Raw genomic sequence first — 57,225 nt, 5'->3', positions numbered from 1 at the left:
CGGGCTACCTCTATAGCCAGGCGGATCGTACTGTCATTAAAGGCGCAATGTCTTTGCCGCAGATTACTCCCGGCTATTACATTACCCCTAAGGTGAGCTTCCAGTCCAATACTTATGCTGCCACCGCAGCGGTGACCAGTAATAATCCCTTGGGTGCTGCCCCTCCAGTACAGGGTTTCACTATCCCAACTTTTAGTCTGGACTCGGGTCTTGCCTTTGAAAGAGACGCAGCGGAATTAAAAGGCTTCTTTGGGCGAGATATGCTCCTCACCATGGAGCCGAGGGCCTATTACGTCTATACCCCGTATCAAAATCAGGCTTTGACACCTTTGTTCGATACGGCTGATGCAGGCTTTGGCGTGACTCAGATCTTTAGTGAAAATACGTTTATTGGCAATGACCGTATTGCCGATAACAACAAATTAACCGGGGGCCTAACTAGCCGCATGATCGAGGCTGGTACTGGCGCTGAGCGTGCAAACGTAACCATTGCCCAACGTCAATCTTTCACAGGACAAAAGGTGGGTCTTAATGGCAATATCGCCAATCCCACAACCTATTCAGATACTTTGGGTTCAGCATCGGTTCGCTTGCTTGGCAACTTTAGTGCAGACATGTTCGGCCAGTACAACACGCAGTTAAGTAAATTTGTACAGACTACAGTTGGTGGTAGTTGGCGCCCCACACCGGGCAGAAGCTTGAATTTTGGATATCGAAATTTTTGGTCTCCGCCAACACAGGCTTTTGGTCCTACTCCAGCAACCTTGGCACAGACGACAACTGACCAATACAACGTCTCAGGCCAGTGGCCACTCACTCGTGAGGTTTCGGTCTTGGGCCGTTGGGGTTATGACGCATTAACTACTAAAACACTCAATACCCTGGTGGCTTTGGAGTGGATGCGGGACTGCTGGACTTTTAGAGGGGCCTACACACAAATGCTCAATACCTCACAAATAACCACCACCCAGGTTTTATTCCAAATAGAATTTAGGGGCTTTGGTAGTGCCGGTAGTAATCCAGTTGATATCATGAAGCTTAATGTTCCCGGATATATGCCCACTTCCAAGCCTATACCACCTTCAATATATGAGAACTATCAATGATGCGTAGGAATCGATTTAACCAAGCCCTTACAGCCATGATTTTGGCTGGCGCTGCTTTTATGTCTCAATTTGCATTTGCGCAAGATAGCTCAAAGACTTCGGGTGATAGCAAAATTCGTAATATTGACGGTGTTGCTGCAGTCGTCAATACTGGCTATGTGACACGCAAAGAAATTGACGATCGTATAGCCGCGCTACAAAAGCAGGGAACTAAATTGCCCGATGCTGTTACTTTACGTAAAACTATTCTCGAGCGCCTCATCATTGAAAAGATTCAACTGCAAAATGCCGAGCAAGAAGGTGTAGTTGTTACCAACAAAGAGCTCGAGAAAATTATTGCTGATATTGCCGCCAAAAATAAATTATCTCTGGCTGAGTTGAAGGTAAAAATTGCCGCAACTGGAAGTAGCTATGAGCGCTATCGTGAGATGTTGCGCGATGATGTCATCATCAGTCGTTATCGTGAGCGTGAAGTAGAGGGAAAAATCAAGATTTCTGATGCAGAAATAGACAACTTCATTACCGATCGCAATCGTGCAGTTGCTAGCGGGGGAAAGCAAACACGTTCAACTCCAGCCGCAAAAGGTGAGCCAGAAGAAATCGATGTTGCACAGATTTTTATTCCTGCCGATGTAAATGCAGGAGCTGGCGCCCAAGCCGAGGCAAAGAAAAAAGCAGAAACATTGTTGCGTGAAGCCCGTGGCGATGTTGATTTCTTGCAATTGGGTGCGATGGCTGCAAAAGAGAATCCGAAGATTAAGTTTCAAGAGCTGGGCTACCGCACGCCAGATCGTTTGCCACAATTATTTTACGAGGCCGTCAGAAATACTGGTGGCGGACAGGTTGCTGGTGCAGTTGTTAAAAGTCCTGCCGGCTATCACGTACTTAAGGTTCTCGACAGACGTGCGCTAGTTGCTGGGGCGCCTGAGCCACAGCAGGCTTCGACACAAGAGACTTTAGCTACCCCGCAAAATATTATGGTGACGCAGACTTTGTCTCGGCACATTTTGTTGCGAAGCCGTGCAGGCCTTACAGACCAGGATGCTGAAAGACGTCTAGCAGGTTACCGTGATCAGGTTCGCGCCAAGACTGCTGATTTTGGTGAGTTGGCTAAAAATTATTCTGAAGATGGATCTGCTGCGAATGGCGGCAATCTGGGTTGGATGGGCCCTGGTGATCTAGTTCCTGAATTTGATCAAGCTATGAATCGCTTGCAAATTGGCGAGGTGAGTAATCCAGTGAAGTCGGAGTTTGGTTGGCATTTAATTCAGGTGCTGGAGCGTCGTGAGGCGCAGTTAACTGTAGAGAAGCAGCGTCAATTTGCTCGCGCAGCAATTCGTGAGCGTAAGTTTGAGCAGGCTTATCAAGATTGGTTACGTGAGCTACGCGACACTGCTACGGTGAAGATCATTAACACAGATGATCCAGCAGCCAGTCCTCGTTAACTTAGTTATCAGCTCTGGAGAGCCTGCAGGGGTTGGTCCAGAGGTCTCTATTGCAGCTGCCCTCGCTTTTTTGCAAGAGCAGTCTGCAAGTGCGATTACTGTGCTTGGGGATCCAAGTTCATTTTCCGTAGTTAATATACCCAAAGCATTATCAACTCGCCTAATAGTGGAGCCCATTCCACTTGCTGTCCCAGTAGTTGCTGGTCAATTAAATCCCGCTAATGCGCAGTATGTCCTTAATATTTTGGACGCCGCTGTTAAGGGATGCCTAGATGGACGCTTTGACGCGATGGTGACGGCACCAATACAAAAGAGTGTTATCAACGGGGGATCCGCCTCAAGCGATGTTTTATTTACTGGTCATACTGAATACCTAGCTAAGCTTTGCCATCAAGAACATGTTGTCATGATGTTATGTGCGACATTGCCAGCGGGATTTTTGGGTTTACAGAAAAGCCGCGACCTTCGGGTGGCTTTGGTAACAACACATCTGCCCTTAAGCGCAGTTCCAGAGGCGCTTAATTATCAGCATATTCTGCAAACGATTCAAATCGTCGAGCATGATTTGCGAACAAAATTTGGTATTGCTAAGCCCGTGATTCGGGTGGCAGGACTCAATCCCCATGCGGGTGAATCAGGTTATCTTGGGTGCGAAGAAATCGATGTGATTGCACCAGCCATCGAGGCTGCGAAAGAGTTAGGTATTCAGGTGAGTGGACCCTATCCAGGTGACACGATGTTTGATGCCAAGGCTTTGGAAAATGTAGATGCGTTCATTGCGATGTACCACGATCAAGGTCTGGCGCCATTCAAGTTTGTGAGCTTTGGTGGGGGCGTAAACGTCACCTTAGGTTTGCCAATTATTCGTACCTCAGTAGATCATGGCACGGCGCTAGACATTGCTGGTAAAGGTCTTGCAGACCCAGGCAGCATGTTAGAGGCTTTGCGACTTGCTTATCAATTGGCAGTAAATATAAAGAACACAAAGAATTTAAAGATATGATGCATCGCGCCCGAAAACGATTTGGTCAAAACTTTTTGCAAGACTCTGGAGTAGTTTATTCCATCGTTGCAGCCATCAATCCCAGTGAAAATATGCATGTGATTGAAATCGGTCCGGGCCTTGGCGCTTTAACAAAGCCCTTGTTAAGTAATCTGGACCACTTGGATCTTTTAGAGATTGATCGAGATTTAGTAGCCTATTGGAATCAAGAGAATCTCAAGGGTCTTAATGTCATAGAGGGGGATGCCCTCAAGTTTGATTTTCTAGAGTGGGCAAATGCACGTCCAGCCAATAGTGGTTTATGCAAGGTAGTGGGCAACCTGCCTTACAACATCTCCTCTCCATTGCTCTTTCATCTCGTTTCCGCTGCCCATGCGATTGATGAGCAGGTATTTATGCTTCAAGCTGAAGTCGTCGAGCGTATGGTCTCCAAGGCTGGCGGCTCTGAATTCAGTAGGCTTTCAGTCATGCTGCAAGCTCGCTATGACATGGAGCAAGTTTTAGAAGTTCCGCCCGAAGCCTTTGATCCGCAGCCTAAAGTTAATTCTGCGGTTGTGCGAATGATTCCGCGACGAGATTTTAGTCTAAGTGATGCGCAGTGGCATGCTTTAGAAAAAGTAGTGGCGGCAGCGTTTTCTCAGAGAAGAAAAATGCTGCGCACTAACTTATCAGCCTTTGCTGATCGATTGTCTTTATCTGAATCGGAACTAAAAGCGCGCGCTCAAGATATTCTGGTAGAGCGCTACATTGAGTGGGCCAAAACTTTAGCCCGCTAAGACCCCTGTTCTACTGGTAAGCAGTGGGATCAATTACTCGCATTTCAGCTTCAATCCACTTTTCCACTTCTTGATGCAGTTGCCCGCCAGTTTTTCCGGCAGAGGTAATAGCAGGGCCGATTGAGAAGATGATCGTTCCAGGTTGCTTTAGAAAGCTATTCTTAGGCCAGCAACGACCTGCGTTGTGGGCAATTGGGATAACCAGCGCTTCAGTTGCGCTCGCAAGCCTTGCGCCACCCTTGCTATAGGGCTTGTGTGATCCGGTAGGTGTTCTGGTGCCCTCTGGAAACAACAAAATCCACTTGCCTTCACTTAAACATTTTTTCCCTTGGCCAACTACTGAGAGAGCAGCAGTTTCTTTGCTATTGCGATTGATGTGAATCATCTTGAGCAAAGCCAAAGCCCAGCCAAAGAAAGGAATCCAAAGTAATTCTCTTTTGAAAACGAAGCAGACTTGCTTAGGAAGCTTGGCAATATAAAAAATGGTTTCGTAGGCAGATTGATGTTTACTCAGCACAACAACGGGTTTATCCAATACCGCCATCATGTTTTCCATTCCGCGAATCTCGTAACGAATACCGCAGAGGGGCTGCAAGATCCAGATTACGACCTTATTCCAAAGTCCGATAAAGCGATAGCGATTCTCAGGATTGAGAAATGGGAAAACTAATATGCAAAGCACCGACCAGATCGGGGTGAATATCAGCAAGAAGAGGGTAAACAGAGCTGAGCGAATAAAAGTCATATTTGCATTAAACCTTATCTTGTAAGAGTGCATTCGCAAACGCCATCAAATCAGCATGAATCTGGGTGCCTTCTGGGAGGCCGCCTTTATCCAAGGTTTTACTACCTTTGCCGGTCAATACCAAATGTGGGCTAGCACCAAGAGCAACGCCTGCTTGAAGGTCGCGTAAGGAGTCGCCCACAATTGGCACCCCCAATAACGGGGTGGCGCCCTGATTCTTTTTATAGCGCAGGACAATCTCTTTCATCATCCCTGGTAATGGCTTGCGACAATCGCATGCATTAGCATCGGTATGTGGGCAGAAGAAAATACTGTCGATATGACCACCCAAAGGCTTGAGCAGTTTATCCATCTTGCCATGCATGGCATGAAGATCGTTTATGTTGAAATAACCCCGGGCTAAACCAGACTGGTTAGTTGCTACGGCGATTTGATAACCCGCTTGATTGAGTAGTGCGATTGCTTCAAGGCTGCCCGGTAGCGGAATCCACTCATCACTCGACTTCACATAATCATCTCGATCTTCATTGATCACGCCATCGCGATCAAGAATGATTAGCTTAGAAGAGCTGATGCTCATGCTAATTTGCCGAGGTCGGCAATGAGATTCATTTTCTGGTGAAGTTGTTGCAGGAGAGCCAGGCGGTTATCGCGCAACTCTGGATTTGGATCCATCACCATCACATCGGCAAAAAACTGATCAATTGGAGCACTGAGAGCAACGAGTGCTTTTAGTAGATCCACAAACTGACGTTTTTCGTAAGCCGCTGTCAGTGTTGGAGTCAGTTTCTCGAGCGCCTGATGTAATGCGATTTCAGCAGGAAGCTGCAAGAGCGTACTTGAGCAATGCGCCGGAATATCGGTTGCATTCTTTTTCAAGATATTGCTGATACGTTTATTGGCAGCAGCTAACTGAGCCGCTTCGGCTAAGGCATTAAATTCACGCAATGCAGTTAAGCGATCAATTAAATCATTTAGTTGGGCTGGTGACTGACTTAATACCGCGTCAATTTCTTCGGTAGTAAACGGCTTACCTGCAACTGCTTGGTCGCGCAAGTAAGCGCGCAGACGATCAATGATGAAGGCGTAAATATCTTCCGCCTTAGCTTTTTCTTGAACATCTTTTTGCGGAAATTGCTTACGAGCCAGCTCAATTAAGTCGGGCAGGCTTAAGCTAAGATTCTTTTCAAGCAGCAGACGGCAGATTCCGAGAGCATGACGACGTAGGGCATAGGGGTCTTTATCACCGGTTGGCGCAAGACCAACACCCCAAATACCAACGAGAGTTTCTAGCTTGTCCGCAATTGCTAGGATGGTGCCAGTTTGACTCTGTGGAAGAGCGTCACCAGCAAAGCGAGGCATGTAATGTTCGCTGCAAGCTGATGCTACTTCTGCATTTTCGCCATCATGCGTTGCATAGTAGCGACCCATGATCCCCTGAAGCTCTGGGAACTCGCCAACCATATCGGTTAACAAATCAGTTTTAGCAATTTCAGCAGCACGACTGGCTAGCGCCCCATCAGCTGATAGGGCTTTAGCAATGCCCACCGCAATTCCTTGAACACGCTTCGTACGGTCCAGTTGATTGCCAAGCTGATTGTGATAAACCACTTTTCCAAGATCAACTACGCGGGATGCCAGCGGACGTTTTTGATCTTGTTGAAAGAAGAAACGTGCATCGGATAGACGTGGGCGTACTACGCGCTCGTTACCGGAAATAATTGCTTCTGGCTTATCAGTCTCAATATTGGAAACAATGAGGAAACGATTGCGTAACTTACCTTGCTTGTCAGTCAAAGCAAAGTATTTTTGATTAGTCTGCATTGTCAGAATCAAGCATTCTTGTGGAACTTCCAAGAACTCTTGATCAAAATGACACTCATAGATTGCTGGCCACTCAACTAATGCGGTCACTTCATCTAACAAGCTATCTGGCATCAACACTAAATCAGCACCAGCAGCTTTTAATAACGCGGATTCAATAAAATCACGACGATTGTTAAAGCTTGGCAATACTTTTGCTTTAGTGCTGAGGTCAGATTCATATTGATCTGCAGAGGCGATCGTAATGACGCCAGGAGCCAGAAAGCGATGACCTTCTGTTTGGTTTGCTGCGTCAATGCCCAGTGCGCTGATATGCAATGTTTGCTTGCCATGCAGAGCGATGATGCGGTGTGCGGGACGTGCAAACTCAACATCCGCCAACTCACCATTTTTCTGTAGCACTTGGTAGTGCATCATTTTGGCGATGGGTAATTTGCTCAGTGCCTGCTCTAGAGCTTGTTGAGCGGTTTTTTCTAATGCCGCACCTTTGGCGATGACATTGAGATAGAGCGCTTCATTTTTTCCTTCACCGGATTTTTCTAAGGTGGAGAGTTCGATATCAGCGTAACCCAAGGAGGTTAATTTCTTTTGTAGTGGCGCAGTCGGCTTTCCATCAGCATCAAAAGCAATGCTAGTCGGCAGTAATTTTTCACGTACCGGATAGTCTGGGGCTTGGCTCAAGACATTAGTTACTTGAACAGCAAGGCGGCGCGGTGTAGCAAAGCTAGTAGCAACGGAGTTTTCGCTCAATAGGCCGGCGGCCTTCAGCGTGGAAAAAATACCTTCACTAAAAGCATCACCTAAGCGACGCAAAGATTTTGGTGGAAGCTCTTCGGTAAATACTTCAATCAGAAGATTGTCTGATTGAGAGAGGGAATTCGGTGTACTCATAATTAGATCTAGCTGCTTAGGCTTTGGATTGACGTTGGCACATCGGGAATCCCAACTTCTCGCGAGACTCAAAGTAAGCCTGCGCTACTGCGCGAGATAGATTGCGAATGCGACCGATATAGGCGGCACGCTCGGTCACTGAGATGGCGCCACGGGCATCCAGTAAATTAAAAGTATGCCCAGCTTTGAGTACCATTTCATAGGCAGGTAAGGCTAGCGGCACTTCCATCAAACGCTTGGCTTCACTTTCGTAATTGGTGAAGTTTGCAAACAATAAGTCAGTATTGGAGTGCTCGAAGTTGTAGCAAGACTGCTCGACTTCATTCTGGTGATACACGTCACCGTAAGAGATGCCATCCGCCCAAACGAGGTCGTATACGTTGGAGCAATTTTGGATGTACATCGCTAGGCGCTCGATACCGTAAGTGATTTCGCCTAAAACAGGTTTGCAGTCAATGCCACCGACTTGCTGGAAATACGTGAACTGCGTTACTTCCATGCCGTTAAGCCAAACTTCCCAGCCTAAGCCCCATGCGCCCAGGGTCGGGTTTTCCCAGTCATCCTCAACAAAACGCACATCGTTCTTTTGGAGATCAAGACCTAAAGCGGCAAGTGAGCCCAAATAGAGCTCAAGGATGTTTTCTGGTGCAGGCTTCAGCACTACCTGGTACTGGTAGTAGTGCTGTAGGCGGTTCGGATTTTCTCCGTAGCGACCATCTTTTGGTCTACGTGAAGGCTGGACGTAAGCGGCTTTCCATGGTTCCGGGCCAATGGCCCTCAAGAAAGTGGCTGTATGAGATGTACCTGCACCGACCTCAAGGTCAATAGGTTGCAATAGGGCGCAACCTTGTTGGTCCCAGTAATCTTGGAGTTTGAGAATGATTTGCTGAAAAGTAAGCATTATTTACCTGGCTAAGCCTTTGATTTTACATGGCTAAGCTAACGAACCATGAAATAGCGATTAGATTAGTTTTTGGCGAATAAGACCCAAGATAAGCAAGAGGCAAGAAAGGCTCAAAATAGGCGCATTTCCCCAAATCACATAAGGGGTTGTGCCTGAGTAGGCTTGAATCTTGATGCTGAGGACGTCTTGGGTAAATTCACCCAGCTGAGACAGTACCTTGCCGTCTGGCCCAAGCGCTGCGGTAATACCCGTATTTGTGGCGCGTAGTGCTGGGAGACCCGTTTCCAAGGAGCGTAGCTGCGATAGACGTAATTGCTGCGCTGGTGCTTGAGAATCCCCAAACCAGGCCAGATTAGTCATATTGATCAACAGGTTGACGGATTTACTGCTGCGATGAATTCGGGAGGCCAATTCCCCGCCAAAGACATCTTCATAGCAAATAGTGATCGCCGCCTGAATCGTATCTTTACCGGGACGAACAATATTGAAAGGGGCTTGATCTAATCCGCCGCGTGCAAAGTCACTCATGGGGACATGGAAGGCATTCACAAACCAATGAAATCCAGGTGGAATAAATTCCCCAAAAGGCACCAAGTGAGACTTGTCATATTGATAGCTCGGCGCATTGGGAGAAAGTCCAAGCGCACGATTGGTGTATTTCACTTCAGTAGAGTCACGTGACTCCCCAATGACACCTAACAGGACATTGCTGGAGGTGTTCGTGGAAAACTGTTGGAGCGATCCTATTAAGCCATTGGGGAGATTGCTCTGGGGCCAAGGGTAGGCAGTCTCTGGAGTAATGATGAGATCAGCTGATTGACTCTCAATAGCATTAGTATAAAAACTAAATTGCTCTTCGATTGCCTTGGGATTGAATTTAAGGCTTTGCTCAAAATTTCCCTGAATTAAACGAACGCTGAGTGGCTCGCCAATGGGTTTTGTGAAAGTCCAAAAGCTTGAAAGTTGCGCAAGTGCTACAGCAGAAATAATGCAGGTAGCACTAAAGAAAATATTTTTTCTTAGCTGCGTAATCTCCCAAGAAATCCACACCACTAAAAATGTGCAGGCTAGGCCACCAAAAAATGGTGCTGCTGGTGCGAAGGGTCCATTAAATTGCGCTTCAGCAAATCCCATCCACGGAAAGCCCGTTAGCACCACACTACGTAGGTATTCAATGAGCACCCAGGAGGCTGCTAGCAAGAGACCTGTTAGATATCTTCGTCTAGGCAGGCAAAGGGATAGCGAGGCGCTGGAGAAAAATAAAGCCATACCAGCAGCTAGTAAAAATACCGCTAAGCAAGAAACCGCAGCATGCATTCCACCTATGTCGTGCAAGCTAATGTAGATCCACCATAAGCCCAGAACAAAGTAACCTAGACCAAATACCATTCCGGAAATAAATTGATTTTTGATAGAGAGAGTAGATTGCTGACTCATTCGCCACCAAATTAAACTCAAAACAGGGATTTGTATCCAGCCACCATAGGGTAGTTCTGCAGCAACAGCTAGCAACGCCCCCAGAAAAAATAGCGCCAATAAATTGACGCCATTACTTAGCCTTGCTGATTGCTGATCAATCAAGGCAGCTCTCAGGAAGATTTTTTCGGGAGTTGGCGTGCGAGCAGGATATGAATTTGTCTTGGGTCAGCGCGCTGAACCTCAAATTCAATTCCGTCGATCTCAATCAACTCACCCATCTTAGGCACTCGGCCAAGATGCTGAATGACTAAGCCCGCAACCGTTTCAATATCGTCATCATGAAATTGGGTGCCTAGTGTCTCGTTAAATTGCTCGAGCTCAGTTATGCCTTTCACCCGAATATCGCCATTATCTAGAGAGATGAGGTTGTCTGCTTCTTCATCAATATCATGCTCATCTTCAATATCGCCAACAATTTGTTCCAGCACGTCTTCAATCGTAATCACGCCCGCAACGCCGCTGTATTCATCTACAACAATGGCTAAGTGATTGCGGTTATCTTTGAAGTCACGCAGCAAAACGCTTAATCGTTTAGATTCTGGAATAAATACTGCGGGACGGAGCCAATCGCGCACCTGAAAATCTTTTTCAGTCGAGTGGCGTAATAAATCTTTTGCTAGCAAGGTGCCAATGACGTTGTCGCGGCTACCCTCAAATACGGGAAAGCGTGAGTGAGCGGCAGTAATCACACTCTTGATAATTTCTGACAGGGGTTGATTGATATCAATCCAGTCAATCTGGGCTCTAGGAATCAAAATATCACGTGCACACAATTGACCCACTTGGAATACGCCCTCAATCATGGAGAGGGCATCTGCATCAATTAAGCCTTCTGTCTGGGCTTCTCTGAGGGTATCAATCAGTTCTTGGCGACGCTCTGCTGGGCTGGTTGGCTGTGGCGTTAAAAATTCGGCCAAGCGTTCTAAAAGGGATTTATTGGGGTCAGGCATATAGCAAGAATATCGTAGAAATCAGTAAATTTAATGAAGGAAGCCGTAAGGATGCTTTAAATAGGTGCGTAGGGATTGGCAAAACCTAAAGATTTCAGAAGGACGATTTCCTTACCCTCCATTTTCTTGGCTTCTTTATCGTTCTCATGGTCAAGCCCTTGGGCATGCAGGCAACCATGAATGATCAGGTGAGCCAAATGCGCCTTAACAACCTTATCTTGCTCTGACGCCTCTTTCTGAATTACGGGAAGACAAAAAATAATATCGGCAGCTATGGTCTTTTTGCTGAGCTCATATGGAAAGGTGAGCACATTAGTCGCATAGTCTTTATTGCGAAACGCAAAGTTCAGTTTTTTACCTTCAGCTGCATTAACAAAACGCAGGGTGATGAGTCCGTTCAATTGAACTGCTGATTTCACCCATTTTTTAATTGCTACTAAAGATGCAATCGCAAGCACTTTCTCTTCGATAGCGGTACTAGCAAATTGAATATCAATCTCTAATTTAGAGGGAGAGGTTTGTTTGCTTGTCATATTAATGGGCATGAGTGAGGGTAGATTCACTAATCAGATCACCTCGGAGTGTGTAGTTCAGTACTTCGGTAATGCGGATATCTACCATTTGGCCGATGAGTGATTCAATATCTTGCTCTGGCGCAGTAAAGTGAATCACGCGATTATTGGCAGCGCGACCCTGCAAGTTCACGCCATCCTTTGCGAGTCCCTCAACAAGCACACGCTCAATATTGCCCAACATATTTTTGCTAATCTGATTTGCTTGTGACTCCACCAGGGCAAGCAGTGTTTGTAGGCGCTTGAGTTTGACCTCATAAGGCGTGTTATCACTCAGATTAGCTGCGGGCGTGCCAGGACGTGCGCTAAAGATAAAGCAAAAACTATTATCAAAATTAAGTTCTTCAACCATCTTGAGTAACTTTGCAAAGTCTTCATCGGTCTCACCCGGAAAGCCCACAATGAAGTCGCTAGAGAGTGTCAGGTCGGGCCTTACAGCACGCATCTTGCGAATAATGCTTTTGTATTCCAGTGTGGTGTAGCCACGCTTCATCGCAGACAAAACGGAGTCGGATGCGTGCTGCACTGGTAAGTGCAAATGACTTACCAATTTAGGAACTTTTGCATAGACATCAATTAAGCGCTGTGTAAATTCTTTTGGGTGGCTAGTGGTAAAACGAATTCTTTCAACGCCTGGAATTTCGGCAATGTATTCAATTAGCAAAGCAAAGTCTGCGATCTCTTCGCTATCGCCCATCTTCCCAAGGTAAGCATTCACATTCTGACCAAGCAAAACAATTTCTTTGACGCCTTGAGTTGCAAGACCGGCTACTTCAGTCAATACATCATCAAAGGGGCGCGATACTTCTTCGCCTCGAGTGTAAGGAACCACACAGTAGCTGCAATACTTTGAGCAGCCTTCCATGATGGAGACGTAAGCTGAGCCACGGGTTTGACGAGAGGCAGGAAGGTGATCAAACTTTTCTATTTCTGGAAAAGAGATATCTACTTGAGGTCTGCCGGTCTCGCGACGTTGTGCAATGAGATCAGATAAGCGATGCAAAGTTTGTGGTCCAAAGACAACATCGACGTACGGGGCTCTGCTGATAATTTGTTGACCTTCTTGGCTAGCAACGCAGCCGCCAACACCAATCAATAAATTGGGTTTGGTTTTCTTGAGCTCACGCAGACGTCCCAAATCCGAAAATACTTTGTCTTCTGCTTTTTCGCGAATTGAGCAGGTGTTCAATAGAACTACATCTGCATCTTCCGGAGTGTCAGTCATGACCATGCCTTCATCGACATGTAAGAGGTCGGCCATCTTGCCCGAGTCGTACTCGTTCATTTGACAGCCAAAGGTTTTGATATAGAGCTTTTTCATATGCCGTTCTCAGGTTTATAGCTGGGGGCGAAGCTCAGATTTTACGGGATAAGTCGTTTAGAGCAGACGTAGTGCCAGAATCGCAACAATGGTTGGTGGAATGGCGGCTACAAACAGTAATCCGGCAGAAACCACTGCATTAGGGAAATAACTGCGCAAAATAGCCAGTCCAGCCGGGTTGGGGGCATTGGCAATCACGGTTAATCCTCCGCCCGCTACTGCGCCGCCAACTAAGGCCAGCTTAAATTCTGGTGAGGTACCTTGTACTAGTGAGCCTAAATACGTGAGTGCCGCATTATCGGTAATGGCCGTTAATGCCAGGCTGCCATAGAACACCGCTGTGGGGCTCATGGTTTCTAGAATCGGTTGCAGCCACCAGCCTTGCAGTGCACCCAATACAACTAGTCCAGCCAAGAAGAATCCCACCAGTAAAGCTTCACGCAAAATAAGTGGGCTTTGATGTTTTGGATACGCGGTAGTGTAGCCAATGAAAAAGAGTAGTAGCCACATGAAGATCACTGGATCATGTGCAAAGACCACAATGCCCAATAAAAAGAGTAGATGAATTGCCGTAATGGTGAGTGGAATGCGAACGTGATCAGATTTGGTCGAAGGCTCAATGAGTTGCTTATGAAAGAGCAGCGTTGCAATTGTTGCATTAATAAAAATAGCAATCGTTGCATCGAGGCCAAAGTTCGCAAACATAAATGGGGTATCCCAGCCCCATGTTGAAGCCACCATGAGGACGGGAGGTGCAGCAAAATTTGTCAGCGTGCCACCAATTGAGATGTTGACGAATAACACTCCCAAGGTGCCAAATAAAAGGGGGGTGGAGCATTTATGGCGATAGACTAGGTCACGTAGTAAGAAGGCTGCTAGCGTCATGGCTGCTGGCTCAGTCATCAGCGAGCCCAGCAAGGGAGTGATGCTGAGAGTTAAGAAATACAAGGTTGGGGCTTGCTTAGTGCGCAAAATCAATTGCACCACTTTGCCCAGCTGGTGAAGAAGCTGGGTTGCAAAATGCAGAATAGGCTTACTACCTGCAACAACCATAATGGCAAAAACAAATAGCGGCTCTGTGAAGTTCCGCTTGTTAGCGTACTCTTTTGCTGTAGCTAAATCGTTTGCAAGCCACATAAAAATAATGAGAATTGCCGCCCAAAATCCAAAGACGATTTCTACTTCACCTAGTAGGTGCCACAAGCCGGCATGCCTTGGGGATTTTTTGGCGAGCGCCTCAAAGTGCGAGGTACAAAAAGTATGCAACACTGCGACGGTAAAAATAATGCTTGCGCCAAGCTCTGTAGGGGTAAAGTTCATACAGATATATTAGCAGGGCGCCTGTCAGGATTCTAGTTTTAAATCCTTCGGTTATTGGGGGGGGTCAGCGGAGAAGCATTCAAAGCCATAACCGGGATAAATTTCAGGCTTCATAGCCCTTGAAATATATTAAATAGCCCCCAATTACTGAGGGTTATGTTCATTGATTAAGAGGGTATTTGCATGACTGTAGCCACCAAAGAAACCTTAGGCTTTCAAGCCGAGGTAAAGCAGCTTTTACAGCTGATGATTCATTCCTTGTATTCCAACAAGGAAATCTTTCTCCGTGAGTTGATCTCTAATGCGTCTGATGCTTCAGACAAGCTCCGCTTTGAGGGAATCGAGCATCCTGATTGGTATGGCGACGATCCTGATCTGAAGATCAAAGTCAGTTTTGATAAAGCCGCTAGAACCGTCACCATTTCGGATAACGGTATTGGTATGAGCCGCGATGAAGTGATTTCTAATTTGGGAACCATCGCTCGCTCTGGCACAAAAGAATTTTTCTCTACGCTCTCAGGCGACCAGCAAAAAGATGCCGCTCTGATTGGTCAGTTTGGCGTGGGCTTCTATTCAGCCTTTATTGTTGCTGACCGCATTACCGTTGAGACTCGTCGAGCAGGCTTGCCAGTTGCTAATGGTGTTCGTTGGGAGTCTGATGGTTCGGGTGAATTTACGGTAGAAAGTATTGATCGCCTACAGCGCGGGACATCTATCATGATGCACCTTCGTGAAGGTGAGGATGATTTCCTCTCCACTCATAAACTCAAGTCAATTATTCGTAAATATTCTGATCACATCTCTTTGCCTATTCAAATGAATAAAGAGGAGTGGGATGCGGATAAAAAAGAGCAAGTCATCAAGGATGAGCTCGAGAGCATTAATCAATCCAGCGCCTTATGGGCCCGCTCAAAGTCTGAAATCACTGAAGAGCAGTACGACGAGTTTTATAAACACTTATCGCATGATTACGAAAATCCCTTGTGCTACTCGCTAAATCGAGTTGAAGGGCGTAGTGAGTTTACGCAACTGTTATATGTACCGGCGCGTGCACCATTTGATTTATGGGATCGCAACAAACGCGGTGGCATTAAGTTATACGTGAAGCGGGTATTCATCATGGATGATGCCGAGCAAGTAATGCCGATGTATCTACGTTTTGTTACTGGTGTGATTGATTCGACAGACCTGCCTTTAAATGTCTCTCGTGAAATTTTGCAGGAATCACGTGATGTCAAAATCATTCGCGAAAGTTCTACCAAGCGTGTGCTGAGCATGTTGGAAGATTTGGCCAATAGTGATGATGAGACTAAGAAAGAAAAATACCGTACCTTCTGGACTCAGTTTGGACAAGTCCTCAAGGAGGGTATGGGTGAAGATCAGCCAAATCAAGAGCGCATCTTAAAGCTCCTACGTTTTGCAAGTACGCACGCCGACTCTGCGGATCAAACCGTTTCCTTAGCTGAATATATTTCTCGCATGAAAGAAGGTCAGGACAAGATTTACTACGTCACTGGCGATACTTTTAACGCTGCTAAAAACAGTCCGCATTTAGAAATTTTCCACAAGAAGGCCGTCGAAGTCTTGTTGCTGTCCGATCGAGTAGACGAGTGGATGCTTTCTTTCTTCACTGAGTTTGATGGCAAGCAAATGACCTCAGTAGCTAAAGGCGGTCTTGATCTTGGCAATCTCAGCGATGAGAAAGAAAAAAAAGAGCATGAAGAAACCGAGAAGAATTTCAAGGACTTGCTTGATCGTATGAAAGCGGCTCTAGAAGACAAGATTAAGGATGTACGTGTGACTTTTCGCTTAACGGATTCTCCAGCATGTTTGGTTTCTGACGAGAATGAGCTCTCCGGTAATTTGTTGCGTATGCTAAAGGCTGCGGGTCAACAAGCGCCTGATACCAAGCCTATTCTAGAGATCAATCCTGAGCATCCTTTGCTGCAGAAGTTGAAATCTGACGATCAGCATTTTGATGAGTGGACCCAGGTCTTATTTGATCAAGCGCTCTTGGCCGAGGGTGGTCAGTTGAATGATCCAGCTGCTTATGTGAAACGCATTAATCAGCTTTTGCTTTCTTAATTCTCAAGAGCTCAATAAAAAAACCCGACTTGCATTACACAAGTCGGGTTTTTTATTGCTGAGCTACTAGAGAAGCATCCATGCGCCCGAGGCGCTAGAGATGATTAGTTAGGAGCTTGATTGGTTTGGTTATTTTTTTCCAGCGTTGTAACCAGAGTTGTACTCAGAAGCCTGCTCTTTTTTGTAGGCATCATAGGCATAACCAGATGCTGCGCCAACTGCTGCGCCACCAACTGCGCCCCAGATTGGGTTGCCGTGGAAAATGGCTGTGCCAACTGCACCAGCAGCTGCACCAATACCGGCGCCAGATAAAGTACGTTGCTCTGTATTGTTCATGTTTGAGCAACCCGCGATTGCTAGGGTTGTTGCAGTAATAGCGATAATTTTTTTCATATCAACTGTTCCTTGTGTCTTTAAAGATTGATTTAGCTAAATGTCTTGAATTATTTTCTGGCGCAAGGAAAGCGTGCTGCCAAGAAGCCCAAGAAAACACCTGATGCTGGTTTATCAGCAGTTTGTTGGTTGGTTTGAGCGAATTTTACAAAGTCAGCAATAACTTCGTCACGTGACGGCGCTGGTTGCCTTACGCAAATGAAAGGCTTAGCGCGCTGTGGATGACGTGTAGACAAATACGTGTCGTAAATAGCTGTTGTGTAGCCTACGCAAAAGCTACGGGATTCCGGGTTAGCTGGCAATTTACAAACGTTCACAAGCTCTTGTGTGCTCAGTACTTGAACTTTTTCTTGAGCTTGTACTAAGCCAGAAAATGCGCCTAAAGCTGCCAATAGAACTAAAACTTTTTTCATGGGTTCTCCCTTGGGGGTATGTAAATTTGATAATAAACCATATTGAGGGCATTAAATTGCACTAAATGGGTGCATTCATGCCCAAATTCGGTCTTTCTATTCCCCATAATGATGCAAAAAACATAGGGGGTATTTCAGTGGAAACTTTGAAATCAGGAAGCGATGTCTTATTTATTTTGCTTGGCGCCATCATGGTGCTGGCCATGCATGCGGGGTTTGCATTCTTAGAACTTGGGACCGTTCGTAAAAAGAACCAAGTCAATGCTTTGGTCAAAATCCTAGTCGACTTTGCGGTGTCAACCATTGCTTATTTCTTTATTGGTTTCAGCATTGCCTACGGCGTAGATTTTTTCTCTGGCGCAGAATTGTTGGCTGAGAAAAATGGCTATGAATTGGTTAAATTCTTTTTCTTGCTGACCTTTGCTGCTGCTATTCCAGCAATTATCTCTGGCGGTATTGCTGAGCGTGCGAAGTTCAATCCTCAATTAATTGCCACTTTTATTCTGGTTGGCTTCATCTACCCCTTCTTTGAAGGTATTGTCTGGAATTAGCATTACGGCATCCAAGCCTGGATCAAATCACTTACTGGTGAAGAGTTTCATGACTTCGCAGGATCGGTTGTAGTACACGCGGTTGGTGGTTGGATCGCATTGCCAGCAATCATTCTTTTGGGGGCACGTCGTGGTCGCTATACCAAAGATGGCAACGTTGCAGCTCATCCACCTTCAAGCATTCCGTTCTTGGCGTTGGGTGCTTGGATTTTGGCGGTAGGTTGGTTCGGATTTAACGTCATGAGTGCACAGACTATTGATAAGGTCAGTGGCTTGGTGGCAATGAATTCCTTGATGGCGATGGTTGGTGGCACTTTGGCTGCATGGGTCATCGGTCGTAACGATCCGGGCTTTACGTATAACGGCCCTTTAGCTGGCTTGGTGGCAGTTTGCGCAGGATCAGATTTAATGCACCCCATGGGCGCCTTAGTGGTTGGCTTAATTGCTGGCGCTCTCTTTGTATATATGTTCACCTTGGTGCAAAACCGCTGGAAGATTGACGATGTATTGGGTGTGTGGCCTCTTCATGGTCTATGCGGTTTGTGGGGTGGACTGGCGGCAGGCATCTTTGGCGCAAAAGCGCTCGGCGGTATTGGTGGCGTGACTTTCTTGGGTCAGTTAATTGGAAGTGGCTTAGGAGTTGCTATTGCGCTTGTTAGTGGATTTGTGGTCTATGGATTGCTCAAGGCTGTTTTAGGCATCCGGATGTCACAAGAGGAAGAGTTTGAAGGTGCTGATTTGAGTATTCACCGGATTTCCTCAACGCCAGATCGTGAGCCTAACTGGTAGGCTTTATTAAATATAGCCATTACCTATAATGGATCATGGCTATATTTGAACTAGATGGAAATGCTCCCCGCTTAGACGAGGGAGCTTGGGTTGCCGAGAGCGCGGAAGTTATCGGCAGTGTTGAGCTGCATAAAAATGTGAGCGTGTGGCCCAAGGTAGTGATCCGTGGCGATAACGATCTGATTCAAATTGGCGAGGGCAGCAATGTGCAAGATGCTTCAATTTTGCACACTGACCCTGGCTATCCTCTCCTCATTGGCAAGAATGTCACCGTTGGTCACCAAGTCATGTTGCATGGTTGCCGTATTGGCGATGGCAGCTTAATTGGTATTGGTGCTGTGATTTTGAATGGCGCCAAAATCGGTAAAAACTGTTTAGTGGGCGCTGGCGCATTAGTTACCGAGGGTAAAGAATTTCCGGATGGCTCAATGATTTTGGGTTCACCTGCCAAGGCGGTAAAGACGTTAACTCCAGAGCAGATTGCTGGCATTGAAGATATTGCTGGTCGTTATGTCAAAAATGCACAGCGCTACCAGCAGACTCTGAAGAAAATTGCTTGATTTAAAAAAGCGCGCTTAAATTGCTCTACGTCTTCAATGTTGTCTTTCCGGTATTTGCCCTCATTCTGATTGGCTATATTTGTGGGCGAACAGGCAAATTAGGTGAAAGCGCATCCATTGAATTAAATCGCTTTGTAGTGTGGCTCGCCTTGCCTGCGCAGTTATTTCATTTTGCTTCTAGTAGTACTTGGCAAACGCTCTGGCAGCCAGGATTCATCACTGCTTTTTTTCTGAGTTGCTTGGCGGTATTCATTCTTGTCTTAGTAATTAGCTGGTTGCGCAATCGAGATTTAGTGGCTGCAAGTTTTTCAGGTTTGAGTGCGTCTTACTCCAACACGGGATATATGGGTATTCCGCTCTGTGTTCTAGCGCTTGGTCAGGATGGTTTAGCGCCAGCAATCATTTCTACTTTTATTGTGTTTGTGATGTTTGCTATAGCAACCGCCCTTATTGAGGTTGGCATACAGTCTCACAAAAAATCCCATGAAATTGTTTGGAGTGTTTTGAAGTCGCTGTGCACTAATCCATTATTGCTTGCACCTGTAGCGGGTTTAGTATGGTCATCTAGGGATTTGGTTTTATATGATCCATTAGAGCAAGTAATTTCTTTCTTGGCTGCAGCTGCAACACCTTGCGCATTAGTTTCTATTGGACTTTTTTTGATGCAAAAGGAAAAGTCAGCTCCGCAAGAGGCATGGGGTGTTAGTTTTGCAAAATTGATTATTCAGCCATTCATTGCCTGGTTTATAGCTGGACCAATCTTGGATTTGCCTGAATTGTGGATAAGTGCAGTGGTAATACTAGCAGCGCTTCCCACCGGTACGGGACCATTTATGTTGGCGCAGTACTACAGCGCAGATGGCCGAATGATTTCTCGAGTGGTGCTTTTAACCACAATTGGTTCTTTGTTAACACTGTCTTTATTCTTGTGGTGGAGCAAGGGGGTTTGATCCTTCCGCAGCAATTTGCTTTTCCCAAGAAGCGTCAATAAATGCTGGTAGCGTCATGCACTCATTAAAAATTTTCATCACAGTCGGATAAGCTTCCATAGTCATCTTTGCGCTGAGCGCATTAAAGATTTGCGGTACCAAGCAGATATCAATTAAGCCGGGTTGATTGCCATAAGCAAAGCGACCCGCTCTGGGGTCCGAGCCCAATTGTTTTTCTAAGCTGGTTAAGCCTAGGGTCATCCAGTGTTGATTCCAGTTATCTTTCGCCTCCATACCGAGACCTAATTGTCTGATTAAGTAGCGCAACACTCGTACATTGCCAAGTGGGTGAACATCAATCGCGATATCCATCGCTACTGCGCGCACCCATGCTCGATCGATTGGAGACTGGGGAAGTAGCGGCGGGCTTGCTTGAATCTCTTCAAGGTATTCAATGATGGCCAGAGATTGGTGAATGGTGTGAGTGCCATCGCTATACAGAGGCACTAAGCGATTGGGGTTTTTCTTGACATAGTCCGGAGAAGATTGTTCGCCACCACTCTTAAGGAGGTGCACAGGAATCACTTCGTAATCAAGCCCCTTTAAGTTCAGAGCAATGCGCACCCGAAAGGCCGCTGAGCTACGTCAAAAGCTATAGAGCTGAGTTTTCATGAGGGATTCCTTAATGACATTTGCCCTCAGTATATTAAGGACTTCATTGATTGGCTGGTGTCGGTGATTTAGACTAGACACTATGGATCAAATTAATTTCTGGATTGGCATTATTGCCACCATCGCATTTGCGGTAACGGGTGTTCTGGCTATTGCTGATAGAGGCGTGGATCTTTTTGGTGTCCTGGTTCTAGGGGTGATTACCGCCATTGGCGGTGGAACTCTACGTGACATCATTCTAGATGTGCCTGCTTTTTGGTCCATTGCGCAAATTTATATTTGGGTTGCATTGGGTGCATGCATTATTACTTTCGTGGCGGAATCTTTTTTTACGCAGCCACAGATTTATCGCTGGATACTTTACATCGATGGCCTGGGCGCTGCTTTGTTTGGAATTCAGGGAGTCGATAAGGCTTGGAACTTAGGATTTGGGCTGCCAGTAGCGCCAGTAATCTTGGGAGTGGTTACTGCGATTGGTGGTGGCTTGTTGCGCGATATCTTGGCGGGTAGAAAAACCTTACTCATGTCACATGAGCTATATGCAATACCCGTTACTTTGGGTTGCTGTATCTATATCTTGATTTTAAATTTCTCCCCTGAGTACACGCTCGAGGGGTCGGTGATTTGTATGCTCGCCATTTTTGGATTACGCGCAGCTGCCATTTACTGGGATCTGCGCGTACCCAAATTATTTATTACTAAAACGCGCTAACAGCACCATCACTCCGTGGATCCCAGCCGCCATGCAGCGTGCCAGATGGATCGCGAATAATGCAGCCCGCGTGTCCAACCGTTTCATCAAAGGCATCGAGCATCTCAATTTCATGACCTAAGGCATGAAGTTCTTTTGCCACCCAAGGACTAAAGCGCGACTCCAACTTTAAGCTGTCGCTTGTTTGACCCCAAGTTCTGCCAAGCAACCAACGTGGACGGCTAATGGCATCTTGAGGATCAAGGCCATAGGTTGCTGTCCGAGTAAAGACTGCACATTGTGTTTGGGGTTGGCCATCGCCACCCATCGTGCCATACACCATAGACCGGCCATCCTTAAATAAAGCCATTGCAGGATTTAATGTATGGAATGGTTTGCGATAGGGTTCAAGGTGATTGAGCGTCTTCGGATCAAGCGAGAAGCTGCATCCGCGGTTCTGCCAGTTCACTCCAGACTTAGGTAGCACAATGCCGGCACCAAACTCGTGATAAATACTTTGAATGAATGAAACACAATTTCCATCACCATCAACTACACCCATCCAAATAGTATCGGCTGGGCCTTTGCCCTGACCCCAAGGTAAAGCCTTTTCAGGGTCAATATTTTTTGCTAGCTTCTTTAAAAAAGCGGGGGACAAGAAAGATTGCGCATGCTTGGTCATGTAAGCAGGATCAGTTACATATTTATCTCTGACCATGAAGGCTTGCTTAGTAGCTTCAACGCAGTGATGAACATATTCAGCGCTATCCACTTTGAAGCGCTTGAGATTGAGTTGATCCAATATTCCGATGATCATTAAGGACACTACACCCTGGGTTGGTGGCGTCATGTTGTACACATTACCCATGCTGTGTTTCAGCTCAAGCGGGTCAATGAGTTTGGCTTGGTGGCGATGAAGGTCGGCGAGTCTGAGTGGACTCCCAATGTCTGTGAGTTCTTTGGCGATGAGATCGGCCAAGTCGCCGCGGTAGTAATCCTCGGTCCCTTTGCGAGAAATTTGGCGCAAGGTTTTTGCAAGACGCTCTTGCTTAAAGATGCTGCCCACTTCAGGTGCTTGACCATTTACTAAGAATGTTTCGGCAAATCCTGGGATGTCTTGCAACTCACCCTGTTTTTTGGCGGTAAGGCTCGATTGGCTAAATGTCACGGGTACGCCGGCTTCAGCATAGTGAATCGCATCGGCTAGCAAGCGGGATAAAGGAAGCTTTCCACCCAAACCTTGTTTTGAAAGTTGCTGTGCCGCCCCCCAGCCGGAAATGGTGCCAGCCACGGTATTGGCTGCAACGGCTCCTCGGAAGGGGATAGCCTTTGTGATACCCCGCTCTGCATACCACTGCTTGGTTGCTAGGCCAGCTGCTGCACCGCAGGCGTCAATTCCACCCATAGCCTTACCAGGGGAGTGAATCACCCAGAAAGAGTCTCCACCAATAGAGTTCATGTGGGGATATACGACTGCGATTGTTGCTGCTGCAGCGATCATGGCTTCTAGGGCATTTCCACCCTCTTTTAAAACTGCTAACGCAGATTCGGACGCCAAAGAATGTGGTGCCACTGCCATGCCCCGAATACCCCATTTTTGCTGCATGCTGATTTCTCCGTTGAAGTTTTTTATTATTTATATTGAGGCTCTATTAGAGCGAATTTTGTAGTCTATATAAATAGAGTGTGCACTTTAATAGGGCGTGTTGCTCAATCTGTGTATTTGGGGCTATGCACCTTAAATTGTTGTTTAGACCCCATCTAATTGCTAAATTCTCGGGAAAACCCCGAGCCAATTTGATGGGGAGTTACCCTAACTAGTGGATTTCTTTGATTTTTTTCAAAGCATAATCGACTCGTTGTTTTTTATTTCAATAAAAATAGTTAGGAGCTACTGATGTCAACATCAACCAAAGCAGCCCCAATGACCGCTGAAGAGCGCAAAGTTATTTTTGCTTCCTCTTTAGGTACGGTTTTTGAGTGGTACGACTTTTATCTTTACGGTTCATTGGCCGCCGTTATCGCCAAGCAATTCTTCTCAGGCTTAGATGCTGGCTCAGCCTTCATTTTCGCTTTACTAGCGTTTGCTGCCGGTTTTATCGTTCGCCCATTTGGCGCTTTGGTATTCGGTCGCTTAGGTGACTTAATTGGTCGTAAATACACCTTCTTGGTGACGATCCTGTTGATGGGTGGTGCAACCTTCATCGTGGGTATTCTTCCTAACTACGCCACTATCGGTGTTGCTGCTCCTGTGATCTTGATCGCATTGCGTATGCTCCAAGGTTTGGCATTGGGCGGTGAGTACGGTGGCGCTGCAACATACGTTGCTGAGCATGCTCCTCATGGCAAGCGCGGTGCGTACACATCATGGATTCAGACAACAGCTACTCTTGGCTTGTTCTTGTCCTTGCTCGTGATTTTGTTCACACGTGAATTCACTGGCGCAGACTTTGACGTTTGGGGTTGGCGCGTTCCTTTCATCGCTTCTGTCGCATTGTTGGCGGTCTCTGTATGGATTCGTTTGTCCATGAATGAGTCACCAGCTTTCAAGAAGATGAAAGAAGAAGGCAAATTGTCTAAAGCTCCTTTGACAGAGTCATTCGGTCAATGGAAGAACTTGAAGATTGTTATCTTGGCATTGTTTGGTCTGGTTGCAGGTCAAGCGGTGGTTTGGTACACAGGCCAGTTCTACGCTTTGTTCTACCTCACCCAAGTGTTGAAAGTAGATCCTAAGGCTGCGAACTTGTTGATTGCTGCTTCTTTGGTAATCGGCACACCATTCTTCGTAGTATTCGGTAGCCTATCCGACAGGATTGGTCGTAAGGTAATCATCATGGCTGGCCTGTTGTTTGCCATCATTTTGTACATCCCTAATACTCCAGTTTCCTTGTTTAACGGCTTAACCCACTTTGCTAACCCAGCATTGGAAAAGGCAATGGCAACTGCACCAGCAACTATTACTGCTGATGTGAATGAATGTACATTCCAGTTCAACCCAACGGGCACTGCAAAGTTCACCAGCTCTTGCGACATTGCAAAGCAGGTGATGGCTTCTAACTCTGCGAGCTACTCAACAATTGCTGGTCCAGCTGGTGGTACTGCTGTTGTGAAGATTGGCGATACAGAGATTCAAGGTTACTCCGCTAAAGGTATGGCTCCAGCCGATGCGAAAGCAAAAGATGCAGAATTTAAGAAAGCAATTCGCGAGGCATTGAATGCTGCTGGCTATCCTGCAAAGGCTGATTCTGCTGCAATCAATTACCCTGCAGTTCTTGGTATCTTGGTAATTTTGGTGATCTTGGTAACCATGGTTTATGGCCCAATCGCGGCGATGTTAGTTGAGATGTTCCCAACTCGCATTCGTTATACCTCTATGTCCTTGCCATACCACATTGGTAACGGTTGGTTCGGTGGCTTGTTGCCAACGATTTCCTTCGCCTTGGTAGCGCAAAACGGTAACATTTACTACGGTCTCTGGTACCCAATCATCATCGCTGCGATGACATTGGTAATCGGTGTACTGTTTGTTAAAGAAACTAAAGACGTAGATATCTACGCTAAAGACTAAGCTTTACTAGTCTGCTTCAAAAACTAAACCCGACCACTATGTGGTCGGGTTTTTTTATTACCAGAAATTAATTACAACGATTAATCCCAAAGATTTTTCTGATTGCCGCGATTAAAGAGTGCTTGATTTTGATCAGCGATGGAGGTCAGTCGTTGACCGGGTGGTACTTGGATTTCAGTGCCTGCTGAAAGCGCACCAGTTTGATTGACGCGAAGATACCACCCGCTAAATCCTGATTGCAGCATGGCTTTAGCTGCGCCTTTGTAGCCCATCTTGGCGTTGAACTTAAAGCAGGGCTCGCGGAGTTTGACTACGGTAAATTGAAGATCGCCAATCTGCATTTGATCCCCAACAAATATCTCAGTTTCAAGCAAACCTTCGATTGTGAAATTTTCACCGAAAGCGCCTAGCGGAAGATCAATTGATCTTTTGGTTTCGCGCGTAAGCAATGCATTCCAAAAAGCGTAGTGCTCTATTGGATAGACGTAAATGGCTTTCTCTATTCCGCCGTGTACCGATGGGTCCGCTTGCTCATCGCCTAAAACTCCTAGTCGAGTGATTTCCACTGGAGCAGGGGATGCAAGAGTGCTAACAGGTAGTTTGTTAATAGCTGAGGCTACTAAAGAATAGTTCGGGTGATGAGACCCAAATAGCGGCATTACTTTGCCTGAAGATATAGAGAGAAGTCGCATATGTGTAGATGGCTGATAAGATGAAATGATCAAACCAAGAAAGTAAATGATGCATCTTTATAGATTATTAGTGCTAGCAATTCTTTGTGCGCTTGCCAGCCCAACTGCATTCGCCAAGTGGGATGAGGAACGGGATGTCACCGCCAACGGCAAGGATGAGTTGGTTTATTACTTCAAGACCAATGACCAGGGGCAAAAGTTGGTTTTAGATAAGTATGTGAAGCGCCTGATTTTTATTCAGTCTGACCGTCTACATAAGCGCACTATCCGGCTGATTAAGGTTGATGGACAGCCTATTGAGGTGATGAGCGACCCCTTTTCACACTTTCCAGAGCAAACAGCCATTGTTTTTGAAAACAAGGATGAGGTTCTGAAAAAGCTCTTTCTGGCCAAGAAAATCGAGGTTTTTATACGCTACAACCGGGATGAGGCGGTGAGCGTATTTCAAATTAAGTAGTTCGAGCCCTTTGGTTTAGACAGAAGGCGTCTGATCATTTACAATTGTTAGTTCGGCGATTTAGCTCAGTTGGTTAGAGCGATGGAATCATAATCCACAGGTCCGGGGTTCGAATCCCTGAATCGCCACCAAATCAAGAGGCCATTGCCCACCGGCAGTGGCCTTTTTCTTAGGTAATTTGCTTAGGCTCGATCGATGGCTAAATTTTGGAACTTCGTCTTTTTCCAGGCCGGTTGGTTTGCATGTGTTTTGGGTGCAGCCAGCAAGCAGGTCTTTTGGGCCGTTTTAGCCACATTAGCTTATGTCGCCTTCACTATTTGGTGTCACCATGCTCCCAAATTGGCCCTGAGGCTCCTTGGCAAGGTCTTGGTTTACGGAATAGCTGCCGACACCATCATCATGCACCTGGGGTATCTTGATTTTCAGGATGACTGGCCCTCCCCATATTTATCACCCCTTTGGATGTGGGTTTTATGGGTACTGGTTGGCGGCACGATTAATGGCTCCCTGTCATGGTTAAGGGGCAGACCTGTTTTAGGCTTCATTTTGGGGGCTATCTGCGGACCAATGTCCTATGAGGCTGGTATTCGTATGGGCGCTGGGGGCTGGGGTGCTGGCAGTCAGACCACTGGCTTTATCTTGGTTGGGCTTGTTTGGGGCATTGCTATCCCCCTATTTTTCTACTGGGATCGCATCTCAATCAAGGATGGCCTAGTAAAAAATCCGTAAATTCCTTTAAAAAGCCGCTTGCAAATAGTACTGTTTTTATATACAGTAACTTCTGAGTTGTTGAAAAGCACGAAAACTACGGGAAATAGCCCAATACATAGCGAAAAGGAATTAAAAAATGGCCTTGGATGATAAGAAAAAATCAGCCTCATCAGAGTTTGACGGCATGAGCGGAGACAAGCAAAAGGCATTAACTGCAGCCTTGGCGCAAATTGAGAAGCAATTTGGCAAGGGCTCAATCATGAGATTGGGCGATGCAGAGATTCATCAAGATATTCAGGTAGTGTCTAGCGGTTCATTGGGTTTAGACATTGCACTTGGAGTTGGTGGTTTGGCACGTGGGCGCGTGATTGAGATTTACGGCCCAGAATCTTCAGGTAAGACAACATTAACTTTGCATGCGATTGCCGAGATGCAAAAGATTGGCGGAACTTGCGCCTTTATTGATGCAGAGCATGCTTTAGATGTTCAGTACGCTTCACGCTTAGGTGTGGACGTTAATAATTTATTGATCTCCCAGCCCGATACTGGCGAGCAAGCATTGGAAATTGCTGATGCTTTAGTGCGTTCAGGCTCCATCGATTTAATCGTCATTGACTCTGTAGCTGCCTTGGTTCCAAGGGCGGAGATCGAAGGCGATATGGGTGATTCATTGCCTGGCCTGCAGGCCCGTCTGATGAGCCAAGCCTTGCGTAAGTTGACTGGCGCGATCAAGCGCACCAATACAACAGTCATCTTTATTAACCAGATTCGTATGAAGATTGGTGTGATGTTTGGTTCCCCTGAAACCACTACCGGCGGTAATGCGCTCAAGTTTTACGCTTCTATGCGTTTAGATATTCGTCGTATCGGTAGCATCAAGAAGGGTGATGAAATTGTTGGTAACGAGACTCGTGTGAAGGTCGTGAAGAACAAGGTATCCCCACCATTCCGCGAAGCAATCTTTGACATCATGTATGGCGCTGGAATTTCCCGAGAAGGTGAAATTATTGATATGGGTGTTGAAGCCGATATCGTTGAAAAATCAGGTTCTTGGTACGCTTATAACGGTGATCGTATTGGCCAAGGAAAAGATAATGTGCGTGAGTTCTTAAAAGAAAATCCAGCCATTGCCCAAGATATTGAAGCGAAGATTCGTGCCAAGTTAGGCGTGAAGGCTGGAACCGCTGTCATCAGCGATGTTTTGAGTGAAGAAGAGGAAGCGTAATTCTTCAATGTCAGAGCTAGATAGTACTGTTAAGAAAAGCAAGAAACAAAGCCCGAGTCTCAAAGCTCGGGCTTTGCGCCTTCTATCCATGCGAGAGTACAGCCGCAAGGGCTTGGCAGCGAAGCTTGAAGAATCTGCGGCAAGGATGCTGAAGTTTGCATCTGTCGAGGAGGATTCTGATGAGGTCGTCCAGACCATTCCACTGGCTGTCCAAATTGAGGCTGTTTTAGATGACTTCGAGGCTCGCGGTTGGCTCTCTGACCAACGCTTTGCCGAAGCTCTGGTTCGGCGCCGTAGCGAGCGGTTTGGCACCCGAAAAATACAAGATGAGCTCGCTCAGGCTGGGGTTGATAGCTCAAAGACGGCAGATTTACTCAAGAATCTCAAAGAAACTGAATACCAACGTGCTCATGAGCTGTGGCTACGTAAATTCGGGACTTTAGCAACAGAACAGAAGGAGCGGGCGCGCCAGTACCGTTTTTTGGCCTCCAAAGGCTTCAGTTCGGGCGTGGTGTCTAAGGTGGTAGCCGGGCGTCCTGATTAGGGGAATTACGGAGCCAATAGGCGCTGTTGCCGCATTGCCGCATTGCAGCATTGCAGCATGATAGACTTATGGAGTCGGTCAAGCCGCTCAAATTTATTCTAATTAATACAATCAATTTAATTATTGAGTGACTATGAGCTTAAGGCAAAACCAGTTTTACTAATCCTCATCGCTTGCTAAAAAAGATACCGTTTCGGGAGTAATAATGAAAATTCATGAGTACCAAGGCAAAGAATTACTACGCCAATTTAATGTGCCAGTTCCAAACGGCATTCCTGCATTTAGTGTTGATGAGGCAATTAAAGCTGCCGAAAAGCTAGGCGGCCCAGTATGGGTTGTTAAGGCGCAAATTCATGCGGGCGGTCGCGGTAAAGGCGGCGGCGTGAAATTGGCTCGCAGCATGGACGAAGTGAAAAAATACGCTTCTGAAATTTTGGGCATGCAGTTGAAGACGCATCAAACTGGTCCAGAAGGTCAAAAAGTAAACCGCCTCCTAATCGAAGACGGCGCTGATATCAAAAAAGAGTACTACTTCAGTATTGTTACGGACCGTGGCACACAAAAGAATGTGATCATGGCATCCAGCGAAGGTGGTATGGACATTGAAGAGGTTGCAGAATCTCACCCAGAAAAAATTATTAAAGTGTTCGTTGATCCATTGATTGGTTTGACGGATGCGGATTGCCAGATCATTGCAAAAGGTATTGGGGTTCCAGATGCTTCTATTCCGATGGCAAGCGATGTCTTCAAGAATTTGTACAAGACCTATTGGGAAACCGATGCTTCTTTGGTTGAAATCAACCCATTGATTCTTGAAGGTAACGGCAAGATCAAGGCGCTTGACGCTAAATTCAATTTCGATCCAAATGCTTTGTACCGTCATCCAGAAATCGTGGCTTACCGCGATATCGATGAAGAGGATGCAGCTGAGATCGAAGCTTCTAAATTTGACTTGGCTTACATTTCACTCGACGGCAACATTGGTTGCTTAGTGAATGGTGCTGGCTTGGCAATGGCTACGATGGATACCATTAAGTTGTTTGGCGGCGAGCCAGCAAACTTCTTGGACGTTGGTGGTGGCGCTACTGCAGAGAAGGTTACTGAAGCGTTCAAGATCATGCTCAAGAACAAGAGCGTTGAAGCAATTCTGGTCAATATTTTCGGCGGCATTATGCGTTGCGACGTGATCGCTGATGGCGTAGTTACTGCATGTAAAGCGGTGAACTTGACTGTACCTTTGGTTGTGCGCATGAAGGGTACCAATGAGGAGTTGGGCAAGAAGATTCTTGCAGACTCTGGCTTGCCAATCATTAGCGCCGATTCAATGGCAGAAGCTGCTACTAAGGTAGTTGCTGCTGTTGCGAAAAATAAATAATCAAGGAACTTCAATATGTCTATTTTGGTAAATAAAAATACTAAAGTAATTACTCAAGGTATTACTGGTAAGACTGGCCAATTCCACACTGAGAAGTGTCAGGAATACGCAAACGGCATGAACTGTTTTGTAGCTGGTGTAAATCCTAAAAAAGCAGGCGAGTCTATTTTCAATATTCCAATTTATGGAACCGTTAAAGAAGCCGCTCAGCAAACTGGCGCTACTACTTCTGTGATTTATGTTCCGCCTCCTGGCGCGGCTGCTGCAATTTGGGAAGCTGTTGAAGCTGACCTTGATTTTGTTATTTGTATTACTGAAGGCATTCCAGTCAAGGATATGTTGGAAGTGCGCAACAAGATGACTGCAAAAGAAGCTGCTGGCGGCAAGAAGACTTTGTTGCTTGGACCAAATTGCCCTGGAATCATTACTCCAGATGAAATCAAAATCGGCATCATGCCTGGCCATATTCATAAAAAGGGCCGTATCGGTGTAGTTAGCCGTTCTGGCACCTTGACTTATGAAGCGGTTGGTCAATTGACAGCCATTGGCCTAGGTCAGTCCACAGCGGTAGGTATCGGTGGTGACCCAATTAATGGTTTGAAGCACATTGATATCATGCGTATGTTCAATGAAGATCCGGATACAGATGCCGTCATCATGATCGGTGAAATCGGTGGACCGGATGAAGCTGAAGCAGCTCGCTGGTGCAAAGCCAATATGAAGAAGCCGGTTGTTGGCTTTATCGCTGGTGTAACAGCGCCTCCTGGAAAGCGTATGGGCCATGCTGGCGCATTGATTTCTGGTGGAGCAGATACAGCGGATGCCAAGCTTGCCGTCATGGAAGAATGTGGCTTTAAAGTAACAAGAAATCCATCAGAAATGGCAGCATTACTTAAAGCCATGTTGTAATTGCGTTCAAGGAAAAGGGTGCTAATTTGCATCCTTTTTCGTAGTACCTGTGGTTAAAACATAAAAATATAAGAGGATGACATGGAGTTTTTAACAATGCTAGATTGGTCTGTCGTTGCGCAGATCATCTTGATCGATATTCTATTGGGCGGTGATAACGCAGTAGTCATTGCTTTAGCTTGCAGAAATTTACACCCAAATCAGCGTCGTAAAGGCATCTTGTGGGGAACAGCAGGCGCAATTATTTTGCGTATTGTGCTGGTTGCCTTCGCAGTCACTTTGCTGCAAATTCCTTTCTTGAAGTTTGTTGGCGCTATTGCACTGCTGTGGATTGGTTACAAGTTGATGGTGGATACAGGTGGTGAAGAGGGTCATGATCTTCATGCGCCAGATAAGTTATTTGCAGCCATCAAGACCATCATCATTGCAGATATCGTCATGAGTCTTGATAACGTTCTAGCGATTGCTGGTGCTGCCGGTCAAGTGGACGATCAAGCTCATCAGCTTGGCTATATTGTTTTTGGTTTATTAGTTTCTGTACCACTCATCATTGGTGGCAGCCGCATCGTTTTGTATCTAATCGATCGCTTTCCAATCATTGTTACGGCTGGTGCTGGCCTACTGGGCTGGATTGCTGGCGGTATGATGCTTTCCGATCCAGGCGTGATTAATTATTTTGGTGCTGGAGTTGAGGCCTATAGTTTGGTCGCAGGTGCTGTAGGTGCTATTGGCGTCATGGCTCTTGGAGAGCTTGTGAAGCGGAGCGGCAAAAAAGCGTAATTATTTTCTTTCGCGTTAATCAGAAAAGCCGGCCTTAAAAGCCGGCTTTTCTTATATTTGGACATCTTGAATGCGTTGGGTATAGACTGGATGATGAGGATTTTAACCCTCAGGAGCTAATGAATATGTCTACACAAGATCAGCAGCAAGAGTCTGGATTTACCTTGATTGAGGTGATGGTGGTAGTTGCCATCATCGGTATTCTGGTGGCGGTAGCCGTTCCTCAATATCAAGATTACATTGCTCGCAGCCGCATCGTAGAGGGCATGAATCTCTCTTCAAGTGCAAAGCTTGCTGTGACCGAAGCTTTTGCGAGTAGAGGTACTGTACCAATGGATGATGCAACACAGGGCTCGTTTACTTTTGTGCCAACCCGCAGTGTGAAGTTAATTGAAATCACACCATCTGGTGCTATTGCCATCGACTTTCAGAATAACGTTGCCCCAGAAAATAAAAATACATTACATCTCATTCCCACAAATGACCCAGATGCCAATGTTCCCAAGGCAATTGATTTATCCAAGCCAGAGGGATCGACTTGGGCTGGTGGATGGTCTTGCCGCTCAAGTGAAACCAATCTACTATCTCAATTACTTCCTTCAGAGTGCCGCATTACGAAGTGAGATAGTTATTACAGTACATAGGAAATTAAGCCACCCTAGGGTGGCTTAATCATTTATATCAAGTGACTAATTAATTACGCTTTCCACTCCCCAGACTTGCCACCACTTTTCTCTAGCAGGTGGACATCACCCATCACCATGCCTCTATCAACCGCTTTGGCCATATCGTAGATTGTGAGAAGGGCAACTTGGACCGCGGTGAGAGCTTCCATTTCTACACCAGTAGGGCCAGTAGTCTCAGCTCTGACTTGGCAGGTAATGCTACTAGATTCTTTATTTAGGGCAAACTCCAAGCTGACGTGGGTTAATGCCAAGGGGTGGCAAAGAGGGATCAAGTCAGAAGTCTTTTTGGATGCCTGAATGCCAGCTATGCGGGCGATGCCCAAAACATCTCCTTTTTTATGGGTGCCTGCTTCAATTATGCTAAAAGTCTCTGGGAGCATGGAGATTCTGCCTGTAGCAACGGCAATCCGATGGGTATTGGGCTTATCACCAACATTGACCATATGGGCTTGGCCGCTTGCATCAAAATGAGTTAGTTTGTTCATGGGATAAGTTTTACCATATAGGGATGCAAGTCATAAAGACACCACAAAGATCATCGCTATTTAAGCGAATTTTGGCTAGTCAGCTCATTCTGAGCCTAGCTTGGCCAAGTGCTGGTTTCGTCTATGCAGCTGGATCTGTGCCTTCCTCTGTAGCGGGTGATGTATCCGTGCAAGGTGAGTCAGATGCCTTGCAAAATTTGGGTAGAGCGGTTCAGTCACCTGATGCTCGCTCCTCAAATCTGCCGCCACGCAATACACCACCAAGCCAACCCAGTTTTGTTCTCCCGGATATGGGGGATCCTGGTGGCGATAGCTTGAGTCGCATGGATGAGAAAAAGTATGGCGAAATGATCATGCGCCAGATTCGTCCGGATCCGGATTATTCGAATGATTTACCGATCTATGACTATTTAAATCAAATGGAGCGACGCTTACTGCAGGCTGCAAAACGTCTGCAATTGGGTGGCGCTAATGAGCAGGGTAGCGGCGCCTATAACTTTGAGGTATTTGCCGTTAAAGATAGCAGTATTAATGCATTTGCATTACCTGGTGGATTTATTGGTTTTCATACGGGATTACTAGTTAGTGCCGAAACAGATTCTGAAGTAGCTTCTGTTATGGGTCATGAGACCGGTCACGTTTTACAGCGCCACTTGGCCCGTCAGATGGATAAACAAACTACCAACACAATGATTGCCCTCGCTGGCATATTGTTAGGTGCCTTAGCTGCATCACGTAATCCGGGCGTTGCTTCTGGTTTGATGCAGGGAGGTCAAGCGGTAGCGGTGAATAATCAACTCTCCTACTCTAGGGATGCCGAGCGCGAGGCTGATCGTATTGGCTTTCAGATTCTGGCAGCGAGTGGGTATGACGTCAATGGTGCTCCAGGCTTTTTCCAACGCCTACAAAAGGCGACAGGGATTATGGATAGTGGAGTGCCGTCTTATGTGCGCACCCATCCATTAACCACGGATCGTATTGCGGATATGCAAGATCGTGCTCACAATATCGCCAACAGAAATGTGCCTACGGCAGTGGAGTTTTATTTCATCAAAGCACGTGCCCGTATGGCGCAATCAGGAAGTTCTAGTCAGATGTATGACTTAAAAAATACCTTTGAAAGCTTAAGTAAACAGTCAGCTCCTGGCAAACAAATGGAAGGTTTTTATGGGCTTTCACTTGGCGCTCTGAAACAAGGTAAGTTTGATCAGGCTGCAGGTTATCTACAACAAGCACGTAACCTGGCAAATAGCGTGAGTGCGCCAGGATCACCCATACTGCGACAAAGTCTTTCTTTAGATATTACTACTTCCGAGTTGGCATTGGCCAGGGGAAAAGGTGATGAGGCTTTGCAAATTGCTCAAGCTACGTTAAAAGCTTTTCCGCAATCCTATGCTGCTGGAGCGGCGATGATGAATGCATATCTGAAACTAGGGCGCACCAATGACGCCATTACTTGGTTAAAGGCGCGTACTAGATTACAACCCAATGAGGTAGTTTGGTGGAGCATGCTTTCTAATGCTTATGACCAGGCTAAAAATGTGCCAATGCGCCATTACGCCCTGGGAGAAAAGTATGCGCTTGAAGGTGCATGGCCTTCAGCCATTGAGCAACTTAAGATTGCTAGATCTTCTGGTGGCGCAGATTTCTATCAGGCTTCTAGTATCGATGCTCGCCTTCGTGAAATGCAAAAGCAGTATCAAGAAGAATTAAAGGAGCAAGGCAAAAGTGTGCCGAGCTAATTAATTGCTTGGCGTTTTGATGAAATTAAAGCGGTTAGCTAATTCATTAGAGTGAGTAGGTTCAATCGGCAGTCGATTGCCCTTCCATTGCCAGGAGCCTCTGAAGCTACAAGCATCCTCCACCACCTTCGACTGATCTGAGAATAGATCTAAATCATGATCATGTAATAGCGCGACGGATAGAGATTCTGTTTTAGTAAATACTGCGCCATCGATTTGATCAGAGAATGATTGTTGAAATAATCCAGTGATATAGATATTGCCTTTTTCATCACTTAGGGCGCCCTGCGGTTTTATTTCTGCGCCGCACTGGGTTAATAGCTGAGGACCACTTTCGCTCGGAAAGATTCTAGCAATAAATGGCGTGGCATCTAGCGTAACAAAAACTCGTTGTGGCCCATTCTGGAAAAAATATCTACCCAAAGAGTCGTGTGCGTAATTTCTGGAGATAAATTCATTGAGGGCTACATGCCCAATCACCTTCCCGGCTAGTTGATTTGCTTGGGAAAACTCATCACGCATGCGCCATTGACCGCGACGATCAAGAGCTAGCCAGCCAAAGCAGTGTGGGACATTTGGCCACTTGATGAGTGACCGAAGAACTTGCTCATCCATGAGATGGCAGTCTAAATGGCATTTAGTTAATGCAGTCCATGTGGGGTTGAGGGCGCATCAAACATATCCTCGGTGGAATGACTGGCATGAAGATGTGCAATCCGCCAGCCTTGACTGTCTTGCAGAAGAACTAAGGTGATATTGAGAAAGAATGCCGCTTCAATTTGATCGGGTCTGATATGGACAGCTTCAGTGGTGTCGTAAACCGCAGCTCCTAAAACAGAGTGACTAATACAGGCAATCGGCTCCAAAAACAGAGCTTGCTTGGCCAAGAGGCGTTCTAGACCTTCCCGAATTTCTGCATGACCACTGAGGCGCTGGCCTTCAGGCAGTACACAGGTAATCGAGTCATCATCTAGCCAGATTGCCAAGGCCCCTTTGACGTCACGATTTTTTAAGGCGTCACGCCAAGCATCCACTACTTCATCGGCGTTATGAAAAAGTCGGGCTAGTTTTGACATGGCTTACCTTCTGTTGATGTGTAGCGCTACAAAATTAATGGAGTGTTTGAATCGCGCCTAATACGGTGGTAGGCAGAATATCTTTTAAGCATTTGAGGTGACCTAGTGGACACTCTCTTTTATGGCATGGGCTGCAGGGTAGATTGAGCCAAAGTACTTTAGCTTGATCGGATAGTGGTGGAGTGTGATGTGGATCACTTGAGCCAAAAATAGCGACCTGTGGTATTTTTAATGCAGCACCAATATGCATTAAGCCCGAGTCATTACTGACTAGCGCCTTGCTCACCCCAATGAGTGCAATCGCCTCGTCTAGTGAAGTCTTGCCGCACCAGTTGTGTATGGGTAAGCCATTCTTTGCCTCAGTCCTAATGTTCTCACCCAAAGCGTGATCGCCCTTGCCGCCCAGAAGAATCACATGAGCATCTGGCTCATTGGCGATTAACTGCTGCGCAAGTGAGGCGAAGTGATCGGCAGGCCAGCGTTTTGTTGCGCCATACTCAGCGCCTGGACAAAGTACATAAATTAATTTTTCATTAATGACTGCAGCTTGTAATTTGGCGCTGATTGATTCTTTGGCTGCAAGTGAAATATTGAGCTTAGGATCTGCAGGTTTTTTGGTATCAATTTCTTGTGAGTGCTCTAGGGAGTTAGCAAGTGCAAGGTAGTGATTTGCCATCGGCGGACGATTCACTTTGCTCGGATTATCGAGAGCAAGATTAATCAGTCCAAAACGCATCTCACCACGATAGCCAATTCTAAATGGAATATTGGCAAGCCAAGGAATAAGGGCAGACTTCAAACTATTGGGCAGAACATAGCAGCTGGTGTATTGATTTAACTCAAGTTGCTTTGCTAGCTGCTTACGTAAGCCCCATTGCAATTGCTTATGTTCTAGTCGCGCTTCAATGACTTGATGAACTTCTGCGCAGGCCCGATAAATGGGTGCAACCCAAGGGCTTGCCAAAATATCAATCTGAGACTGTGGGTAAATAACTTTTAGAGTCGCCAGCAGTGGCTGGGACATGACGGCATCCCCAATCCAATTGGGCGCGATGATCAGAATACGGTTCATATGAGGTATCCCGATACAGCACCCCGCAGTGGGGTGCTGATAGGTTTAGTGCCCGTGAGGCTCGGTACCAGGAATGAGTTTGTACTCAGTGCCGCAGTAAGGACACTTTGCTTCACCCGTCTTAGCAACATCGAGAAAAACACGTGGGTGTGAATTCCAGCTAGGGGTTTTATTGGTTGGGCAATGCAAAGGCAGATCCGTATTGCCGTTCACCATTACAAATTGAGCTTCACTCATTCTCTGATTTCCTATTACTTAACGTAAGTTAACCAAGACTTGTACTTATCACTTCTGCCATAGACCGCATCAAAGTAGGTCTTCTGGATATTTTCGGTAATCGGTCCGCGCTTACCGTCACCAATAGTGCGATCATCCAATTCACGAATTGGTGTTACTTCAGCGGCAGTGCCGGTGAAGAATGCTTCATCAGCTGAATACACTTCATCACGAGTAATGCGCTTCTCGCGCAACTCATAGCCAAGGTCTTTGGCAATTTGCATGATGGAGTTGCGTGTGATGCCGTCTAAACAAGAAGCAAGATCAGGCGTGTAAATAATGCCGTTATTTACGATAAAGATATTTTCGCCAGAACCTTCAGATACATAACCTTCTGTATCGAGAAGGAGTGCTTCATCGTAGCCATTAGCCGTTACTTCTTGGTTGGCCAAAATGGAGTTGATGTAGTAACCGGAGGCTTTAGCGCGAACCAGTGAGGAGTTCACAAAGTGGCGAGTAAATGAGGAGGTTTTAACGCGGATACCCTTGTTAAGGCCGTCTTCACCCAAATAAGCACCCCATTCCCAGGCAGCGATCGCTGTATGGATGCTGTTGCCTTTTGGCGAGATACCCAGTTTTTGAGAACCAATAAAGATAATTGGGCGAATGTAGCAAGATTCCAGCTTATTGCTATTCACTACCTCAATAATGCCGCTGGTGATCTGTTCAGGTGTCCAAGGCATATTCATCTGGAAAATCTTGGTTCCGTTGAATAGGCGCTTAACGTGCTCTGGAAGGCGGAAAATGGCAGTACCTTGGGCAGTTTTGTAGGCGCGAATGCCTTCAAATACACCCATTCCGTAGTGGAGACTGTGGGTTAGCACATGAATATTGGCCTCACGCCAGGGAATGAGCTTCCCATCGGACCAAATAAAGCCATCGCGGTCGGACATCGACATTTTCTCTACCTTTTAAATATGTAATAAATAGGGTGATTCAATTCGGTAAAACAGGGTGCCAAGCCGCTGGGGAGTCCCTAGGCCTGAAATACGTCTCAGCCTTTATTGTAGAGCAGGGAGCAGGGTGGGGTAGCCCAATTCCTTTGGGGTCTCAAGCCCGGACGATTTAGAATGGAGCATTCCCCACAAACCACTAAATTTGCCCATTCTCATGCCGGAAACTCTCTTTAAAGTAAAACGACTAAGTGAACTAGCTGAAGCAGGTCTACTCAAGGGAAAACGGGTTTTAATCCGTGCCGACCTCAATGTTCCTCAAGATGAGGTGGGCAATATCACCGAAGACACCCGTATTAGAGCTTCCATGCCGGCGGTACAGATGTGTTTGGATGCTGGTGCGGCGGTCATGGTCACCTCGCACTTGGGTCGTCCAACTGAGGGTGAATTTAAGCCCGAGGATAGTTTGGCTCCGGTAGCTGATCGCATTGCTACGCTCTTAAATCGCAAAGTCCCTTTGATTAGTGATTGGGTGGATGGTGGTTTTGAGGTTAATCCAGGTGAGCTGGTATTGCTGGAGAACTGTCGCCTGAATGTGGGCGAGAAAAAGAATAATGACGAGCTGGCTAAGAAGATTGCCGCTTTGTGTGATGTCTACGTCAACGATGCATTTGGTACAGCCCATCGCGCTGAAGCAACTACGAATGGTGTAGCCAAGTTTGCGCCGATTGCTTGTGCGGGCCCTTTGATGGCTGCAGAGTTGGATGCCCTGAGTCGTGCCCTAGCAAGCCCGAAGCGCCCATTGGTGGCGATTGTGGCGGGCTCTAAAGTATCTTCGAAGCTCACCATCCTTAAAGCTTTAGCTGACAAGGTAGATGAATTAATTGTGGGTGGAGGCATTGCCAATACCTTTATGTTGGCCAAAGGTTTGCCAATCGGTAAGTCATTAGCAGAGCCAGACTTAGTTGATGAAGCTCGAGAAATCATGGAGATTATGGAAAAGCGCGGTGCGCATGTTCCTATTCCAGAAGATGTCGTGGTTGCGAATGAACTCTCGCCATTGGCGCGTGCCAACCGTGTCCCTGCAGATCAGGTCGCAGAAGACGACATGATTTTGGACATCGGCCCTAAAACTGCTGCGCGTTTATCCATCATGTTGGCGCATGCTGGCACGATTGTTTGGAATGGTCCATTAGGCGTGTTTGAGATTGACCAGTTTGGTGGCGGTACCAAAATGTTGGCAGCAGCCATTGCCCATTCACCAGCGTTTTCGATTGCAGGTGGCGGTGACACCTTGGCTGCAATTGCGAAGTACGGCATTGAAAATCAAGTAGATTACATCTCTACTGGCGGCGGTGCTTTCTTAGAATTCTTGGAGGGCAAAACCTTGCCAGCTTTTGCGGTATTGGCTGAAAGAGCGAAAGACTAAATATGTTGAGAGCAACAAAGATCATTGCCACACTAGGGCCTGCATCAGAAAAGCCTGAAGTTTTGCGCGAGATGATTCGTGCTGGTGTGGATGTTGTGAGAATGAACTTTTCTCATGGCACTGTTGCTGATCACAAAGCGCGTCACGATTTAGTGCGTAGCATTTCTGCAGAAGTTGGCAAAGAGGTTGGCATCATGGCCGATCTTCAAGGTCCAAAAATTCGCGTAGGTAAATTTGTTGATAGCAAAATTCTTTTAAAAGAAGGTGCGCAATTTATTCTGGATGTTGCTTGCGAGTTAGGCAATCAAGAGCGTGTGGGCTTGGACTATAAAGAGCTGCCACAAGACGTCAAACCTGGTGATCGTCTCTTGTTAAATGATGGCTTAGTTGTGCTTCGCGTTGAGAACGTAAAGGGTGGAGAAATCTTCACCTTTGTAGAGCAGGGCGGCCCACTCTCGAATAACAAAGGTATTAATCGTGCTGGTGGCGGCTTGACCGCTCCAGCCCTGACAGAAAAAGATATCGCTGATTTAGATGCAGCAATTGCCATGGGCGTGGATTTTCTGGCGATTAGCTTTCCAAAAGATGGTGCAGACATGGTCTATGCTCGCAAGTTGGCAGATGCGGCTAGCGCAAAGCATGGCGTTGGCAAAGTACGTACCATTGCAAAAGTTGAGCGTGCTGAAGCGATTGAGCCTGATGCGCTCAATAGCATCATTGCGGAGAGCGACGGCATTATGGTTGCGCGTGGCGACTTGGCGATTGAGGTTGGCAACGCAGCTGTCCCCGCTTTACAAAAGCGCATGATCAAATTGGCGCTCGAGGCTGACAAATTTACGATCACTGCCACGCAAATGATGGAATCCATGATTAACGCTCCAGTGCCTACACGCGCTGAGGTGAGTGACGTAGCCAATGCGGTTCTGGATGGCACGGATGCGGTCATGCTATCTGCTGAGTCTGCTGCCGGTATGTACCCAGTACAAACGATCAAGGCGATGGCTGAGATTTGTGTTGAAGCAGAAAAGTCAGATCGCGTAAAACTAGATACGGATTTCTTGGATCAAACCTTCTCACGTATTGATCAGACTATTGCCTTGGGCGCGCTCTTTACGGCCCACCACCTTAACGCTAATGCGATTGCCGCTTTGACGGATTCAGGATCCACTGCAGTTTGGATGAGTCGTCACAATATCCATTTGCCTATTTTTGCTTTAACTTCAAAGATTGCAACTCAACGTGCCTTGAGTACTTATCGCAATGTATTCCCTATCGGTTTGGATTACACCAAGCAACGCGATACTGCTTTGCAAGAAGTAGAGGACTGCCTCAAGAAGTTGGGGGCGGTGAAAAAGGGTGATGTAGTGGTGTTGACTTCAGGTGAGCCTATGGGTGAGCCTGGCGGCACGAACTCACTCAAGATTATTCAAGTGAAGTAATTCACTGCTTAAAACATTTATTCAAATTATTTATTACTAACATTTTTAATTAAGAGATCAATATGGCTTTAGTTTCTTTACGACAACTCTTGGATCACGCTGCTGAAAATGGCTATGGCTTGCCAGCGTTTAACGTTAACAATTTAGAGCAAGTAACTGCAATCATGGAGGCTGCTCATGAAGCAGATTCTCCAGTGATCATGCAAGCCTCTGCTGGTGCTCGTAAATATGCTGGCGAATCATTCTTACGTCATTTGATTTCTGCTGCAGTTGAGGCTTACCCACATATCCCCGTCGTAATGCATCAAGACCATGGCCAAAGCCCAGCGGTCTGTATGGCTGCGATTAAGAGTGGCTTTACCAGCGTAATGATGGATGGCTCTTTAGAGGCTGATGGCAAGACTGTTGCCAGTTATGAATACAACGTCGATGTCTCCAGGGAAGTGGTGAAATTCTCCCACTCTATTGGGGTTACTGTTGAGGCAGAGTTAGGCGTTCTTGGTTCCCTAGAGACGATGCAGGGTGATAAAGAAGATGGTCATGGTGCCGACGGCAAGATGACGCGCGAGCAATTGTTGACCGACGTTGAGCAAGCAGCTGACTTTGTAAAAGCGACGCAGTGTGATGCCTTGGCAATCGCCATTGGCACTAGCCACGGCGCCTACAAATTTACTAAGAAGCCTACGGGCGACATCTTAGCAATCGAGCGTATTAAAGAAATTCATACACGTATTCCGAATACGCATTTGGTGATGCATGGTTCCTCTAGCGTTCCACAAGAGTTACTTGCCGAGATTCGTGAATTCGGTGGTGATATGAAAGAAACTTACGGCGTGCCTGTTGAGGAAATTCAAGAAGGCATTAAGAATGGTGTTCGTAAGATCAATATTGATACCGATATTCGCTTGGCGATGACTGGCGCTATCCGTCGCTACCTGTTCGAGAATCCAAGCAAGTTTGATCCACGTGATTACCTCAAGCCTGCGCGTGAAGCGGCCAAGAAGGTTTGCATCGCGCGCTTCAATGCTTTTGGTAGTTCAGGTCAAGCATCCAAAATTAAGCCAATTCCTTTGGAAAAAATGGCTGAGTTGTACAAGAGTGGCAAATTAGCCCAGATCGTTAAGTGAGATAAATATGCCAGCTTTGTACGCAACCTCTATTAACTCCCTCCCATTGTTGTCTAAGGGAAAAGTGCGTGATGTATACGCGCTAGGCGATGACAAGTTACTGATGATCACCACCGATCGCTTATCTGCTTTTGACGTAGTCATGGGTCAGCCGATTCCTGAGAAGGGCATTGTGCTGAATCAGATGGCTAACTTTTGGTTTGATAAGTTAGCTAAAGTGATTCCGAATCACCTAACTGGCATTGATCCTGAAAGCGTTGTACCTGCTGATGAAGTGGATCAGGTTAAAGGTCGTGCGGTAGTGGCTAAACGCCTCAAGCCAATTTTGGTTGAAGCGGTAGTGCGTGGTTACCTTGCTGGTAGCGGTTGGAAAGACTATAAGGAGACTGGAAAAGTATGCGGGATTGCATTGCCAGAAGGTTTGGAAAATGCGCAGAAGTTGCCTGAGCCTATCTTTACTCCTGCCGCTAAAGCAGAGGTGGGTGAGCATGATGAAAATATCTCCTTTGATAAGGTGATCGAGATGATTGGTGAGAAGTTGGCCAATCAGATTCGTGAGGTCAGCATTCGTTTGTATAAAGAAGCTTCTGAATATGCTGCGACTCGTGGGATCATCATTGCTGATACTAAGTTTGAGTTTGGCTTGGATGATGCTGGGCAGCTGGTATTGATGGATGAAATCCTGACTGCCGACTCATCTCGCTTTTGGCCTGCTGAAACCTACTATGTGGGCGCCAACCCCCCTTCCTATGACAAGCAATTTGTTCGTGACTGGCTTGAAACAGCCATGGTCGATGGCAAGCTTTGGTCAAAAACAGCACCAGCACCTGCTTTGCCGGCGGATGTCATTGATAAAACGGCGGAAAAGTACCGTGAAGCCCTCGCTCGCTTAACTAAGGCCTAATTTCCTTGAGGCCCTAAAAAGGCTGGGATAATAAGGCCTTAGATAGATTAACGATATAGATCAGGGCATTTGGAGGGGTAAATGAGCAAAAAGCCAGTAGTCGGAATAGTAATGGGATCCAACTCAGATTGGGACACCATGCAGCACGCCGCTCAAATGCTAGAGCAATTTGGCATTGCTCACGAGGCTAAAGTGGTTTCAGCTCATCGCATGCCAGACGATATGTTTGCTTATGCAGAAAATGCATCTAAAAACGGCCTCAAGGCCATTATTGCTGGTGCTGGTGGTGCCGCGCATTTACCAGGTATGTTGGCATCCAAAACAATTGTTCCAATCTACGGCGTTCCGGTTGCTAGCAAATATTTACGCGGTGAAGACTCACTGTATTCCATCGTACAGATGCCAAAGGGCATTCCAGTAGCGACATTTGCTATTGGTGAAGCAGGTGCTGCCAATGCAGCTTTGCATGTGATTGCCAATTTGGCAGTCAATGATCCTGCTTTGGCAAAACAGTTAGAAGTGTTCCGTGCAAAGCAGTCCGATACTGCACGCTCCATGAACCTGCCGGGATATTAAAAGATGGTAGATCGTTTGGAGCCCATCTTGCCGGGCTCGTATTTAGGAATTTTAGGTGGCGGTCAATTGGGGCGGATGTTTACTCAGGCTGCTCAAGCGATGGGGTACAAGGTCTGCGTTCTGGATCCTGGATCCGATAGTCCTGCTGGTTCCATTGCGGAAAAATTCATTCAAGCTGATTACACCAACTCTGCTGCGCTAAAAGAGATGGCAGCGCTATGCAAATCCGTGAGCACTGAATTTGAAAATGTTCCTGCGCAAGCTTTAGATGAGCTGGAGTCTTTAGGTGTCTTTGTGGCGCCTCGCAGTAGTTGCGTTTCTTTGGCTCAAAACCGCGTTGCTGAGAAAAAGTTTTTAGCGGCCTGGAAAGCGGAAACTAATATTGGTCCCGCACCTTACTGCGTCATTGAGCATGATGCCGATATTGCACATGTTCCCTCCGATCTCTTTCCTGGCATTCTGAAAACTGCCCGCATGGGTTATGACGGCAAAGGTCAAGTTACGGTTTATGACGCTGTAAACCTAGTTGCTGCTTGGGCTGAATTGGGTAAGGTGCCTTGCGTTCTTGAAAAGCGCATGGATTTGGATTTTGAGGTATCCGCATTGGTAGTTCGAGGATATGACAATGCAGTAGCGGCTTATCCAGTTTCTCAAAACATTCATCGCGATGGTATCTTGCATACCTCTACTGTGCCAGCACCTTCGCTTAAGCCAGAGCAGGAAAAAAAGATTATTGGGGCAGCTAAAGCGCTCATTCGGAAGATTGATTACGTTGGCGTTTTATGCGTGGAGTTTTTTGTACTCAAGAGCGGTGACATCGTCGCCAATGAAATTGCCCCACGTCCGCACAACTCGGGCCACTACACCATGGATGCTTGTGTGAGTAGCCAGTTTGAGCAGCAAGTCAGAAGTATGGCTCGTTTGCCCTTGGGCGACACCCGCTTACTAGCGCCAGTCTCTATGCTCAATCTCTTAGGAGATCTTTGGTTTGAGGGTAGTGAAGATAAGGCAAGAGAGCCTGCCTGGGATAAGGCCCTCTCTCATCCAGATGCGAAGTTACATCTTTACGGCAAATCTGATCCACGCATGGGTCGTAAGATGGGGCACATCAATTGTTTGGGTGAGTCACTGAATCAAGCGCGCCAAAATTGCGCAGCTGTTGCTGTTGAATTGGGGATCGAGCCCTAGAAATGTCCAGCGATAGTAGCTCACTGCAATCATCTGCGGTAATTAATAAGGCGGTACAAACTTTACGAGATGGCGGTTTAGTCGCGTTTCCAACTGAGACTGTTTATGGTTTAGGGGCGGATGCAAAGAACCCGGATGCAATCAAACAGATTTTTACTGCCAAGGGTAGACCATCCAATCACCCGTTAATTGTTCACTTGGCCGCTCCTGATAAGTTTGATCAGGTGCAAGTCGATTGGGTGGCAGTGCTAGCACCATGGGTAAGAGACTTGTCAGAGGATGCGCTTAAGCTCATCAATGCTTTTTGGCCGGGTCCACTGACATTAGTTTTTAAAAAAGATAAAAGTGTTCTAACTGAGCTGACGGGTGGCCAAGAGACGGTGGCGATTCGTGCACCCGCTCATCCTATTGCACAAGAGTTGTTGCGTAAATTTAAGGGTGGAGTTGTTGCTCCATCAGCCAATCGTTTTGGCAAGGTGTCACCAACGAGTGCCGCTGATGTTCGAAGTGAGTTTGCAGGCATGCTGGACCTCATGATTTTGGATGGCGGCGATTGCGAGGTAGGTATTGAATCGACCATCATTGATTTGTCTTCTGGTGATCATGCGGTCTTGTTGAGGCCGGGCCTCATCACTCCTGGTGAAATTTTTTCTAAGACCGGCATCAAAGTTTATTTACCTGGTGAACTGAACTCAACTAAGCCAGATGATGGCCTGCCAAGGGTCTCTGGAAGTCTGCGTGCCCATTACGCACCGACAACCCCATTAAGAATGTATGCATCAGGCAGAGTCTTGGATGCGCTTAGTGAGTTCCCCGATATCAAGTCACGCGTTGCGGTTGCAGTTTGGGATTCAGACTCTTCTTTGGGTCATGATGGTCATCCTTCTGTCCATTTTGAGGAAGTCATCGTTCCGAGTGATAGCGCTGCCTTTGCCAGTCGCCTATATCGATCTTTGCGAGACTTAGATCAGCAGGGTTGGGATTTGATACTCTTTCCGGAACCGCCAGCAGGGGAAGAGTGGGATGGCGTCAGAGATCGACTTCAGCGTGCTTGTTTTGGCTCTGGGCCATCATCCAGTAGCCACGCCAATAGTTGATCATGCGCCTCTAAACCTCTCCAAGCATTGGGGTGGTTAATGAATGAGGTAACCGCATACATCTTTCCAGATTTACTCATCACGTAGCCAGAGATTGCTCTGACATCGGCAAGTGATCCTGTCTTGATTCGGGCTTCAGGCTTTTTCTTTAAGTGTAAAAATTTCCGCAAATGCGCCATAAGGCGATTACGCATCGTGCCATCCGTACCTGCAATCGGCAGACTGTTGTAAAACGTATCTGCTACAGATAAGTTGCGAGCTGCCACTAATAATTGAGTCAGATGCTCAGCAGAGATTACTTCATTGCGTGATAAACCAGACCCATTCTCAATTATGAGTTCTGGGAACTGAATTCCTATACCTTTTAGCCAACTCTGAATTACAAGCTCCCCATTTTCAGTAGTCGCTGGTTTACCCATCTTCTCTAAAGCCAGGGTCAGCATGAGTTGTCTGGCCATGACGTTATTGGAATGCTTATTAATGTCTTGTACGTCATCGGCTAAGGGAATGCCTTCAAACTGCAGTAGCAGTCTTGATGCCGGTGGAACAGTGCCAGACTTTCCTGTGGGCGCTTGAGCCCAAGTTCCGCCAGCTAGCTCCCAGGCTGCAGCAAAGCCTTGAGTCAGAAAGGTGTTGGCATCCAAAGCAACAACGTTGTAGCTCACTCCCTTGCAGGCATTCGGAAGGCTGCCAGAGAACTGTGCAGTCAAGAGTTGGTTGGTAGTAGCCCCATCCCCTTCGGGATCGAGGTTAAAGCGAATATTGCTTTTCCAGTTGTCGCAAGATTGATCAACTAGCTGCATTTGGTTGATCACTTTGAGTTGGGATAGTGGCGGTGTATAGTTAACATCGATAAAGTCTGCAGTGCGTGATTTACCTAGTTGAAAAGAGAGTGTTCTGAAGGCGTAGAGCAGTGGGTCTGGCGGAACGTTATAGGGACGTAAGGATTCGCCATCAATCGTGTTGTGCTCCATGACATTAGGAGCATAGGCACTTCTATCAAAGAATAGGTTGCCATCGATTTTCTGAATGCCCAGATTTTGTAGGGCCTTCATCATTTTGGCGAACTCTTCGGGAACTAGCTTTGGATCGCCGGTACCTTGCAAATACAGATTGCCTTTGAGAGTGCCCTGGCGAATAAGCCCATCGGTATAGATATTCGTGCGCCAGCGATATTGAGGCCCAAGCACATCCAAGCCGGTGAGGGTGGTGATGAGCTTCATAGTAGAGGCAGGGTTCATGGCCTGCTTAGAGCGCCAAGCCACTTCGGTTTTTGCAGTCGCTTTCCCTGGGCGACCTGGCTCAATTTCAACTACTGAAATGCTGATGGCCTCTTTGGGAATCTGATTTTTTTCAAGGCTAGCGGCTACAGCCTTTGGGATGTACTGTAAAGCAGTCTCTTGGGCGACTAGGTCGGCAGCATATGCTTGGCTTGTCAGTAGTAGGCAAGCCAATAGGCCAAAGGCAGGAGATGGGAAATATTGGGTACGCATTCCCTATAGGATAAACCTTAGGGCTCCTTGCCCTATTACCGCACTAAATTACTGTTGTTGCCTTTTCCTGTAAGAGTCAATAATTTGGTTTTGTTCTTCAAGAAGGATGATGAATCGTTCAATTCGCTCTGACAGTAGCCCATCAACTTCAAGTGATTCGCAGTCATGGATAAATGCATTAGCCTGTAATAGCTGTGCTCCACCCTTGATTTTATGAACCAGACTTTGAAATTGCTTCTCATCAATTGGTGTTTGATTATTGGCGGAGTCTAATTGATCCAGGGCATCTAGATGCACTTTCTCTATTTCCTCTAGGATCACAATGATTTGGAGTGGGTTGTCTTTAATGAGATTGGAGAAGGCATCAAATGAATAGACCTCATTAGGGGCAGCGGGCTCTAGGCTAGTTTCAAAATAGCGCAAGAGTTCATTCTCAAGGGCGCCTAAGCTGAGGGGTTTTATGAGTACACCGTTCATCCCAGAGGATAAAAACTGATGGCGAGAGTCTAGAGCGTAAATGTCGGCTGTGACGCCAATGATGATCAATTCACGGTTGCCTAGGGATCGTATTTGTTTTGCTAATTCAGAGCCTTGCATTCCGGGCATAGATTGATCTGTCAACACGAGATCAAAGTGATGGTCTTTTAGCAACTCTAGTGCCGCAGCGGCATTCTCACAAACGCAAGTATTAATGCCGAGCGCTTCTAATTGCAGGGATAGTATTTGGCGGCTGGCTGGATGATCTTCAACTACCAAAGCATGAATACCGCAATTTTTTCGGCCCGATCTTTTCGAGATTAAGCTCTTGGATGGTGGCCCAAGTGAATCAAAGCCTGCAACTTGAGGGGCAGCAACGCTGGTTCTAGGAAGGGCTACTGAAAAATGGACATTGCTTCCAAAGCCTGGAGCGCTTTCAAAATAGAGATGGCTGTTCATGGAGTTCACTAGATGATTGGTAATGGTGAGCCCAAGCCCTGTGCCTCTCTCTTGCTCTGATAGATATGACTCTTGAGTGGCAGGCAATTGCTCAAAGGCTTGCAGAGCCAATTTGATTTGCTCATTGCCCATGCCTACCCCGGTATCAATCACTCTGAACTCAAGTAGTTGGCCCGCATGATCATCCGCAAGGACGGTGATAGAGAAGTACACCTCACCCTCGGTAGTGAACTTAATTGCATTACTAAGTAAATTCTGCAGTATTTGGCGCAGGCGCAAGGAGTCAATCATGAGAACTTCAGCGATTCTGGGATCAATCGAAGTGTGGAGTAATAACCCCTGTTTCTTAGCTACCGTTGAAAACGCCGTATGAATATCCATAATCAATTGATGTGGATTACAAGGCTCTAAATTCAGAGTGAGTTTGCCAGCTTCAATTTTGGAAATATCCAATACTTGATTGAGCATGCCCAAAAGAGATTCAGCCGATGCTTGAGCACTCTTTAATAGTGATTTATCTTTCTTGGGAAACTGCGCGCTACCTAGGAGAAGTTCTTGTACTCCGAGAATGGCATTCATCGGCGTACGAATTTCATGACTCATGGTTGCCAAAAAAGCAGACTTGGCTGCATTTGCTTTTTCAGCTAACTCCTTGGAGCGCAGTAATTCAACGGCAGCTTGCTGCTGATGAAAGTACTTTCTTTGGAGTTGGTAGAACATCAGCCCACTAAAAAGGAAGAGAAGGGCGGCACCTAGCCAAGGCAGCATGCTTGATTTTTTTCCAGGTTCACCTCCTAATGCAAAGAGTTGGCGTGAGGCAATAGGATCCAAGTCCTCGAGAAAGTGACTCAGCACATCATGCAAAGGGGCATCTTGATCAGATATTAACCAGCGATAGGCAAAAGGATCTCGGCTGTATAGCCCGTCTATTGTTAAGTCTGAATTTTGATACTCTTCTATCAATCGACGCGCCAAGCGAATGGGCATGACTAGTGCCTCGATATCACTTTGAATGAGTGATTGAATTAAGTCTTTAGGAGACTGCACTTCTTTGTTTTGACTATAGCTATCAATACCAGAGGGTGCGTTCTCAAGACCTCGATCAAAGTAGGCGATCTTTAGATTGGGTGCTTCTAGTTTGTTTGAGGTTTTAGTGACAAAGGCATCATGCCCCCAGAAGATCGCTTCTGATAAGGAACCGAATTGCAATACGTGCTCATCAATGCTTGGCGGATCAATGATGAAATCCACCTCACCTTTGCTGAGCTGCTTTAAACCTTCTGAGTCTAATTTTCTCCACACCGGAACATATTGTTGTCGGGTGCATTCCTCCATTTTCGCTAATAGCGCTCTAAATGGCCCCGCACTATAACCCTTATTGGATTCGGCGAGATAAGGCGCATATTTTTCATGAATACTAAATCGTACGACTGGATGGGCATCGATCCATGATTGCTCTACTGCACTAAAAGGCCCGGCATGCACCAGGCCTCCATAGATACAGCAGAGAGAAAATACTTTTTTCAAGATGAATCGATGCATGCCGACCTTAGCTTTCGATAATGTTGTTCATGCGGCAGAACAAGATCAAATCGGCAATATTGTTAATGCCTAGTTTGTCAAAGACTCTGGTCTTGTAGGTTGCCACCGTCTTATTGCTAATGTGCAGTAAGTCCGATATCTGTTGGTTGGTATTGCCTTTTCCGAGATACTTCATGACCTGCAGTTCACGATCAGATATCAATGCCAACTTATCGTTATCGCTTAAGGAAGTATTTCCGTTCTTCCCATGAGTAAAGAACGTATATCCCTGCGAGATAGCAACGCATGCAGCCAAAATAACATCAGCCCCAGCAGTCTTATTGACAAAGCCATGCGCACCCAAGGATCGCACTCTACCGCCATAGACTGCTTCATCTAAGCTCGATAACACCAAAATGCGAACTTCTGGATGCATCAAGCCAATCCGGCGGATGACATCAAAGCCATCGGTCTTGGGCATATCCAAATCCAAGATCACCATATTGGGGTTCACTTCTTTGATTGAGCGTAGACACTCTTCTCCATGCTGCGCCTGTCCTGCTATCTCAAAAGGCAATTGATCCTGCAACATACTTTTTAATGCCATCAGCATAGCTGGATGGTCATCTACCAACATCACGCGTTTTCTCATTACTTGTCTCCGTTTAGGTTTTATGAGGGTGCAGCGAAAAAATGGCTTTAGCGATGCGGCTATCGCTCGTGTGTAGCATTTGATGTCGACTTACTGGTGGCATCATGAGTCCGCCATAACAGTGGTGCGCTCCCAGTGCCATGACATTTTTTAAATCTTTCACCAGGGTGATGTTGCTGGCATAGATTTGGGTATGGAATTTCTGATCAAGCGAAATCATTTCATGTGGCAAACCCTCAGCACGAAATTGCCCCATCTCGATATGAATGCCCTCTGGTTCCATTTGTTCGATCCATTGAATTTGTGAGTTGGCCCCACAAAAATCGAGGGCATGGATTAAGACGCCAAGGCGGCGCATGCGTAATAGACCTTCCATGCAGGAATCCATGGAGTCAACCTCGCTGAGTTTGTGCACCCCCAGGCTCACAAGTCCAACGGGGAGTCGTGAGTTCAAAATCAGATCACTTAAAGCATCTATGAAGTTGCTGGATGCCAGGTGTTGCGCAGGCATGGGCAAGATGCCTGGAATGAAGCGACCACTACGGTACCAATACGTAATGGTGTCTAAGCCCTCCATGAATAGTCTGAGGAGCTGTGTGTCGGTGGCGGTCAGTAATGGTCTGAATAAAGAGCTCGTCAGCTTAGTTCCTTGGCTGTTAAAGATGGGTTCGTTACTAATCGCTTGTCGCTGGGACCAGGATTGGTGTTCTTCGAGCGCTTCGCCGCTAAGACCAAGCCAGGGCTGGCCGCAGGCATCGCGCACTTCTTGGAAGGGTTTATTCTTCCAAGCCTTTACAAGCGTGTACAGCCGGGATTTCGGGCTCATCAGCATTCTCCAATCATTGAATAGCCAGTCTAGGCAGGACAGATTGGAGTGGTAAGTGCTTAAGGCTTATTTATGTGTAGGAATCTACCTACTTGCCTATCTACATTATAGAAAGTGCAGGATGCCCATGACGATATGCATTGATTTCGGAATTCGATGAGTATATAAATCAATAAGTTACAAATTATTAGTCAGCCATCTTGAAATCAGTTAGTCAAATATCTTGGAAATTTTCCCGATTGACGTTGGGCTTCTTCCGGTCAAATTAAGTACGAAAAAAAACCCAGGAACAAGTCCTGGGTTTTTAGTAATAATCTAAGGACTATTAAGCCGCTTGGATATTGCTGGCTTGCTTGCCTTTAGGACCTTGAGTAACGTCAAAAGTTACTCTTTGGTTTTCCTGGAGAGTTTTGAAACCACCCATATTGATTGCGCTGAAATGCGCGAACAACTCTTCTTCACCATCATCAGGTTTGATAAAGCCAAAACCTTTTGCATCATTGAACCACTTAACAATTCCGGTCGCCATGCGAACTCCATTACATAAACTTAAAACAACCGTGATGAGGGTGAATACTTTTTAATCAGTCTCGCTCTACAACACGCCTAAATAGGACTTCAAATAAAGCCTACCCCCTGATTGTTTGCCCTTTATGGTGGGGTGTCAAGGGGTAGTTTAAGGGGTTGATTTAAAGGGCTAATCCAAAGGGAATGCGAGTAATTTAGTTAAGGAACATTATTTAAAATGGGGGGAAGCTTGAGGCGCCACTCCATTCGAAAGTAGGGGATTTCATCTGCTTGTAAAAATATCGTCAGCAGGATGCCCATTTGAAATTTAAGGTGAATTTGCCCTTGAAATCCCTGGAGTCAGACCTATATAATCAGCACTCCCTACACGCGAGTGCTAAAACAGGCTTATTTAGCTGAAAAGCTTGTTGCCTTGGTGTTGAGAGATTGCAACACATTGATTTATATTAGTTTTTTAATTAGTTAACACTTACTAACATAGGAGAAGGAATGAATCTGCGTCCTTTACATGATCGCGTTATCGTTAAACGTTTAGATCAAGAATCAAAAACTGCCTCTGGAATCATCATTCCGGATGCTGCTGCTGAAAAGCCAGACCAAGGTGAAGTACTGGCAGTTGGCCCAGGCAAACGTGATGACAGCGGTAAGTTGAATGCACCAGACGTCAAAGTTGGCGATCGCGTGTTATTTGGCAAATATGCAGGTCAAACAGTAAAAGTCGGCGCTGACGAGTTACTCGTAATGCGTGAAGACGACATCATGGCTGTTGTACAGAAGTAATTAGTACTTAAGAGAGGAATTCAATCATGGCAGCAAAAGACGTCGTATTTGGAGATAACGCCCGTACCAAAATGGTAGAAGGCGTAAATATTCTAGCGAACGCAGTAAAAACAACTTTGGGGCCAAAAGGTCGCAATGTGGTTATCGAGCGTTCATTTGGCGGCCCAACCATCACTAAAGATGGTGTATCCGTAGCAAAAGAAATCGAACTCAAAGACAAGCTCCAGAACATGGGTGCTCAGATGGTGAAGGAAGTTGCTTCCAAAACCAATGACATCGCAGGTGACGGTACAACTACCGCTACTGTCTTGGCTCAGTCTATCGTTCGCGAAGGCATGAAATACGTAGTTTCAGGTCACAACCCAATGGACTTGAAGCGCGGTATTGATAAAGCGGTTGCAGCGGCAATCGAAGAGCTCAAGAAAATCAGCAAGCCTTGCACAACTACTAAAGAAATCGCTCAAGTTGGCTCTATTTCAGCTAACAGCGACTACAGCATTGGTCAGCGTATTGCTGAAGCTATGGAAAAAGTAGGTAAAGAAGGTGTGATTACTGTTGAAGATGGCAAGTCACTGGAAGATGAGCTTGAAGTGGTTGAGGGTATGCAGTTTGACCGCGGTTACCTCTCCCCATACTTCATCAATCAGCCTGAAAAGCAAGTTGCCATACTGGAAACACCATATGTTCTCTTGTTTGACAAGAAGGTTAGCAACATCCGTGATTTGCTCCCAGTACTCGAGCAAGTAGCGAAGTCTGGCCGCCCATTGTTGATCATTGCAGAAGATGTTGAAGGCGAAGCCTTGGCAACTTTAGTTGTGAACAACATTCGCGGCATCATCAAGACTTGCGCTGTTAAGGCTCCAGGATTTGGCGATCGTCGTAAAGCTATGTTGGAAGACATCGCGATTTTGACTGGCGGTACAGTGATTGCTGAAGAAATCGGCCTCACACTCGAGAAAACAACTCTTGAGCATTTAGGTCAAGCCAAGCGTATCGAAGTAGGCAAAGAAAACACCATCATTATTGACGGTGCTGGCGATGCTAAAGCAATCGAAGCGCGCGTGAAGAACGTTCGCGTTCAGATCGAAGAAGCTACTAGTGATTACGACAAAGAGAAATTGCAAGAGCGCGTTGCCAAGTTGGCAGGCGGTGTTGCAGTGATTCGTGTTGGCGCTGCTACTGAAGTTGAAATGAAAGAAAAGAAAGACCGCGTTGATGATGCATTGCACGCAACTCGTGCAGCGGTTGAAGAAGGTATTGTTCCTGGCGGTGGCGTAGCATTGTTACGCGCGATGCAAGGTATTAAGGGCTTGAAAGGCGATAACGCTGACCAAGACGCTGGTATCAACATCGTATTGCGTGCAATGGAAGAGCCAATTCGCATCATCGTTTCTAACGCTGGCGACGAAGCTAGTGTAGTTGTTAATGCGGTATTGGCTAGCAAGGGCAATAACGGTTACAACGCAGCAACTGGTGAATACGGCGACCTCGTAGCTCAAGGTGTAATCGACCCAACTAAGGTAACAAAAACTGCATTGGTTAATGCCGCTTCTGTTGCAGCCTTATTGTTGACTACTGATTGCGCAATCTGCGAAGCACCAAAGGATGATTCCGCTGGTGGTGGCATGCCTGATATGGGTGGTATGGGTGGTATGGGTGGAATGGGCGGCATGATGTAATAGCCGTATATTTCCTCAGCTATCAAGCTGTAGAAACTAAAACGCCTGGTTCAAAAGACCGGGCGTTTTTTTATTGGTGCAAGTGCATCAAGATCATGCGGGCTGCACCAAAGGAGTGATCTGAGCGTAAATCTTTCTAGTCTCCAAGAACACAATGAATTCCTAAGTTAATTTTTTAGAAATTCCAGTAGCTCGAATAAGGAGACAAGTATGAGTACAACAACAATGAGTGCAGCACCTGCTAGCACTAACCCCCTGAAGTCCAAGTGGGTGCAGCTTGCCCTTGGTGTCATCTGCATGATGTCGATTTCAAGTCCCCAGTATGTTTGGGCACTATTTACCAAGCCTATCATGGGTCAGCTTGGCGTGACTCTGACTGAGTTGCAGGTAACCTTTTCAATTTTGATTGTCTTGCAAACTTTCTTCTCGCCTTTTCAAGGCTATTTAGTTGATAAGTTTGGCCCACGCCTTTTGCTGTCCATCGGTACGATTCTGACTGGTCTAAGCTGGGTGCTTTCCGCTAACCTCACAACAGTTTCCAATCTTTACATTACCTATGGTGTGCTCGGTGGTTTGGGTGCCGGTATTGTTTACATCGGCGTTGTAGGCCTCATGGTTCGTTGGTTCCCAAATAACCGTGGCTTTGCAGTAGGCATGGTTGCCGCTGGATACGGTAGTGGTGCGCTCTTAACAACCTTTCCAATTGCTACTAGCCTTACTGAAACTGGCTTACAAGGCACATTAACTTTCTTTGGATACATCATTGGCGCTGTAGGCTTGCTAGCTGCGCAAGGTATTCGAGTACCGCATGCTGATCGCGTTCAGACTGCTGGCCAGATTGAAGCGGCTGCTTCAGGTGTTGTTCCTAAAGTAATGCTCAAAACCCCAGTTTTTTGGTTGATGTTTTTGATGATGTCCATGATGTCCACATCTGGTTTGATGGTGATTTCACAGATGGGTGCATTTGCGAAAGATTTTGGAATTACTGGCGCAATGGTTTTTGGAATGGCTGCATTGCCTTTGGCCTTAACTATTGACCGTGTAACCAATGGTTTAACACGCCCGTTATTTGGCTGGGTATCAGACAAAATTGGCCGCGAATACACCATGGCTATTGCATTCGGTCTTGAGGCGGTAGCAATGTTTTTCTGGGTAATGACACGTTCTGACCCTGTGATGTTTGTAATTTTGTCAGGTATCGTGTTCTTTGGCTGGGGCGAGATTTTCTCTTTATTCCCATCAACCTTGACAGATACTTTTGGTCAAAAGCATGCAACAACCAACTATGGTTTTCTGTACATGGCTCAAGGTGTTGGCTCCATCATCGGCGGTTCAATTGCAGCTTACATCCATGGGGTTACTGAGAGTTGGATCCCCGTGTTTGCAATCATGATTGCTCTAGATGCAAGCGCAGCACTTCTTGCTTTCCTTGTCTTGCGCCCAATGCGTGCAAATTATCTAAAGGCTAAAGCAGTATAGGTTTGTTGTTTGTGAAATCGTAAAAATAGAGCCCTAGTGGCTCTATTTTTACTTGCAGTGCATGCCGATTGTCCATGTGAAACCCAGTCAATCCCATTCCAATGAGCGTTGAAATCTTAAGAACTCTGAGTTAATCACCTCATAGCTAAAGAGTTGATTTGGAAATTCTAGAGAAAAAATTACAAAGAGAGTAAAAGCCATTAGCCCCAGATAGAGGACGGTTAAAAACCAGTCTTCCTCTTTTTGGACCGCCATTGCATAACCACTTAATAAGGATCCAATCGACAGCAGAATGAGTAAGAAGCGTTCAATAATTGCTGGGGGATGATTTTTGACATTAAGAATGCCATTGAACTGCTGTCAATTTAGTACCACTCCACATGAACTGACCCCAAGAAGTTGGACGCTTTTGTTAGCTTAGCACAGGGGATTGGGTGCGGTATTGCACGGGACTTAATCCCTTTAGCTTTTGCTTGATGCGACTATGATTGTAATAATCAATGTATTGGCGAAGTTGCTCTTTAAATGTTTCGATGTTTTCGAACTTTTTACGATAAAAGAACTCAGACTTCATGATTCCAAACCAGTTCTCCATGACGGCGTTATCTAGACAATTGCCTTTTCTGGACATGCTCTGAGTGGCTCCCTTTTCTTTTAAAGTATGTTGATAAGTTCTCATTTGGTATTGCCAGCCTTGATCTGAGTGCAGAGTTAGCTGATCGCCATAGTGAAGTCGGTTAAAAGCGGTTTTCAGCATTTGCATGACCATATTCATTTTGGGCTGATCGGCGATCTCGTAAGAGATGATCTCCTGATTGTATAAATCCAGTATTGGCGAGAGGTATACCTTTGCACCCTTAATATTGAACTCTGTCACATCGGTAACCCACTTTTCATTGGGCTTGGTGGCAAGGAAGTTTCGGTCTAGATAATTTGGGGCTATGCTGCCTACAGTTCCTTTATAGGATTTGTAGCGCTTAGGGCGAACGGTGGATTTCAATCCTAACTCCCCCATGAGGCGCTGAACTGTTTTGTGGTTTAAATAATGCCCAGCATTGCGTAGCGCAAGACTGATCCGTCGATAGTCATAGCGACCTTGGCGCTCGCAAAAGATAGGCTCAATTTTTGCCTTAATGTCCACACGGGGATCAGGCTTCTGGTTGGCCTTAAGCCAATAGTAGTACACACTTCTTGGCATTCTCGCAATCGCCAACAAATCATCCAAATAAAACCGTTGCCTTAATTCAGTAATTACTTTGGCTGTTTGCGATTTGCTAAATTTTTTTCCTGAACTAAGGCCCTCAGCTTTTTTAAATATGCATTCTCCGCTTCCACATATTCAAGTCGCCTTTGAAGTTCGGCTGCTGTCAGTTCAGTCAGAGACTTTTGCAGTATGGTTTTATTGATTTTGGGCATTGGACGTCGTCCTATCGGGGCTGATTGCAAGGCTGCAATTCCGCCCTCATTGTAAAGTCGTTGCCATAGAGCAATGGTGCTGGGACTGGGTATATTGAACTGGGCTGCAGCCTGACGGGCGGAGATGCCATGAACTCTAATATATTCCAAGATCTCCGGTTTATGCTTTACAGAACGTCTTTGATTCACTTGTTTTTGCAGGCTTGCAGGTCCATGATGTTGATAAACCAGCGTCCATCTACGGA

Annotated in this window: 53 protein-coding genes, 1 tRNA gene and 2 pseudogenes (1 of these 56 only partly in view); 30 read left to right on the top strand and 26 right to left on the bottom strand. The window is 46.3% G+C overall.

Features of this window, described 5'->3' with window-relative positions:
• The 4 genes in view from ACIQZ3_RS04710 to rsmA are tightly spaced (each overlapping or abutting the next) and all read left to right on the top strand, a layout consistent with a single transcriptional unit that may run on beyond the window.
• On the top strand, window positions 1–1,106 hold the end of the coding sequence (locus ACIQZ3_RS04710; protein ID WP_397390816.1) for an LPS-assembly protein LptD. It extends 1,441 nt beyond the left edge of the window; the window shows 1,106 of its 2,547 coding nt (coding positions 1,442–2,547); the start codon falls outside the window, past its left edge; it ends in the stop codon at window positions 1,104–1,106.
• A complete protein-coding gene (locus ACIQZ3_RS04705; RefSeq protein WP_397390814.1) occupies window positions 1,103–2,551 on the top strand; it encodes a peptidylprolyl isomerase in 1,449 nt (482 codons plus the stop codon). Before ACIQZ3_RS04710 ends, ACIQZ3_RS04705 begins: the two co-directional genes overlap by 4 nt.
• Entirely contained in the window at window positions 2,526–3,554 is a 1,029-nt protein-coding gene (gene pdxA / locus ACIQZ3_RS04700) for a 4-hydroxythreonine-4-phosphate dehydrogenase PdxA (protein WP_397390812.1), read from the top strand. The genes ACIQZ3_RS04705 and pdxA overlap by 26 nt, the downstream gene beginning before the upstream one ends.
• A complete protein-coding gene (gene rsmA, locus ACIQZ3_RS04695) occupies window positions 3,554–4,330 on the top strand; it encodes a 16S rRNA (adenine(1518)-N(6)/adenine(1519)-N(6))-dimethyltransferase RsmA (RefSeq protein ID WP_397390839.1) in 777 nt (258 codons plus the stop codon). Before pdxA ends, rsmA begins: the two co-directional genes overlap by 1 nt.
• Window positions 4,331–4,340: 10 nt before the next feature.
• On the opposite strand, the gene ACIQZ3_RS04690 is transcribed toward rsmA, so the two are convergent.
• Genes ACIQZ3_RS04690 through ACIQZ3_RS04650 form a run of 9 tightly spaced genes read right to left on the bottom strand, consistent with a single transcriptional unit; the run spans window position 4,341 to window position 14,336 of the window.
• Window positions 4,341–5,075 carry a lysophospholipid acyltransferase family protein gene (locus tag ACIQZ3_RS04690; protein WP_397390810.1) on the bottom strand — a complete coding sequence of 245 codons (735 nt, stop codon included), beginning with the start codon at window positions 5,073–5,075 and terminating at the stop codon, window positions 4,341–4,343.
• A gap of 7 nt (window positions 5,076–5,082) precedes the next feature.
• Window positions 5,083–5,655 (bottom strand): D-glycero-beta-D-manno-heptose 1,7-bisphosphate 7-phosphatase, encoded by a 573-nt coding sequence (gene gmhB / locus ACIQZ3_RS04685; RefSeq protein WP_397390808.1) that lies wholly within the window; start codon window positions 5,653–5,655, stop codon window positions 5,083–5,085.
• Entirely contained in the window at window positions 5,652–7,790 is a 2,139-nt protein-coding gene (gene glyS / locus ACIQZ3_RS04680) for a glycine--tRNA ligase subunit beta (protein WP_397390806.1), read from the bottom strand. The genes gmhB and glyS overlap by 4 nt, the downstream gene beginning before the upstream one ends.
• A gap of 16 nt (window positions 7,791–7,806) precedes the next feature.
• Window positions 7,807–8,691 (bottom strand): glycine--tRNA ligase subunit alpha, encoded by an 885-nt coding sequence (gene glyQ / locus ACIQZ3_RS04675; protein WP_015422011.1) that lies wholly within the window; start codon window positions 8,689–8,691, stop codon window positions 7,807–7,809.
• A 60-nt stretch (window positions 8,692–8,751) separates the two neighbouring features.
• Complete coding sequence (lnt, locus tag ACIQZ3_RS04670) at window positions 8,752–10,275, bottom strand: apolipoprotein N-acyltransferase (RefSeq protein ID WP_397390804.1); 1,524 nt, start codon at window positions 10,273–10,275, stop codon at window positions 8,752–8,754.
• A gap of 8 nt (window positions 10,276–10,283) precedes the next feature.
• A complete protein-coding gene (locus ACIQZ3_RS04665) occupies window positions 10,284–11,123 on the bottom strand; it encodes an HlyC/CorC family transporter (protein ID WP_397390802.1) in 840 nt (279 codons plus the stop codon).
• Window positions 11,124–11,179: 56 nt separating this feature from the next.
• Complete coding sequence (gene ybeY, locus ACIQZ3_RS04660) at window positions 11,180–11,656, bottom strand: rRNA maturation RNase YbeY (protein WP_397390800.1); 477 nt, start codon at window positions 11,654–11,656, stop codon at window positions 11,180–11,182.
• 1 nt (window position 11,657) lies between these two features.
• Complete coding sequence (gene miaB, locus ACIQZ3_RS04655; protein ID WP_397390798.1) at window positions 11,658–13,016, bottom strand: tRNA (N6-isopentenyl adenosine(37)-C2)-methylthiotransferase MiaB; 1,359 nt, start codon at window positions 13,014–13,016, stop codon at window positions 11,658–11,660.
• 57 nt (window positions 13,017–13,073) lie between these two features.
• Entirely contained in the window at window positions 13,074–14,336 is a 1,263-nt protein-coding gene (locus ACIQZ3_RS04650) for a putative Na+/H+ antiporter (protein ID WP_397390796.1), read from the bottom strand.
• Window positions 14,337–14,519: 183 nt separating this feature from the next.
• Between ACIQZ3_RS04650 and htpG the strand changes: the two genes are divergently transcribed.
• Window positions 14,520–16,421: a molecular chaperone HtpG gene (gene htpG, locus ACIQZ3_RS04645; protein WP_397390794.1), complete on the top strand. Its 1,902-nt coding sequence runs from the start codon at window positions 14,520–14,522 to the stop codon at window positions 16,419–16,421.
• Window positions 16,422–16,550: 129 nt separating this feature from the next.
• Here the strand turns inward: htpG and ACIQZ3_RS04640 are convergent, their stop codons facing one another.
• Together ACIQZ3_RS04640 and ACIQZ3_RS04635 are read right to left on the bottom strand one after the other, a co-directional pair.
• Window positions 16,551–16,814: a hypothetical protein gene (locus tag ACIQZ3_RS04640; RefSeq protein WP_397390792.1), complete on the bottom strand. Its 264-nt coding sequence runs from the start codon at window positions 16,812–16,814 to the stop codon at window positions 16,551–16,553.
• A gap of 50 nt (window positions 16,815–16,864) precedes the next feature.
• Window positions 16,865–17,227 (bottom strand): Rap1a/Tai family immunity protein, encoded by a 363-nt coding sequence (locus ACIQZ3_RS04635; RefSeq protein WP_397390790.1) that lies wholly within the window; start codon window positions 17,225–17,227, stop codon window positions 16,865–16,867.
• A gap of 137 nt (window positions 17,228–17,364) precedes the next feature.
• Here ACIQZ3_RS04635 and ACIQZ3_RS04630 point away from each other — a divergent pair.
• The 3 genes and pseudogenes from ACIQZ3_RS04630 (at window position 17,365) to ACIQZ3_RS04620 (ending at window position 20,077) form a co-directional block, all read left to right on the top strand.
• Window positions 17,365–18,567: pseudogene (locus ACIQZ3_RS04630) on the top strand (ammonium transporter).
• Between the two features lie 35 nt (window positions 18,568–18,602).
• Window positions 18,603–19,127, top strand: coding sequence for a gamma carbonic anhydrase family protein (locus tag ACIQZ3_RS04625; RefSeq protein WP_397390788.1), 525 nt, complete (start codon window positions 18,603–18,605; stop codon window positions 19,125–19,127).
• A gap of 20 nt (window positions 19,128–19,147) precedes the next feature.
• A complete protein-coding gene (locus ACIQZ3_RS04620) occupies window positions 19,148–20,077 on the top strand; it encodes an AEC family transporter (RefSeq protein WP_397390786.1) in 930 nt (309 codons plus the stop codon).
• Here the strand turns inward: ACIQZ3_RS04620 and maiA are convergent.
• A pseudogene (gene maiA / locus ACIQZ3_RS04615) lies at window positions 20,048–20,728 on the bottom strand (maleylacetoacetate isomerase). The gene ACIQZ3_RS04620 and the pseudogene maiA sit on opposite strands and share 30 nt — an antisense overlap.
• An 82-nt stretch (window positions 20,729–20,810) precedes the next feature.
• On the opposite strand from maiA, the gene ACIQZ3_RS04610 reads away from it, so the two are divergent.
• Entirely contained in the window at window positions 20,811–21,440 is a 630-nt protein-coding gene (locus ACIQZ3_RS04610; protein WP_397390784.1) for a trimeric intracellular cation channel family protein, read from the top strand.
• On the opposite strand, the gene ACIQZ3_RS04605 is transcribed toward ACIQZ3_RS04610, so the two are convergent.
• The gene (locus ACIQZ3_RS04605; RefSeq protein WP_397390782.1) at window positions 21,427–23,025 is read right to left on the bottom strand and encodes a gamma-glutamyltransferase family protein; all 1,599 of its coding nucleotides are present in this window, start codon (window positions 23,023–23,025) and stop codon (window positions 21,427–21,429) included. The two genes, ACIQZ3_RS04610 and ACIQZ3_RS04605, sit on opposite strands and share 14 nt — an antisense overlap.
• Before the next feature lie 291 nt (window positions 23,026–23,316).
• On the opposite strand from ACIQZ3_RS04605, the gene ACIQZ3_RS04600 reads away from it, so the two are divergent.
• Window positions 23,317–24,987 (top strand): MFS transporter, encoded by a 1,671-nt coding sequence (locus ACIQZ3_RS04600; RefSeq protein WP_397390780.1) that lies wholly within the window; start codon window positions 23,317–23,319, stop codon window positions 24,985–24,987.
• Between the two features lie 80 nt (window positions 24,988–25,067).
• Here the strand turns inward: ACIQZ3_RS04600 and ACIQZ3_RS04595 are convergent, their stop codons facing one another.
• Window positions 25,068–25,679 (bottom strand): MOSC domain-containing protein, encoded by a 612-nt coding sequence (locus ACIQZ3_RS04595; protein WP_397390778.1) that lies wholly within the window; start codon window positions 25,677–25,679, stop codon window positions 25,068–25,070.
• Window positions 25,680–25,728: 49 nt separating this feature from the next.
• Between ACIQZ3_RS04595 and ACIQZ3_RS04590 the strand changes: the two genes are divergently transcribed.
• From ACIQZ3_RS04590 to ACIQZ3_RS04550, 9 genes are all read left to right on the top strand, one after another.
• Window positions 25,729–26,136: a hypothetical protein gene (locus ACIQZ3_RS04590; RefSeq protein WP_397390776.1), complete on the top strand. Its 408-nt coding sequence runs from the start codon at window positions 25,729–25,731 to the stop codon at window positions 26,134–26,136.
• A 54-nt stretch (window positions 26,137–26,190) separates the two neighbouring features.
• A tRNA-Met gene (locus ACIQZ3_RS04585) sits at window positions 26,191–26,267 on the top strand.
• Between the two features lie 64 nt (window positions 26,268–26,331).
• Entirely contained in the window at window positions 26,332–26,865 is a 534-nt protein-coding gene (locus ACIQZ3_RS04580) for a DUF2878 domain-containing protein (protein ID WP_397390774.1), read from the top strand.
• A gap of 124 nt (window positions 26,866–26,989) precedes the next feature.
• The gene (gene recA / locus ACIQZ3_RS04575; protein WP_397390837.1) at window positions 26,990–28,072 is read left to right on the top strand and encodes a recombinase RecA; all 1,083 of its coding nucleotides are present in this window, start codon (window positions 26,990–26,992) and stop codon (window positions 28,070–28,072) included.
• A 7-nt stretch (window positions 28,073–28,079) separates the two neighbouring features.
• Window positions 28,080–28,616, top strand: coding sequence for a recombination regulator RecX (gene recX / locus ACIQZ3_RS04570; protein ID WP_397390772.1), 537 nt, complete (start codon window positions 28,080–28,082; stop codon window positions 28,614–28,616).
• A gap of 205 nt (window positions 28,617–28,821) precedes the next feature.
• Entirely contained in the window at window positions 28,822–29,991 is a 1,170-nt protein-coding gene (gene sucC / locus ACIQZ3_RS04565) for an ADP-forming succinate--CoA ligase subunit beta (RefSeq protein WP_215354929.1), read from the top strand.
• A gap of 15 nt (window positions 29,992–30,006) precedes the next feature.
• A complete protein-coding gene (gene sucD, locus ACIQZ3_RS04560) occupies window positions 30,007–30,900 on the top strand; it encodes a succinate--CoA ligase subunit alpha (RefSeq protein ID WP_397390770.1) in 894 nt (297 codons plus the stop codon).
• 81 nt (window positions 30,901–30,981) lie between these two features.
• Window positions 30,982–31,680 carry a TerC family protein gene (locus ACIQZ3_RS04555; RefSeq protein WP_397390768.1) on the top strand — a complete coding sequence of 233 codons (699 nt, stop codon included), beginning with the start codon at window positions 30,982–30,984 and terminating at the stop codon, window positions 31,678–31,680.
• A gap of 125 nt (window positions 31,681–31,805) precedes the next feature.
• A complete protein-coding gene (locus tag ACIQZ3_RS04550; protein ID WP_397390766.1) occupies window positions 31,806–32,303 on the top strand; it encodes a pilin in 498 nt (165 codons plus the stop codon).
• 74 nt (window positions 32,304–32,377) lie between these two features.
• Here the strand turns inward: ACIQZ3_RS04550 and moaC are convergent, their stop codons facing one another.
• A complete protein-coding gene (gene moaC, locus ACIQZ3_RS04545) occupies window positions 32,378–32,851 on the bottom strand; it encodes a cyclic pyranopterin monophosphate synthase MoaC (protein WP_397390764.1) in 474 nt (157 codons plus the stop codon).
• Between the two features lie 71 nt (window positions 32,852–32,922).
• On the opposite strand from moaC, the gene ACIQZ3_RS04540 reads away from it, so the two are divergent.
• Window positions 32,923–34,593, top strand: a complete 1,671-nt coding sequence (locus ACIQZ3_RS04540; protein WP_397390762.1) for a M48 family metalloprotease — start codon at window positions 32,923–32,925, stop codon at window positions 34,591–34,593.
• Here the strand turns inward: ACIQZ3_RS04540 and ACIQZ3_RS04535 are convergent, their stop codons facing one another.
• The 5 genes from ACIQZ3_RS04535 to ACIQZ3_RS04515 are packed head-to-tail and all read right to left on the bottom strand — an operon-like array spanning window position 34,594 to window position 37,916.
• The gene (locus tag ACIQZ3_RS04535) at window positions 34,594–35,208 is read right to left on the bottom strand and encodes a DUF2946 family protein (protein ID WP_397390760.1); all 615 of its coding nucleotides are present in this window, start codon (window positions 35,206–35,208) and stop codon (window positions 34,594–34,596) included. It lies immediately after the preceding gene.
• Between the two features lie 26 nt (window positions 35,209–35,234).
• On the bottom strand, window positions 35,235–35,669 hold the full coding sequence (locus tag ACIQZ3_RS04530) for a YybH family protein (protein WP_397390758.1): 435 nt from the start codon (window positions 35,667–35,669) through the stop codon (window positions 35,235–35,237).
• 34 nt (window positions 35,670–35,703) lie between these two features.
• On the bottom strand, window positions 35,704–36,741 hold the full coding sequence (gene waaF, locus ACIQZ3_RS04525; RefSeq protein WP_397390756.1) for a lipopolysaccharide heptosyltransferase II: 1,038 nt from the start codon (window positions 36,739–36,741) through the stop codon (window positions 35,704–35,706).
• Window positions 36,742–36,786: 45 nt separating this feature from the next.
• Window positions 36,787–36,978, bottom strand: a complete 192-nt coding sequence (locus tag ACIQZ3_RS04520; RefSeq protein WP_397390754.1) for a zinc-finger domain-containing protein — start codon at window positions 36,976–36,978, stop codon at window positions 36,787–36,789.
• 14 nt (window positions 36,979–36,992) lie between these two features.
• Entirely contained in the window at window positions 36,993–37,916 is a 924-nt protein-coding gene (locus ACIQZ3_RS04515; RefSeq protein WP_397390752.1) for a branched-chain amino acid transaminase, read from the bottom strand.
• Window positions 37,917–38,127: 211 nt separating this feature from the next.
• Between ACIQZ3_RS04515 and ACIQZ3_RS04510 the strand changes: the two genes are divergently transcribed.
• The 7 genes from ACIQZ3_RS04510 to ACIQZ3_RS04480 all read left to right on the top strand — a co-directional run bounded on the left by ACIQZ3_RS04510 (window position 38,128) and on the right by ACIQZ3_RS04480 (window position 45,670).
• On the top strand, window positions 38,128–39,339 hold the full coding sequence (locus ACIQZ3_RS04510) for a phosphoglycerate kinase (RefSeq protein ID WP_397390750.1): 1,212 nt from the start codon (window positions 38,128–38,130) through the stop codon (window positions 39,337–39,339).
• A 2-nt stretch (window positions 39,340–39,341) separates the two neighbouring features.
• A complete protein-coding gene (gene pyk, locus ACIQZ3_RS04505; RefSeq protein ID WP_397390748.1) occupies window positions 39,342–40,778 on the top strand; it encodes a pyruvate kinase in 1,437 nt (478 codons plus the stop codon).
• A 62-nt stretch (window positions 40,779–40,840) separates the two neighbouring features.
• Window positions 40,841–41,905: a class II fructose-bisphosphate aldolase gene (gene fba / locus ACIQZ3_RS04500; RefSeq protein ID WP_015421964.1), complete on the top strand. Its 1,065-nt coding sequence runs from the start codon at window positions 40,841–40,843 to the stop codon at window positions 41,903–41,905.
• 7 nt (window positions 41,906–41,912) lie between these two features.
• Window positions 41,913–42,809 (top strand): phosphoribosylaminoimidazolesuccinocarboxamide synthase, encoded by an 897-nt coding sequence (locus ACIQZ3_RS04495; protein WP_397390746.1) that lies wholly within the window; start codon window positions 41,913–41,915, stop codon window positions 42,807–42,809.
• An 81-nt stretch (window positions 42,810–42,890) separates the two neighbouring features.
• Window positions 42,891–43,385, top strand: coding sequence for a 5-(carboxyamino)imidazole ribonucleotide mutase (purE, locus tag ACIQZ3_RS04490; RefSeq protein WP_397390744.1), 495 nt, complete (start codon window positions 42,891–42,893; stop codon window positions 43,383–43,385).
• A gap of 3 nt (window positions 43,386–43,388) precedes the next feature.
• Window positions 43,389–44,573 carry a 5-(carboxyamino)imidazole ribonucleotide synthase gene (locus tag ACIQZ3_RS04485; RefSeq protein WP_397390742.1) on the top strand — a complete coding sequence of 395 codons (1,185 nt, stop codon included), beginning with the start codon at window positions 43,389–43,391 and terminating at the stop codon, window positions 44,571–44,573.
• A gap of 2 nt (window positions 44,574–44,575) precedes the next feature.
• The gene (locus tag ACIQZ3_RS04480; RefSeq protein WP_397390740.1) at window positions 44,576–45,670 is read left to right on the top strand and encodes an L-threonylcarbamoyladenylate synthase; all 1,095 of its coding nucleotides are present in this window, start codon (window positions 44,576–44,578) and stop codon (window positions 45,668–45,670) included.
• Here the strand turns inward: ACIQZ3_RS04480 and dacB are convergent.
• The 5 genes from dacB to ACIQZ3_RS04455 form a co-directional block, all read right to left on the bottom strand.
• Complete coding sequence (gene dacB / locus ACIQZ3_RS04475) at window positions 45,616–47,163, bottom strand: D-alanyl-D-alanine carboxypeptidase/D-alanyl-D-alanine-endopeptidase (protein WP_397390738.1); 1,548 nt, start codon at window positions 47,161–47,163, stop codon at window positions 45,616–45,618. The genes ACIQZ3_RS04480 and dacB overlap by 55 nt on opposite strands.
• Window positions 47,164–47,211: 48 nt before the next feature.
• Window positions 47,212–49,641, bottom strand: coding sequence for a response regulator (locus tag ACIQZ3_RS04470; RefSeq protein ID WP_397390736.1), 2,430 nt, complete (start codon window positions 49,639–49,641; stop codon window positions 47,212–47,214).
• A 7-nt stretch (window positions 49,642–49,648) separates the two neighbouring features.
• The gene (locus ACIQZ3_RS04465) at window positions 49,649–50,272 is read right to left on the bottom strand and encodes a response regulator (RefSeq protein ID WP_397390734.1); all 624 of its coding nucleotides are present in this window, start codon (window positions 50,270–50,272) and stop codon (window positions 49,649–49,651) included.
• Between the two features lie 13 nt (window positions 50,273–50,285).
• Window positions 50,286–51,098, bottom strand: coding sequence for a diguanylate phosphodiesterase (locus ACIQZ3_RS04460; protein ID WP_397390732.1), 813 nt, complete (start codon window positions 51,096–51,098; stop codon window positions 50,286–50,288).
• Window positions 51,099–51,423: 325 nt separating this feature from the next.
• Entirely contained in the window at window positions 51,424–51,627 is a 204-nt protein-coding gene (locus ACIQZ3_RS04455; RefSeq protein ID WP_397390730.1) for a cold-shock protein, read from the bottom strand.
• A gap of 488 nt (window positions 51,628–52,115) precedes the next feature.
• Here ACIQZ3_RS04455 and ACIQZ3_RS04450 point away from each other — a divergent pair, with 488 nt between their 5' ends.
• The 3 genes from ACIQZ3_RS04450 (at window position 52,116) to oxlT (ending at window position 55,564) form a co-directional block, all read left to right on the top strand.
• Window positions 52,116–52,406 carry a co-chaperone GroES gene (locus tag ACIQZ3_RS04450; RefSeq protein ID WP_216225410.1) on the top strand — a complete coding sequence of 97 codons (291 nt, stop codon included), beginning with the start codon at window positions 52,116–52,118 and terminating at the stop codon, window positions 52,404–52,406.
• A gap of 26 nt (window positions 52,407–52,432) precedes the next feature.
• Entirely contained in the window at window positions 52,433–54,085 is a 1,653-nt protein-coding gene (gene groL / locus ACIQZ3_RS04445; protein ID WP_216225408.1) for a chaperonin GroEL, read from the top strand.
• A 210-nt stretch (window positions 54,086–54,295) separates the two neighbouring features.
• Window positions 54,296–55,564 carry an oxalate/formate MFS antiporter gene (oxlT, locus tag ACIQZ3_RS04440; RefSeq protein ID WP_397390728.1) on the top strand — a complete coding sequence of 423 codons (1,269 nt, stop codon included), beginning with the start codon at window positions 54,296–54,298 and terminating at the stop codon, window positions 55,562–55,564.
• 412 nt (window positions 55,565–55,976) lie between these two features.
• Here oxlT and ACIQZ3_RS04435 read toward each other — a convergent pair.
• Window positions 55,977–57,225, bottom strand: a protein-coding gene (locus ACIQZ3_RS04435; RefSeq protein ID WP_397390726.1) for an IS3 family transposase whose coding sequence is annotated in 2 segments (ribosomal slippage) — window positions 55,977–56,863 and window positions 56,863–57,225 — 1,250 coding nt annotated over the 2 segments. Because the reading frame shifts where the segments join, the coding sequence is not laid out codon by codon here. This gene is flagged as partial in the annotation.

It is taken from the genome of Polynucleobacter sp. (assembly GCF_044342855.1).
GTDB lineage: Bacteria > Pseudomonadota > Gammaproteobacteria > Burkholderiales > Burkholderiaceae > Polynucleobacter.
This window is presented reverse-complemented; position numbering and strand designations above follow the sequence as displayed.

Coding starts and splice junctions, on each gene's coding strand:
- ACIQZ3_RS04595 (WP_397390778.1), bottom strand. CDS start 25,679: ATGCGACTTCTCTCTATATCTTCAGGCAAAGTAATGCCGCTATTTGGG.
- ACIQZ3_RS04640 (WP_397390792.1), bottom strand. CDS start 16,814: ATGAAAAAAATTATCGCTATTACTGCAACAACCCTAGCAATCGCGGGT.
- ACIQZ3_RS04625 (WP_397390788.1), top strand. CDS start 18,603: ATGGCTATATTTGAACTAGATGGAAATGCTCCCCGCTTAGACGAGGGA.
- glyS (WP_397390806.1), bottom strand. CDS start 7,790: ATGAGTACACCGAATTCCCTCTCTCAATCAGACAATCTTCTGATTGAA.
- ACIQZ3_RS04460 (WP_397390732.1), bottom strand. CDS start 51,098: ATGAGCCCGAAATCCCGGCTGTACACGCTTGTAAAGGCTTGGAAGAAT.
- ybeY (WP_397390800.1), bottom strand. CDS start 11,656: ATGACAAGCAAACAAACCTCTCCCTCTAAATTAGAGATTGATATTCAA.
- oxlT (WP_397390728.1), top strand. CDS start 54,296: ATGAGTACAACAACAATGAGTGCAGCACCTGCTAGCACTAACCCCCTG.
- sucD (WP_397390770.1), top strand. CDS start 30,007: ATGTCTATTTTGGTAAATAAAAATACTAAAGTAATTACTCAAGGTATT.
- ACIQZ3_RS04665 (WP_397390802.1), bottom strand. CDS start 11,123: ATGCCTGACCCCAATAAATCCCTTTTAGAACGCTTGGCCGAATTTTTA.
- ACIQZ3_RS04555 (WP_397390768.1), top strand. CDS start 30,982: ATGGAGTTTTTAACAATGCTAGATTGGTCTGTCGTTGCGCAGATCATC.
- ACIQZ3_RS04495 (WP_397390746.1), top strand. CDS start 41,913: ATGCCAGCTTTGTACGCAACCTCTATTAACTCCCTCCCATTGTTGTCT.
- ACIQZ3_RS04550 (WP_397390766.1), top strand. CDS start 31,806: ATGTCTACACAAGATCAGCAGCAAGAGTCTGGATTTACCTTGATTGAG.
- miaB (WP_397390798.1), bottom strand. CDS start 13,016: ATGAAAAAGCTCTATATCAAAACCTTTGGCTGTCAAATGAACGAGTAC.
- sucC (WP_215354929.1), top strand. CDS start 28,822: ATGAAAATTCATGAGTACCAAGGCAAAGAATTACTACGCCAATTTAAT.
- ACIQZ3_RS04515 (WP_397390752.1), bottom strand. CDS start 37,916: ATGTCGATGTCCGACCGCGATGGCTTTATTTGGTCCGATGGGAAGCTC.
- ACIQZ3_RS04450 (WP_216225410.1), top strand. CDS start 52,116: ATGAATCTGCGTCCTTTACATGATCGCGTTATCGTTAAACGTTTAGAT.
- ACIQZ3_RS04455 (WP_397390730.1), bottom strand. CDS start 51,627: ATGGCGACCGGAATTGTTAAGTGGTTCAATGATGCAAAAGGTTTTGGC.
- moaC (WP_397390764.1), bottom strand. CDS start 32,851: ATGAACAAACTAACTCATTTTGATGCAAGCGGCCAAGCCCATATGGTC.
- ACIQZ3_RS04690 (WP_397390810.1), bottom strand. CDS start 5,075: ATGACTTTTATTCGCTCAGCTCTGTTTACCCTCTTCTTGCTGATATTC.
- waaF (WP_397390756.1), bottom strand. CDS start 36,741: ATGAACCGTATTCTGATCATCGCGCCCAATTGGATTGGGGATGCCGTC.
- dacB (WP_397390738.1), bottom strand. CDS start 47,163: ATGCGTACCCAATATTTCCCATCTCCTGCCTTTGGCCTATTGGCTTGC.
- rsmA (WP_397390839.1), top strand. CDS start 3,554: ATGCATCGCGCCCGAAAACGATTTGGTCAAAACTTTTTGCAAGACTCT.
- ACIQZ3_RS04510 (WP_397390750.1), top strand. CDS start 38,128: ATGCCGGAAACTCTCTTTAAAGTAAAACGACTAAGTGAACTAGCTGAA.
- ACIQZ3_RS04590 (WP_397390776.1), top strand. CDS start 25,729: ATGCATCTTTATAGATTATTAGTGCTAGCAATTCTTTGTGCGCTTGCC.
- ACIQZ3_RS04535 (WP_397390760.1), bottom strand. CDS start 35,208: ATGGATGAGCAAGTTCTTCGGTCACTCATCAAGTGGCCAAATGTCCCA.
- ACIQZ3_RS04650 (WP_397390796.1), bottom strand. CDS start 14,336: ATGAACTTTACCCCTACAGAGCTTGGCGCAAGCATTATTTTTACCGTC.
- ACIQZ3_RS04530 (WP_397390758.1), bottom strand. CDS start 35,669: ATGTCAAAACTAGCCCGACTTTTTCATAACGCCGATGAAGTAGTGGAT.
- fba (WP_015421964.1), top strand. CDS start 40,841: ATGGCTTTAGTTTCTTTACGACAACTCTTGGATCACGCTGCTGAAAAT.
- groL (WP_216225408.1), top strand. CDS start 52,433: ATGGCAGCAAAAGACGTCGTATTTGGAGATAACGCCCGTACCAAAATG.
- ACIQZ3_RS04605 (WP_397390782.1), bottom strand. CDS start 23,025: ATGCAGCAAAAATGGGGTATTCGGGGCATGGCAGTGGCACCACATTCT.
- ACIQZ3_RS04480 (WP_397390740.1), top strand. CDS start 44,576: ATGTCCAGCGATAGTAGCTCACTGCAATCATCTGCGGTAATTAATAAG.
- ACIQZ3_RS04580 (WP_397390774.1), top strand. CDS start 26,332: ATGGCTAAATTTTGGAACTTCGTCTTTTTCCAGGCCGGTTGGTTTGCA.
- ACIQZ3_RS04465 (WP_397390734.1), bottom strand. CDS start 50,272: ATGAGAAAACGCGTGATGTTGGTAGATGACCATCCAGCTATGCTGATG.
- ACIQZ3_RS04610 (WP_397390784.1), top strand. CDS start 20,811: ATGGATCAAATTAATTTCTGGATTGGCATTATTGCCACCATCGCATTT.
- ACIQZ3_RS04635 (WP_397390790.1), bottom strand. CDS start 17,227: ATGAAAAAAGTTTTAGTTCTATTGGCAGCTTTAGGCGCATTTTCTGGC.
- pdxA (WP_397390812.1), top strand. CDS start 2,526: ATGATCCAGCAGCCAGTCCTCGTTAACTTAGTTATCAGCTCTGGAGAG.
- pyk (WP_397390748.1), top strand. CDS start 39,342: ATGTTGAGAGCAACAAAGATCATTGCCACACTAGGGCCTGCATCAGAA.
- ACIQZ3_RS04705 (WP_397390814.1), top strand. CDS start 1,103: ATGATGCGTAGGAATCGATTTAACCAAGCCCTTACAGCCATGATTTTG.
- purE (WP_397390744.1), top strand. CDS start 42,891: ATGAGCAAAAAGCCAGTAGTCGGAATAGTAATGGGATCCAACTCAGAT.
- ACIQZ3_RS04485 (WP_397390742.1), top strand. CDS start 43,389: ATGGTAGATCGTTTGGAGCCCATCTTGCCGGGCTCGTATTTAGGAATT.
- ACIQZ3_RS04600 (WP_397390780.1), top strand. CDS start 23,317: ATGTCAACATCAACCAAAGCAGCCCCAATGACCGCTGAAGAGCGCAAA.
- ACIQZ3_RS04520 (WP_397390754.1), bottom strand. CDS start 36,978: ATGAGTGAAGCTCAATTTGTAATGGTGAACGGCAATACGGATCTGCCT.
- gmhB (WP_397390808.1), bottom strand. CDS start 5,655: ATGAGCATCAGCTCTTCTAAGCTAATCATTCTTGATCGCGATGGCGTG.
- htpG (WP_397390794.1), top strand. CDS start 14,520: ATGACTGTAGCCACCAAAGAAACCTTAGGCTTTCAAGCCGAGGTAAAG.
- ACIQZ3_RS04470 (WP_397390736.1), bottom strand. CDS start 49,641: ATGCATCGATTCATCTTGAAAAAAGTATTTTCTCTCTGCTGTATCTAT.
- glyQ (WP_015422011.1), bottom strand. CDS start 8,691: ATGCTTACTTTTCAGCAAATCATTCTCAAACTCCAAGATTACTGGGAC.
- recX (WP_397390772.1), top strand. CDS start 28,080: ATGTCAGAGCTAGATAGTACTGTTAAGAAAAGCAAGAAACAAAGCCCG.